Below are 57,073 nucleotides of genomic sequence, written 5' to 3'. Positions count from 1 at the left end.
GCCGGGCCAGAAGTGCAGGGAGTTGGCGGCGTCGCCGAGCAGGAAGCCGTACGTGGACGGCGAGAGCTGCGCGGTGAACTTCGACATCTGCTGCATGCCCAGGGTGAACGACGTGATGCCCACGACGTCGGCCACGCCGGCGCCGAAGAACCGCAGACCGTCGAGAATCCGGGGCCACAGGTAGGAGAGCTTGTCCACGGACGGCTTGAACACCGAGCGGTGCCGGTCGCACACGAAGCGACCGCCCTCGGGGCGCATCGTGCAGCCGAACCTGCCGATGCACGCGATGGGGCCGTTGGCGCCCAGCGCGACGATCTCCGAGGCCTCCTCCGCGGTGAGGCGCATGTTGATGAAGCCGCCGCCCATCGAGTTGAACAGGAACCGGTTCTGCGCCACCGTCAACGGCACGGTGTGCTCGTCGGGCACCTTCGACGACACCACGCGGATGCCCAGCACGCGCTCGTCCAGCGGCGAACCGTCCACACTGAACAGTTCGCGTGACGGCGTGCCGAAGTGCGGCTTCAGGGCCTCGCGGGTCGCGGAACGGGCGCCGTCGGCGATGGCGAGCACGTGCAGGCCGTCCCACTTCGAGGGAACGGTGTAGGCCTGCGGCAGCAGCTCGACGCCGAGGTCCTGGGCCAGGTCCAGCAGCGCGTCCTCGATCCAGCGGACCTTGATGTTGCGCGGACGGCCCTTCGACGCGGGTGAGTCGGGGCCGAGCGGCCACATCTCGGAGAAGCGGCCGTCGGCGAACAACCGCTGCCGCACCTCGGCGGGCAGGGCGGCCCAGACGTTGCTCTGCAGCGTCACGACCTGCTCGCGGCGGTTGTTGCCGTCGGAGGCGTCCTTCCACACGACGCGGCCCGCGTGGCGCTTCCAGCGGCGGTCGTGCACGCGCAGCGAGACCTGGTCGCCGAGCATCGTCTTCAGCGAGCACGCGAACGCCAGCCCGACCGGGCCGCCGCCCGCGACGTCGACGCGCATCGGGGTGCTGCGCCGCGGCAGGCGCACGAGCTGTGCGCCCTGACGCGGCAGCATCACCGTCGGGCCGGCCGCCTGGCCGAACAGGACCGTCTTCTCGTCGTCGCGTGCCATCGAACCGCTCCCCCTGCTCACCTGGTGACGGCGATGACACGTGGTGAGACGGGGAACGGTTCAACGAGTTTCGAGAAAGTTCTTCCACGCGCCGGGAGCGAACGTCAGGACGGCGCCCCCGGGGTTCTTCGAGTCGCGCACGAGGGCGTCGCCGGACAGCGCGACCTCGACGCAGTTGCTGTCCTCGGTGCCGCCGCTGTAGCTGCTCTTACGCCATGCTCGTTCCTGAGTCATCGAGGTCCTCTCGCGGTGGGCTGATGTACTCAGCCAGCTTGCTCCGCGATTGTTCCTCATCCAAGGCGACCTCAGCCAAACGGTCGAACAGCAGCCGGGTGCGAACGATCACCGCCGGGTCCTGCACGAAGACCTTCGCCAGATCGGTGTCGCTGAACGCGACCGGCATCGCCTTCTCGTACTCCCACAGCACGCAGTCCGACCAGGCGACGGGCTCGTCGGCCGGCACGATCCTGACCATGCGCGCCGCGAACAGCAGCTGGAGGTACTGCTCCTCCATGATCCGGCCGTCGCCGACCTGTTGCTGCAACGCACGCTCATGGACGTAGAACAAGCAAGTCGGCCGATCGTGGCGCCGCAGCACCGACTGCCGGTCGATTCGGAACTGGACCAGCGTCGAGATCCGCTCCTCCGGCACGAACCCGGTCAGCCGGTACACCGCTTCGGCGTACTCCGGTGTCTGCAGCAGGCCCGGGATGACCCTCGAGTCGTAGCTGATGATCGACAACGCGGTCGACTCGGCCAGGGCGAGCGTCCGCAAGTTGTCCGATATCTGCACGACGTACTCGTCGAACGCGGTTCGGTAGCGCCGTTTGAAGTCCTCGAAGAAGTCGACGTCCTTGCCGCACATCGTCAGGTACTGCACGAGGTCGATCTCGCTGGCGCGGTACTTGCCGTGCTCGATGGTGGACACCTTGCTGGGGTCCCAGCCGAGCCGGACGGCGAGCGCGGCGCCGCTCAGGTTCGTGGAGGTCTCCCGCAACCGGCGCAGCTCGTCGCCCAGGTCGCGGCTGTACGCCGTGGATGGTGTGGTGGTGGCCATAGGCTGACGCTAGGGGTTGCTCGAAGAGCACGTACCGGCTCATTCGGGTGAAAATGATCAGCGGCCGATGTTGTGCGGTGGACCGGCTGCGAACGGCCGTGACCGCAGCGTCACGTGGCCATCGTCACGACAGCGCCATTCGGACGAACTTGGGCCTTCACGGGTAACTCCGGCTCGGTCGCCGAACGATAGCCAGGCGTCCCCCGCTGCCGAAAGTGGTGCCCATGGAGCCGGACCTCGACGGCCTGTTCGAGATCGCCGTTGACGCCCTTGACGAACCCGAACGCGGCCAGGTGCTGGCCTGGCTCGCGGGCGCCGTCATCGGATCAGGACACACCCAACGTCTCGCGCGCGGCGCGCGTGACGTCGTCCTGCTGCTGCCCGACCGCCTGGTGGTGGTGCGGCCAGACCCGTTCCAGTCGTGGTCGTACCCGCGCGAGCTGGTGGTGAGCGCGCTGTTCGCGGCCGACCACGCCCAGTTCGAAGTGGCCGACGACCAGGTGGAGGTCGACTGGGAGTTCTGGATCGACAAGCAGCTCACCGCGTCCGCGCCGTTCATCGAGGCGGTCGAGGCGTGGCTGGTGCAGGAGAAACCGCCGGGCAAGGGCGGACTCGCGCTCGGTCTGCTGATCATGACCCTGGTCGTCGGCGGCCTGTACTTCGCGGGCGGTGCCTCCGGGCCGTCCGACGGGCCGCTGAACGCGCGGTCGACGTGCAACGAGTTCCTGTTCGCCGGTGCCGACCAGCAGCTCGCGATCCTGACGAAGCTGTTCAAGGACGCGGGCAAGGAGGACGACGCGAAGAACCCCGAGGTGCTGCGCGAGTCCGGGCACCGCTGCGAGCAGAACGGCACGGCTACTTTGGACTCGCTCGTCGGCAACCGCTGACCACCGCGGCCGCCACCAGCACACCGGCCGCGATGAACCCGTTGTAGTTGTACACGCGCAGGGAGTCGTAGTCGTCCTGGGTGAGGAACGCCGTCCCCTGCTCCGCGGGGTGGTCCAGCCACAGGAACACGAGCAGCCCCGCGCACCCGGCCAGCACGACGGCGTCCCGCCGCCACCCGGCCACCACCGCCGCGACGACCACCACGGCGACCAGCTCGTACCGGGTGCAGAGCCGCAGCTCGTCGAGCAGCGGCAGCAGCCACCCCGGGTCCTGCCCGAACGGCACGGCGACCGGTTCGGCGAACCGGTCGGCCAGGCCGATGGCGACCGCGAGCACCGCGGCCACCACCGCGACGACCCTGCTCATCCGCCGGTCCGGTGCGGCAGCAGGCCCGGCCGTGGCGCGTCCCGCGCCAAGCCCGGCAACAGGCTCCAGTACTCGTCGTCGTTGTCGGCGCAGTCCACGCGGAGCGTCCGCGTGTACGCCGGACACGTCCCGTCCGGTTGCCGTGTCAGGTGTGAGGCCAGCGCGAGCATGCCCAGCGAGTGGTCCGAACGCGGCATGTAGCGGTCGCCGATCGACGACCCGGCCATCGCGATCAGCACGAACATCCCCGCCAGCGCGGCGATCCGCAGCGAACGCGCACCGAGCCACGGCCGCAGCTTCGGCAGGCCCTCCAGCCGTTGCACGCCGAAGTACAGCGCGAAACCGCACAGCAGCAACATCGTGTAGAGCAGCTCGGCGGTGCTGCGCGGGTAGAGCTGCACGGCGTCGCGCTCGTACATCGTCGAGGCGTAGTAGAACCGGACCAGCCACGCGCCGGCGAAGAGGCTCGTCAGCAGGATCACGGCGGTCCGGTTGCGCCCCACCGCGATCGCCGCGGCCACACCGACGAGCGCGATGATCGTGAACACGCCCACGCCGCCCAGCTCACCGGGCGGCGGCCACGGACCCGGTTCCGCGCCGGGCATGTCGCCGCGGGTCATCGCGATGTAGGTCGGTTCGGTGTGGACGTCGAAGTAGAAGTAGCGGTCCGTCATGCCGCTCGACGAGGACAGGATGGTGGACAGGTGGAGGTATGACACCGCGACGAACGTCACCGTCGTCACCGCCAGCAGCGTGAGACCGCGCCACAGGCCCGTGCGCCACGGGAACACCACCAGTGCCGCCACGACCGCACCGGGTGCCGACCACACGAACCAGCCCGAGTAGACGAGGAACACCACACCGACCACGGCGCCGACCCCGATGCCGCGCACCACGAGCGCGCGGTACGTGAACTGGTCGGCCCTGCGCAGGCGGTGCAGCAGGAACAACATCACCGGCACCAGCACGACGAGCATCAGGTTCGCGTAGACCTTGTACGGCTCGATGAGCACCATGCCCGGCACCACGCCCAGCACCAGCGCCCACATCGGCCGCAGCACCAGCCGCCAGGCAAGGTACGCGACCGGGCCGAACAGCGCGGTCCCGGTGATCTGCAGCACCTTGAGCGCGTGCTCGGGCGTGCTGCCGGTGAGCTCGCTGAACCACGCCATCGCGTGGATGAAGCCCGGTGGGTAGGTGTACGGCATCCCACCGGTCTCGATCAGCGACCGCGCCCACCCGACCACCACGCCCGCGTCGCCGTAGACCGCGAACAGGCCGAAGGTGGTGCCGCGCAACGCGACCACCACCGCACCCGCCACCAGCGCGCTGAACAACCCCGCCGCGGCGGCGGCAGCGAGCCGTTCGACGACGTGCGCGCACCGCTTCCGCGCGGCGACGACCACCGCGACGAGCACGGCCAGCGCGATCACCGCGAACCCCAGCTGCAGACCCGCCAGACCGCTGACCTGGCCCACCCGGTCCACCGGGTCGACCTCCACCCCGCGCGCCCACAGCAGCAGCACCCCGGCCGCACCGAGCGAGGTGAGCACCTCACCGCCGATCAGCGACCACCTCCGCCGTCTCCACGTCCGGACCGGGTCGGCGTCGACCAGGTCGGGCACCGCGGACGGCACCAGCTCAAGAGACAACATCCCCCACGTCACTTCCTCGCCTGAGCGCTGTGCAGCGCTTCCCCCAGAAGGAAGAGAACGGGCCAACCCCAGGTACACCGACCGCACCGTCACAGGAGTTCCCAGGCTCCCGGCGCGGTCAGGCGGTGCCACGCTCCCCCGGTCCGAGGGTAGCCGCTGTGGCAGCACGCGTGCGCACGCCCTGGGCAAATCCGGTCGCGCCAGGTCGGTGGCGACCGGAGAATCACCCGCTGTGACCACTACCGCCGCCGCCCTGCTCACCGCGATCGACCCGCTGCCCGCACCCGCGCGGCAACGGCACATCGCCACGACCGCGCTCTCGCTGGCCGGCACCGCCGAGCTCGACGCCGTGCTGCGGGACCTGGCGGGGCGGGGCACGTTCGAGCGGCGGCTGGCGGTGCAGCTGGCGGCCATCGCGGGGCACCGCGAGCACGTCCGGCGGGAGCTCGCGGCACCGCAGACGGCGGTGCAGTGGACGGCGCTGCGGGCGGCGGTCCGGCTGGGCCTGCCCGCGGAGGTGTTCCTCGAACGCCTGCCGGAGATGGCGGCCGCGACCCGGCGGCGGCTCTACCGGCTGGTGCGCCGGGAGCAGGCGACGGCGCTGGCCGACGCGCTCCTGCCGGTCGTGTGGGAGCGGCACGGCGACGACGAGGCCGCGGCGCTGCTCGTGGCCTGCTCGGCGCCGCCGTTGCGGGAGCTGGAGCACGCGGCGGCGAACTGGTCGGCGATCGGCAAGCGGCACCCGGCGGCGTTGCTCGACCTGGTCGAGGCGGAGCTGGCCGCGGCACCGGTGTCAGCGTGGAAGCAGATCTGGTCCCACCGCGAGGTCGCCGTGCGCAGTGCGGCGGAAAAGCTGCCCATGCGCGTGCTGGACCTGGTCGAACGGGTGGCGCCGCACGTGTGGTCGGTGCGGCTGCCGTCGGTGCTGGCCCGCGTCGCGCCGGAGCGGGTCGCCGGTCTGCTCGCCCAGGACTCCGCGCACCAGCCCGCCAGCGGCCGTTTCTGGCGGCGCCTCGCCGGTGTCGACGAGCGGGCGCTGGTCGCCGTCGCACGCCGGCTGCACCCCTCCGGGCTGCGGCACCTGCTGCACGCGCTGCCGCCGTCGCGCCGGGCGTCCGTCTACGAGGGAGCCGTGGGCGAGCGGCCGGACGTGCCGTTCGCGGTGCTGGACGAGCTGCCGGTGGCCGACCGCGCGGTGCAGGCACGACGGTTGCTCGGGCTGCGGCGGGTCGCGGACTCGCCGTCCCAGCGGCTGGCGGTGACCGCGCGGCTGCCGTGGGAGGAGGCGCGGGAACCGTTGCTGGCGGCCACGAAGCGCGCCACGGCGGACGAACGCGCCGCGGCCTACCCGCTCTACGTCCAGGCCGCGGCGGCGAGCAAGGACCCCGACGCGTTCGCCGCGATGCTCGCGACCCTCACCCGGCTGCCGAACGAGCAGGACCCGGTGCGCGCCCCGGCGCTCATGGCGCTGGCGAAGGTGCCGGCGTGGCTGTTCCGCGCGTCCGAGGCACCGTTGCTGGCCAAGCTGCTCCTCGACGCGACCCGTGCGCGGGACAGCTCGTGGAGCACCTGGCACGCGGTGCAGGAGCTCGCGACCGCACTGGTCCGGCAGGGCGCCGTGACGAGCGAGCCGGTGCTCGTGGAGACCGGCCTCGACGGCCTGAACCTGGTGGGAGAGCACAACTCCCACGTCCACCTGCCGGGCCTGCACCGGTCGCTGCCGCGCGGCGCCGAGCACCAGGTGTTCGCGGCCCTGCGGCCCAGGATGACCGCCGACGCGGGACGCGACCAGTACTCGCTCGTGCTCGCGCTGGCGGCGGGCCTCGAGCGCAGGGCGTGGCACCTGCCCGAACTGCAGGACCTCGTCGGACGGGCGCGGTTCGCGGCGCAGGAAAACGTTGCGCGCCAGGCGATCGTCCTGTGGCTGGCACCGACGGCCACCCGTGACGACCGGGTCGGGCAGGTGCTGTCCGACGACATCTCGTCGATCGTGCTCGGCGAGGTCCAGCGGGCCGTGTCGACGCGGCGCACGGACCTCCTCGACCTGGTGGTCGGCCGGCGCGTGCGCGGCCGGTTCTGGAACTCCGACGTCACCTTCGTCCCGCACTACACCCGGTGCTTCCACCTGTGGATGCCCCGGCAGATCGCGGAGCACGCGGCCCAGCTCGCGTCGATCGCGCGGTCGACCGGCCACGCGGTCCTCGCGCGGGTGAACGCCACCACCGCGCTCGGCCAGGTCCCCGGCACCGCCGCAACCCTGCGCACCCTGTTGCGCGACAACGAGGTCCGGGTGGCCGAGGCGGCGCTGAGCGCACTGGCGTGGACCGACGAACCGGCCGACGTGCTCCCGGACCTGCTGGCGCTGGCCGACACCGACCGCGCCCGCGTCGCCGTGTACGCCGCAACCCGTTGCGCACGCTTCACCCCACCCACCCGCTTGCGCGCGCTGCTCGCACCGGTGTTGCGCGGCAAGAAGGTGACGTCGCGCAAGGAGGCCGTCCGTCTGCTCGCCGAACACCAGGTGCCCGGCGCACTCCCCGAGCTGGCGGCGATCTGGCCGGACACCCACCGCGACATCAAGCGCGCCATCGTCTCGGCGTGCCGCTACTTCCTCGACGACGAGGCCGCCTGGGACCTGCTGTCGGCAGCGGCCGAAGGCGAGGCCCCCGTGGCGCTGTCGGTGCTGGACCTGCCACCGCAGGACGTCGCCGACCGCCACCGCACCCGTTACGCGTCACTGGTCCGCGCGATCGCCGTGCGCTCCGAACCGGAAGCCGCCCGGCGGGCACTGGCCACCCTGCCGCTGTGGTCGCGCTGGGACACCGGCGGCACGGACCTGCTCGCCGACCTCACCACCGACCTCACCCGCACCGCGACCTGGCAGCAGGCCCTCACCGCCCTGGTCGCCGCCTGCGAGGACGACCTCACCCCGTTGCGCACGGCAGTGACCCGCCTGATGTCCACACTGGACACCCACAACGCCGAACCGGACCGCGACCTCCCCGCACGCCAACGCATCCGCGCGGTCGTCCGCCTCCTCGCCGACGACCGCACCTCCCCCACCCACCGCGCCTTCGAACGCCTGCTGGCCCACGACCTGGCCACCCCCATGCCGCGCGAAGCGATCCGCCTGGCCGCGAGCGCCGTCGACTGGCAGGCCGACGACGTCCTCGACCAGGTGCTGTTCACCGCCTCCCTGGCCACTCGCCCGACGCTCGCACTGGACGCCCGCACCGAACTTCAGCGCTGGCTGCGCCACAACGCCGCCAAGACCACCCCCGCACAGCTCCGCACCCTGGCCACCGCCCTGCTCGCCCCGGCGCCCTTGGTGGCCCTCGGTTTCGCCGACGTGGCCGGCGAAACCGAGGGCTGGCCGGAGTTCTGGCGCACCCTGCTGCGTGAGCTGCGCGCCCACCCCGACCCGGACGTTCGGGAGGCGGCCCTGGCACTGGTCACAACCCGCGAGTAGGTTCCGCGCCCGTTCGGGCACGCCGGAGCGGTCAGCGTTCGCGCATCAGCGAGCCCGCGTCCGACAGGCCGCGCAGCACGAGGCCGAGGGCGCGGGCGAGGTGCTCCCTGTGGTCCTCGAGTGCCTCCGGTGTGATGCCGCCGGCGGTGGCGGCCGCCACGTCGTCGGTCGCGGCCTTCAGCACCGCGCTCATGGCGGCGGCCTGGACGCGGACGGCGATCGAGTCGGCGGGGAGGGCCATGCGGTGGGCGAGGACTTCGGCGAGGGCGTCCTCGTCGCGTTCGCGGAGCATCAGGTACGCGGCGCGCAGGGCGGGTTCGTGGTGGGTGAGGCGGACGACCGCCAAGACCGCGGCCACGTCGTCGTCGGAGCCCGCGTCGAGGACGGGCTGGTAGGCGGTGCGGAGGTGGTCGATCAGGTCGAGCTCGGCCGGCCAGGCGCGCAGCACGGCGCAGAAGGCGTCCACGCTGCGGGTGAGGAGGGGCTCGACGCAGCTCTCCTTGTGCGGGAAGTGGCGCCAGAAGGTGCGTTCGGAGACGCCGGCGGCCTGGGCGATCTGCTCCCCGGAGGTGGCGGCGACGCCCTGCTCGGCGAACAGGCGCACGGCGTGGCGGGAGATCTCCAGGCGCTGGCGGCGGCGTTGCTCGCCGCTCACCGGCGGCCGGCCCCTGCGGGGTGCCCCGTTTTCCGCCACAACGTCCGCCATCGGGTGATTCAAGCACGTCAGAGGCTCGAAAGTTTAATGGCAGCCAGTGCCAATAAACGGTACGGTCGGGGTCATGAGCCTTGCTCCCGAACGCATTCAGCTGCCTTTGCCCAGGCCGAACGTGCTCGAACTCGCCCCGCTCTACTCGCTGCTGCGCAGAGAGGCCCCCATCGCCCCGGTCACCACACCGACCGGCGACCCCGCGTGGCTCGTGACCCGGTTCGAGGAGGTGCGCCTCCTGCTCGGTGACAAGCGCTTCGGCCGTTCCCACCCGCACCCCGAGCAGGCCTCGCGGATCACGACCGCGGCCGTGCTGGACGGGCCGACCGGCGAGTACGAGACCGAGGAGGCCGACCACGCGCGGATGCGGCGCCTGCTCACGCCCGCGTTCTCCGCCAAGCGCATGCGGATGCTGTCCGACCACATGGAACGGTTGATCGAGGGGTACCTCGACCGGCTGGAGGCGGAGCACGAGACCGCCGGGGTCGTCGACCTGCACCGCGGGCTGGCGTTCCCGTTGCCGGTGGCCATGATCTGCCGCCTGCTCGGCGTACCGGAGGCCGACAGCGAGCTGTTCGCGTCGTTGTCCGAGCGCATGGCGGGCACGGCGATCGGCGAGGAGGCGCACCGGGCGCGCGAGGAGTTCTTCCGCTACATGATCGGGCTGATCGAGACCAAGCGACCGGACCTCGGTGAGGACGTGATCTCCGACCTGGTCCGCGCGCAGGGCGCCGACTCGGCGTTCGACTACGAGCAGATGGTGCGGCTGTGCGTCGGGCTGCTGTTCGCGGGCCACGAGACCACGGTCAACCGGATCGGGCTCGGCGTGCTGTTCCTCATGACCAACCGCGAGCACTGGGACGCGCTGGTCGCCGACCCGGACGGGCACGTCGACGCGGTGGTCGAGGAGATCATGCGGCTCGGCGCGCCCGGTGACCTGGGGCTGCTGCGGTACGCGCACGAGGACGTCGACATCGCCGGCGTGACGATCGAGCGCGGTGACGCGCTGATCCTGTCGATCAACGCCGCGAACCGGGACGACGGGGTGTACTCCGACGCGGAGGTGTTCAACCCCGACCGTCCGGAGAGGACGCACCTCGGGTTCGGGCACGGCGCGCACTTCTGCATCGGCGCGTCGCTGGCCAGGACCGAGCTGCGGGTCGTGTTCGCGGCGCTGGCCAAGCGGTTGCCGCGGATGCGGCTGGCCAAGGACGTGTCGGAGCTTGAAATCAGGGCCACGCTCACGGGTGGCGTGTCCGAACTGCCGGTGACGTGGAGGTCGGAATGAGGGTCAGCGTCGACCAGGGCAGGTGCGTCGGGGCCGGGCAGTGCGTGCTCGCCGCCGACGACGTGTTCGACCAGCGCGACGAGGACGGGCTGGTGGACCTGCTGAACCCGAGCCCCGCGGAGGAACGCCGGGCCGACGTGCGGCACGCGGCCGAGGTGTGCCCGGCGTCCGCGATCAGCGTGGAGGACTGAGAACGGGTGCGGCGCGGTGCTCTCGACGCACCGCGCCGCGCCTCACTGCGCCATCAGCGGCTCGGTCAGCGGCGTGCCGTCCGCCCTGCCCACGAAGCAGTGGATGATGCGGCTGGAGTGCCGGTAGCCGTTCTGGGTCTTCACCTTCCACGACTCGGCGGTCGGGACCACCACCCAGTACCGCAGCGTCTTCTCCTTGTCCTGCCCGGTGACCTTGTTCGACAGGAACGTGCGGGTGCAGGCGGTGCCGCCGATCTTCGTCAGCTCCTCCACGCCGGGGTACGCCACGTCCTTCTCCATCTCGGAGTTGGCGAGCACGGTGTCGAGGACCTCGGTCGCGTGCTCCTTGTAACAGCCGCCGCGCTGCTGCGGCTTGATCGGCGCGGCGTCCTTCGCGGGCGTCCAGGCCAGGCAGTCCTTCCTGAACGCCAGCAGGCTGTCGTCCTTGATGTCGCCGTCGATGCCCAGGGTCAGCACCGGTTGCATCGCCGCTGAGCTGGCGGGGCCGTCGCCCGTGTTGCCGGCACCCGTGTTGCCCAGGCCCGTGTTGCCGAACCCCGTGTTGCCGAGCATCGGCTTGAAGACGGTGAAGTACAGCAGGACGAACACTCCGACGATGAACAACGGCGTCAGCGTCGCCGACAGGTACATGCCGACCGAGCGGCGCTTGCGCGGCGGTACGAGGACCTCGACCGGTGGGGCCGCGGTGAACGGTGGTGGCGTGGTGAACGGTGGCGGCGTGGCGACCGGGCCGCTGTGGAACGCGGGAGGCCTGGGCGCTGGCATCGGCCCCGACACCGGTTCGAAGCGTTCCGTCAGGTCCGGCTGCACGAGCGCGCGGGTGATCAGCCGGCGGGCCTGCCCGGTGCCGAGGCGGCGCTGCGGGTCGGGCTCCATCAGGCCGGTGATCAGCTCGCCCAGCGGTCCGCTGACCCGCGGCACCGGACGTTCGCTCATCACCGCGAGGATCGTCGCCGAGGTCGTCGGGCGGTCGAACGCGCCGCGGCCCTCGACCGCGTAGAACAGCGTGGCGCCCAGCGCCCACAGGTCCCACGCCGGTGAGGCCTCCCCGCCCGCCAGGCGTTCCGGTGACATGTAGGCGGGCGAGCCGATCAGCGTCCCGGTGGCGGTGAGCCGCGGGTCGTCGAGCGACTGCGCGATGCCGAAGTCGGTGAGCTTCGCCGTGCCCCTGCCGGGCACCATGACGTTGCCCGGCTTGACGTCGCGGTGCACGATGCCCTGCTCGTGCGCGGCCTCCAGCGCGTCCAGCAGCTGGCCGGCGAGCGTGGCGGCCTCCCTCACGCCGAGCGGGCCGTCGCGGTCGACGCACGCGTCCAGGGTGGGAGCGTTGATCAGCTCCATCACGATGAACGTCTGGTCGTCCTCGGAGATCAGGTCGAAGACGGTCACCACGGCGGGTTCGGACAGCCGGCTCGCGATGCGCGCCTCGCGCAGCACCCGTTCCTGGTAGACGGCCCGCTCGTGGGCGGGCACGGTGCCGGGCAGCAGCAGCTCCTTGACCGCGACCTCCCGGCCCAGGACCGAGTCCTCGCCGAGCCACACGGCACCCATGCCGCCCCGCCCCAGCTCGCGGATCAGCCGGTAGCGCCCGTTGCCCACCTCACGCATGCGGGAAGTCTCGCAAGCCGATCACCCGGTCCGGTGAACGGGGGGCACGATGACGTGCCGCGAACGTCAGCAGCTCCCCCCGGATCGCCGACAGGTCCGGGGCGGACCAGGTCGCGGTACCGGTCACCAGCGAGCGGCTGAGCACGCCCGGCGGGCTCAGCGCCGTGCCCACGAACCAGCTCGGCGCACTCGTCGACCGGGTGGAGCACGGCAACGCCGGCACCGCGAACGGGGCCCGGTCCCGTCAGGTGCGCTGCAACGCCTTCGGGTACAGCCAGCTGCCGGGCGTGTCCTCGGCCGGGTTCGTGTAGTAGTCGCGCACCGCCGCGATGTACTCCGGCACGCTGATCGCCCCGTCACCGTCGGTGTCGAGGTGCGCGAACGCCACCCCGCACTCGTCGTCACCGAGCCCGCGCGCCTTGAGCAGCACGGTGAACTCGTCCACGTCGACCCGCCCGTCACCGTCGGTGTCCGCGAGGGCCAGCAGCTCCTGCACCACCTCCAGGAAGTCCGCCTCGATCGGCCCTCCGGTCACGAACATCTCGATCATCGCCTCCCGGTACTCCTCCGGCGAGACCTGCCCGTCCCGGTCGGCGTCGCAGTGCACGGCCAGCATCTCCCAGAACCGGTCGTGCGCCTCCACCAGCTCCCGCCCGCGCTCCGACCCCGCCGGCTCCCCGAACGCCCGCAACAACCGCTCCGCCAGCGCGTAGACGTCGGCGAGCTCGATGACACCGTTGCCGTTCACGTCGTAGTGGGCGAACGTCGCGTCGATCCTGTGCTGCAACACCTGCTTCATGTCCGGCACTGTGTTCACGCGACCCCCTGGCGCGCAACGCAGGTCGCCCAGCCGGGTGGAGTTGTTCCACCGCTCCGGGTGATTGCGGGTTCAACGGCATGGGAGCGCGCGAGCGTGAACGTGATCTGCACGCCCTCACCTGGCCCTGGCCGGCAGGAACGTGCGGACGTCGAGCGGTGCGAGCCACCGCCGCCAGCGCGGCACGCCGGTGCGCATCCGCTTCCTGGCCTGGCGCACGTCCGCCCAGTACGCGTCCACGGCCGCCTGGTCCGGCTGTCCCGGCCCGAACACGTGGGCGTCGGCCCGCACCGCCAGGCCGCCCAGGTCGAACCCGGCCAGCAGGGTGGCCTCTTGGCGCCGGGTCAGGCCGCGCGGCACCCGTGCCCCGAGGTCGCGGGCGTGGTCCACGAGCTCGTGCCAGCCCGTGGCGAACCGGTTCGCGGTGCTGCCGCGCGTCTGGCGGCGGTGGCGGCGCACGGCCTTGCCCCCGACGACGAGACCGACCGCCGCCGCGATCGGCAGCAGCACGGAGGCGGCGTCGGCCAGCAGGCCGGCGAGCCAGCCCGGCAGCCAGGACCCGCCGGGGTCGCCGATGCCGACGCCGCTCGCGTCGGTGCGGCTCGCGTCGACCAGTGAGCTGGGCATCTTCACCGTGTTCGGCGGCGGCACCACCGCGGCGTCGGTGTTCTCGATCTCCTGCGGCGGCTGGTGGTCCGGCTTCTTCGAGCGGTCCGGCATGAACTCGGTGTTCGGGACGACCGCCCACGTGCCGTCCGCGAGGTGCAGCTCCACCCACGCCTGCACGTTCTCGCCGCGCACCACACCGCCGCTGCCCGGCACCGCGCCCAGCACGACCCGTGCGGGCATGCCGATCTCGTTCGCCACCAACGCGTACGCGGCGGCGTACTGCTCGTCGTTGCCCGCCGGGCGCTTGGCGTTGAAGAACGCCGTGAGCCGGCCCGCGCTGTGCCCCGGCAGGTACTCGGTCTCGCCTGGACCGCCGTCGGTGTAGGCGCCGTTGTCGCGCAGGTACGCGGCGGCCGCCTTCAGCCGTTCGGCGGTCGTCGTCGCGCCACCGGTCCACTTGGCGACCTTGCCGCGCACGAAAGCCAGCTCGGAGGTGCGCACCGACGGCCGTCCGAACGGTTGGGCGTCGTCCGGGATGCCCGCTGTGGTCAGGACCGTGCGCAGCGAGTAGGTGTCCCCCTCGCGCAACCGGTCGGCGACGATGCCGGACGCCGTGGCGAGGTTGTAGCGCAGGTTCTCGGTGTGACCGGCCCTGCGCTCACCGCTGAAGGCGATCTCCCGTGCGCGTCCGGCCGTCGGCAGCCACGCGCTCAGCTCGTCCGCCGTCGCGTAGGCGGCCTCGATCCGGATGGTCACGTCGGACTCGGTTCCGGTCCCGGTGGCCGGGATGCGCACACCGATGCGTTGGAAGTTGTTGCGCTGCACCGGGTCCACCGCACCGGCCGGGTCGTTCGTCGCGCCCCACACCCGGCCGTCGTACCCGTCGAGGGTGGCGATCCGGACGCGTTCGCCCTCCGGCAGCCCCCGCACGGTGAACAGCGTCTGGTCCCAGAGCTGGTTGGCGTCCTTCGTGTGCTTGCGGTAGCCGACCAGCGGGCTCGCGTAGGCGCCGATCTCGAACGGCGGCTCCACGTACTTGCGCAGCACCACCCGGTGGGCGCTGCCGGTGCCGGGCAGCACCGGCGACACCACCAGCGCGAACCCGGCCGCGACGCCGACGAGCGCCACGGCGGTGATCGCGCGCACCCGGCGCATCCCACCGGCACGCACACCGGTGCGGTGCCGGGCCGCGCGCACCGCGCGCCAGCCTGCCGCGACCGCGGCGAACACCGCGCCGAGCACCCCGGCCGCCTCACCGGTGCCGAGCAGGACCACCGCGGCGAGCACGGCGAGCGGCGCGCCGATCGGTGCCCCGCTGAGCGGCACGCGGCGGGCCAGCGTGAAGCCTCCCGACCCGCACAGCAGGCCGAGGATGTACGGGATCACCAGCAGCGGACCTGCGCCGTCGACCGGCGGCAGCGTGGTGAGCAGCTGCTTCCAGCCGTGCACGCCGAGGTCGAGCAGACCGGCGAGGACGTCGGGTGTCGGCAGTCCCCCGTCCTCGCGCAGCGCCACGACACCGCCGAGGAGGAAGAACACCGCGACCGTCATGGCGGCGACGGCGATCATCGGCCGGCGCAGCACCGACGCGACGTGCCCGGCCAGGACGCCGAGCAGGAGGCCGGTGCCGCCGGCGAGCAGGAAGCCCCAGCCGGTGTAGGTGGTGCGGAACCCCAGCAGCGCGACGACGAACAACGCGCACAGGAAGGCGGCGTCGACGAGGTCGTCGCGGCGGGGCACGAGTCCGGTCACTGCAGGGTCCCTCCCGCCAGCAGCACCGGCAGGTCGCCCAGCCGGCGCAGGGTGAGCACGGTGAACGCGGTGCTCGCCGACCGCGCGGTGCGCTGCCGCGGGTCCACCCGCAGCACGACCTTGCGCACCTCGGCCGGGAACGCGGTCGCGACGGCGCGCAGGTCGCCGTAGCCGTGCCGCGCGCCGGTGACGAGCACGAGCAGCGTGGCGTCGGGAGCCGCGGCCGCCGCGCGGGCGGTCGCCTCGGCGAGCGACGGGCCGCCCAGCTCTGCGCGGGCGAACACGTCCAGCACGTGCTGGGCCCGGCCGGAGAGGTGCCCGGAGGCGACCACGCTGGTGTCGATCCCGTCCGCCACCGCGCGCTGCACCACCGACGCACCGGCGGACAGGGCCGTCTCGAACACCGAAGGGTCCGGATAGGACTGTTCGGCGCCGTCGACGACCACCACGACGTGCGCGCGCCGGGAGTCGAGGTACTGCCGCACCAGGAACCGACCGTCCTGAGTGGACGCGGCGAGCTTCGCCGTGGAGCGCCAGTGGATGTGCCGCCGGTCGTCGCCCGGCGCGTACTCGCGCAGCGCGTGGAACGCGAGGTCGCTCATCGAGACGTCGTTGGTGGTGCAGCCCTCCAGGTCGCGCAGCAACCCGGTGCCCAGCGGCGCCAGCGGCACGGTCAGCGGGTGCACGAACAGCTCGACGACCTCGGTCATCGCGACCGTCCGCCGCACCAGGCCGAGCGGGTCGCCCCTGACCGTGGTGGCCGGTCCGACCGCGATCACCCCGCGCCGCAGCCCGGCGACCTCCACCTCGCGGCCGCTGTCGAAGACCTCGACCCGGTCCCGGCCGATCGGCAGCTCCACCTCGGGCGCGAACAGCGTCCTGCGGCCGTGGTGCTCGACCTCGACCGCGCAGCGCGTCGACTCGTCGGGCCGCAGGCGGCGCTTGGCGACGGACACGTCGACCCGCACCGCGCCGCGGCCCAGCGTCAGCCCGCACGCCAGCGCCAGCAGCACCAGCCCGGTGGCGCCGAGCAGCACGAGCTCGTCCCAGCCGAGCACGGCGCCGAGCACCCACCCCACCGCCGACGCGACCGCGAGCAACCGGCCCGCCGGCGAGACCACCTCCAGCAGCCGCACCACCTCAGGCCCCCCGGCGCACGGGCGGCTCGACGTCCGCGAACAGCGAGTCGACCACCTTCTCCACGGTGGCGCCGTCGAACTGCGCCTCCGGGTGCAGCAGGATCCGGTGGCCCAGCACGGGGTGCGCGAGCTGCTGGACGTCGTCCGGCACGACGTGACCGCGCCCCTGGGCGAGCGCCCACGTCTTGGCGCACCGCACGTACGCGAGACACCCGCGCACCGACACGCCGAGCCGCACCGCGGGGTGCGACCGCGACGCCTCGGCGATCCGGCTGACGTACCCGAGCACCGCCGGGTCGACGTGCACCTGGTCGGCCAGCGCGGTCAGCTGCGCCACCGCGCTCGCCGCGATGGCCGGCGGCACGGTCGCCGACCGGTCCCGCGTCGCCGCGTCGGCCAGCAGCGCCACGGTGGCGTTGTGGTCCGGGTAGCCGATGCTGGTCTTCATCAGGAACCGGTCGAGCTGGGCCTCCGGCAGCCGGTAGGTGCCGGCCTGCTCGATCGGGTTCTGCGTGGCGATCACCATGAACGGCGACCCCACCGGGTGCGTCTCGCCGTCGACGGTGATCCGGCCCTCCTCCATCACCTCCAGCAGCGCCGACTGCGTCTTCGGCGAGGCCCGGTTGATCTCGTCGGCGAGCACGATCGAGCCGAAGATCGGCCCGGGGTGGAACCGGAACACACCGCGCTGCTGGTCGTAGATCTGCACACCGGTGACGTCCGACGGCAGCAGGTCCGGCGTGAACTGGATGCGGGCGCTGGTGCCCTGCACCGTGTTCGCCAGCGCCTTCGCCAGCGATGTCTTGCCCGTGCCGGGGTAGTCCTCCAGCAGCAGGTGGCCGTCGGAGAGCAACGCGGTGAGCGCCAGGCGGATCACGTGCTCCTTGCCGGAAATGGCCCGCGAGATGTTCAGCACCATTTGCTCGAAGGTCTGCGCGAACAGCCGAGCCTGTTCAGGGGTCACGGTCATGGTATTTCCTTCACTGTTCACCAACGGAATGATCCCTGGACGCCACCACAGGTCACGTAGACCTGTTCGCCCGGATATCCGTAGTAGTTCCTCGTCTGCCGGCGCTCGTTGGGGCCGAAGTTCTCGTTCACGAATCCGACCGGGCCGTGGTCGCTGTTGAACGTGCACGTCACGCTGCTGCTGAAATTCGCGGTCTGCACGACGACGTACGCACACGCCGAAGAAGTGCAGACACCTGATCCGTTGCACCCGCCCGCACCGCAGGCGGCTCCCTTCGACACCGTCACGGTGGGTGGCGGCGGAGGCGGTGGGGTGGCCTGCTGCCGGGACTGGCTCAGCGTCGCCCGGCCCGCGTCGGACACCGTCGCCGTCACGGTCACGTTCTGCGAGTAGCCGACGTCCTGGCTGCCCGACCAGCTCCACCCGCCGACACCGGTGGTGAAGGTCTGGTCGAAGCCGCGGCTCGTCGTCACGCGCACGGTCGCGGGCTTGCCGTTCGGGTTCACCGAGACGGAGAAGTTGATGACCGTGTTGTTGTTCGAGGTGTTGAGCGCGAGGTCGCGCATCGGCCCGTAGGTGGTCACGCCCGCGGTGGCCGCGCTGTTGCACGGGTTGCCCGCGTACGCACCGCCACCACTGCCGTTGCACGCCTGGAGGCTGATCGTGACCGGCTGCCCGTTCGGCAGTCCGTTGATCGTCTGCGTCGCGCCGGCCTGCCCGCCGACCGGGTAGGTCCAGGTGCCGCACGAGCCGCCGGACCAGGTGCAGCTCACGGTGTTCGACCTGCCGTGCGAGGCGCCGACGTCGAACCGCAGCGCAGCCTGCCCGTCCACGCCGGTGGGTGCCGCGGTGAACCCGGTGATCGGGTCCGGGGTCGCGGTCGCCTCCATCTGCGCGGGCGCGCTGGCCGGCGAGGTGTGCCCGGCCGGTTCGGCCTCGGCGGCGGCGTTCGCGGCGACGACGGTGTAGCTGTAGATCGTGCCGTCGTTCTGCAGGCCGTCGTCCAGGCACGTGGTGGCGGTGACCTTCGAGCACACCGTCTTGGTGCCGCCGCCGGTGCGGGTCAGCGCGTAGGTCGTGGGGCCGGGGCCGTTCGCACCGACCGCGCCCCACGACACGGTGACCGCGCGGGTCTGGGCGTTCGCGGCGTTCGTCGCGGTGAACGCCGGCGCCGCCGGGGCGTCCGGGGCACCGGCCGACTGGCCCTCGACGGTGACCGCGGGGCCGGGGCCCTGCGAGTTGACCGCGATCACCGTGAACACGGTCTGCGCGTCGTTGTCGAGGCCGGTGGCCGTCACGCTCGTCGCACCGCCGGGTGCCGTCGTGCGGCCACCGCCGGACCAGCTGATCTCGTGCCGCAGCACGGGCGTGCCCTCGTTGGCGGCCGCGGCCCAGCTCAGCTTCAGCGTGCCGTCCCGCGGCTCGGACGTGCTGAGCCCGGTGACGGCGCCGGGCACCGTGTTCGGCTGGGCCGGCGCGGACGAGCCGCTCGGCTTGCCCCACCCGACGAGGTTGTGCGCCCGGACGGTGAACGTGTACTCCGTGCCGTTGGACAGCCCGGTGATCGTGCACGGCGACGCCGGGCACACCTGCTTGCCGCGGCCGTGGTCGACCTCGTAGGAGTCGATCGGCGCGCCGTTGCCCGAGGGCGTGCTCCAGGACAGTTCGACGACCTTGCTCAGCACCGTGCGACTGGTCACCGGGGTGCCGGGGGCGTCGGGCACGCCGAGCACGTTCAGCCTGATCCGGCCGGTGACCCTGCGGTCCTCCCGGCCGGTGTCGGCCACGTCGGTCACGACGACGTTGAACTCCATGGCGCCGTGCGCGTCGCCGTTCGGGGTGATGCGCACGGTCGAGCCCTCGTTGCTCACGTTCGCCCCGGCACCGTTGACCTGGGTGACCGCGACGACGGAGATCTTCGGGTCGCGCAGCTGCGAGCGCACGTAGGAGACGAGGTCGACGGTCGCCGTGTCGCCCGCCTTCACGCCGTTCACCGTCACCGGTGCGATGGCGGGCGGCAGTGCGGCGGCGACCTCCACCACGAGCTTGCCCTTCGGCCCGTCGCCCGCGCCGACCTCGATCGTGCCGGTCGAGCCCGGCTTCGCGCCGCCGGCCGCGGTGACGGTCAGCGTGCGTTCGCCGGAACCCTCCAGCGACACGCCGTCCGGCTGTTCGAGCCAGCTCGCCCGGTACCGGACGTCCCCGAGCCTCGACCGGTCGGCGACCCACACGTGGCACACGGACGTGACGTCGACCTTCACCGGAAGGCCTCCCTCGACGACCGCGAGCGCCGAGGACGGGCACCGCAGCACCGGCGTGTCGGGGCCGACCTGCACCGGCACCGTGATCAGGGCGAACTTGCCCTCGGGGTCGGTGAGCGAGCTGCCGTCGGTGACCTGGAACGTGACCGCGGCCGGTCCGGTGTAGCCGTCGCGCGCGGTGAGGACGAGCCCGGTGTCGCCCTCGTTGCGCACCGCCAGCCCGGTCGAGGGCGCGGCGGTGACCCGGTCGACCGTCGTGAGCTTGGGCTGCTTGCCCGACGGGACCTCGACGTAGTCCTCGACCTGCACGGTCACGGAACCGTCCGCGGGCACGGAGATCAGCTTGTCCGGGATGGCGCGCGGGGCGCCGGTGCCCTTCGACGGCACGTGCACCAGCCCCGCCGCCGTGGCTCCGGAAGCGTCCCTGACCTCGTAGACGAGGGTGCGCGGGTGGTCGCCGACCGGCACGGTCGCCTTGAGCCCGGAGACCTCGGCCCGCTCGTGGAAGACCTTGGTGACCTCCAGCTCGCCGGCCGGCCCGTCGGGGTCGGCGACCGCGCCGGCGAGGTCCACCTCGACCGTGCTGTCGCCCTTGCTCACCAGTGGGAACAGCTCGCCGGCGACCGGCGGGACCTGGAAGCCCTCCCGGCTGCGGACGGTGAGCGTGGCGACCGAGGGCTGGCCGAGTCCGTTGGTGACGGCGTAGGCGATCACCAGCGGCTTGCCGGTGAGGTCCGGCGCGGTCAGCTCGATGCGGCCGTCGGTGGCCTTCACGTCACCGGGCAGCGACGGGTTGCGCGCCTCCAGCGGTTCGACGGTCACCGTGTCGCCGGGTGCCCGCACGTCGTTGGCGAGCACGTCGACGGCCAGGCGCGCACCGGGTGCGGCGGTCACGACGTCGTCCACCGCGACCGGTGGCTGCGGGTCTCCCGGCGGCACCACGGCGACGCGGACCAGCGACTCGCCGGTGCGGCCGTAGGAGTCGGTGACGACGAACCCGAACGTGTCGGTCCCGTTCGAGGTCGGGAACGCCTCGTAGGTCAGCGAGGTGCCGGCGATCCCGACGACGCGGCCGATCGCCGGTGCGGACGCGATGCCGGTGACCGCGACCGAGTCGCCGTCGGGGTCAGCGCCGCTCGACGGCACGGTGACCGTCACCCGGTCGCCGGCGACGACCCGCACCTCGACGGGTTCCGGTGCCGGCGGCTGGTTCGGGTTGGCGGGCGTCGGCGCCGGGTTCACGGTCACGTGCGCGTGGCCGACGGCCTGGTCGCCGTCCGGGTTCTGCACCACGTAGGAGACGTCGGCGACGAACGGGGTGTCGAGCCGGTCCGGTGCCACGTAGCGGACCACGTCGCCTGCGACGTAAGCGGTGCCCGCGTCCTGGCGGCCGTCCCGCGTGGTGACGGTCAGGCGCCCGGTGCCCGGCGCGCCCTGCACGTTGGACTGCAGCGTCAGCGGGGCACCGGCCGGTGAGATGTCGTTGTCCAGCACCGGGATCGTCGCCGAGTCACCGGCGCGGGCCGCCGCCCGGTCGTCCTTGGGCACCGGGGTGTCGTCCGCGGGCGGCGGCAGCTGGGTGACGGTGACCTCGCCGGTCACCGGGCCGATCACGCCGTCGGTCACGGTGTAGCGCACGACCTGCGGGTTGCGGTCGAGGGTGGGCGCGGTCGCGTTGATCCGCAGCCAGCGGCCCTTGACGACGGCGACCTCGAGCTGACCGGAGGTGCTCTCGGCGTGCTGCACGCCCAGCAGCGACCCCGCCGGGCTGAAGTCGTTGGCCAGCACGTCGGCGACGACGGGTTCCTGACCGCGCACCACCGCGTTGTCCGGCATGGCGACCGGCGGCAGCGGGGAGGCGGGTGCGGCGGCGACGTCGATGCGGATGGCGCCCTTGGCGAACGGCGCGTTGCCGAACGCCGCGGTGTAGTCCAGCGGGAAGGTGCCCGGCTTCGTCGCGGTCAGCGTGACCAGGCCGGTCTTCGTGTCGGTGGTGACCGTCGCGCCCGCGATCGGTGCCACGTCGGCGGCGAGCCGCAGTTCGGCGGCGGGGTCGACCGGGTCGGCGCCGGGCAGGTCGTTCTCCAGCGGGCGCACCAGGACCGGTGTGCCGACCTGGCCCCGTGCGACGTCCGGGCGCGCGACCGGGGGCAGGGCGGCCGGTGCGGCGGCGTCGAGCACCCGCACGCGTTCCGCTCCCGCGACGGCGTTCGCGATGCCGTCGGTGACCCGGTAGTCGACCGCCTGCTGACCGGCCTGGACCGGTGCCGCGTACTCGACGAACCCGGTGTTGGTCGTGGTCGCGACACCCGCCTTGGCCGCGGCCTCGGTCAGCACGACCGGGTCGCCGTCGAAGTCGCGCCAGTCCGCGAGCACCGGCAGCGTCAACCGGCCACCGGAGGCGACCGACCACTCGTGCGGCACAGCGCCCTTGCGCACGGCGGGCGCCTCGTTCTGCGTCGCGGTGCGCACCTGCACGGTGACGGCGGCCGTGGCGTTGAGGCCCTTGCCGTCGTCGACGGTGTACTTGAAGTGCGCGTCCTGGGCCTGCTCCGGCAGCGTCACCTCGACGGTCTGCCCGTCCGGGGCGATCGCGAGCGCCACGTCCTTGCGGTCGAGGTCGCTCACGGCCGTGACGGACAGGATGTTGCCCGCGGGGTCGGAGTCGTTGTCGAGCACGTGCAGCACCGTGGTGCGGCCGGGCCGTGCGCCGAGGGTGTCGTCGGAGGCCTTCGGCGGCTTGTCCTTGGCGGACTCGGTGGTGTTCTCGTTCTTGTCCTTGTCGCTGGGGTTCTGCTGGGGCGGCGGCTTCACCGACTGCCAGTCGTCGACCTTGCGCTGGGTGCTCAGGTCCCACACCGCGCCGGTCGCGACGTCGTTCAGCACGATCGCCTTGCGGTTCACCCGGAACACCGGCTGCACCAGCGCCTTCGCGTCCCGGATGTTGCCCGGTGCGGCCTTCTGGCCGCCGCAGGAGCGGAAGTAGCCGCCGGACGCGCCGGCCCACGCGGCGTGCACGCAGTCGCCGAGCCGCACCGGTTCGGCCGGGGCACCGTCCACGCCCTCGTGCAGCACCACCGCGCCGTCGCCGTCCAGGTCGAACGCCTTCAGCTCGGTCCGGCCGGCCACGACGACCGCGGCCGCCTCCGGCCCGGCGTGCTGCAGCACGGACTCGCGCCCGGCCCGCGCGGTGCGGCCGCCGGGCAGGAAGAGGGTGCCGGACTCCGCGTCGAGCACGACGGCGTCGTTGCCGACGGCGGTGATCGCCGGTGCCTTGAGGGCGGTGGGGAGCTTGCCGTACTCGGGTTCGCCGAAACCGGTCCCGGCCGGGGTCACCCGCACCGTGCGGCCGTTGGCGGACACGGCGTGCACCGCACCGTCCAGCCCGACCGCCAGCGCGGCGGTGTCGGCGGCGTCCAGGCCGGCGAGCGGCGGGGTCTCCTGGCTCACCTGGTCGAGCGCGCTCACGCCGGCGGCGACGTCGACTCGGGTCGCCCAGACCTTGCCCGCGGCGGGGTCGAGCACGGCGAGCGTGCCCCCCGCGAGCGCCACCTGGCCGCCGCTGGGCAACGCCAGCCCGTGGTCACCCAGCGTCACCGAGCGGGCGACGTCGACCGGGTACAGCTTGCCGCCTGCCCGGTCCCGCGCGACCACCGCGGAGGCGTCCTGGACGACGTCGAGCTGATAGCTCTGCCGTGCCCCGCCGGGCGGGTTGAACGCGGCGTCGAGCGCTCCGACCGGTTTGTTGAGCCGGCCGAACAAACCGTCGCGGTCACTGGTGACCCAGACACCGCCGTCGTCGAGGTCGACCTGGCGGACCGGATTTCCGGTGGACGTGAACGCGTAGGCGACGAGTGAGGCGGCCGCGAGAACGAGCACCGTTCCGGACGCGAGCGTGGTCCGGTGCTTTCGGAAGAATCCCACTGTTCCCCTCGTTTGCGGTCGCGGCGCTCCCCGGCGGTTCCGTCAACCGCCTGTCGGGCCGATCCCTGAATCCGTTGCAGCTTTCACCCGAATGCGGGCGGAGGATTATCCGCAGCTCTCCTGCGACCAGTCGGCGGTCGCGTTGCTGCCGTCCGCGCGCACGACTTTCACCTGGAGGCACACGGGGTTCGCGCCCTCGACGACCACCTTCGGCGCCTTCTCCACACCGGTGCGGGCACCGTCGGACGTGCGCCAGGAGAACGTGTCCGTGGCCTGCTGGGCCGAGTAGCTCCACTCGAACCGGACTGTTCCCGCGTCCACGCGCATCGCGGTGATCACCGGACGGCCCGGCGGGGCGCTGCCCGCCCCCGCGTTCTGGTCGGGGACGTCGTCGACGACGGTGGCCGGCGCCGGTCCGGTCGCGGGTTCCTCCCCGCCGGACAACAGGAACACGCCCACACCGATGATCGCGACCGCCGCGGCGGCACCGGCGGCGTACAGCGGCCAGCGCACCCGTTCCACGTGCTCCGCCGGTGTCGGCCGCGGTGCGGAGGCGGGCTCGCGGACGATCGTCGCCGGCTGCGGGTTTCCCTGCCGCACCAGGGTGTGCGGGGCGCGGGGCGCCGTCGGCGGCACCCGTTGCCGGGTCGGCGGCGCGGTGCGCGGAGCAGGCGGCGCGAACGACGGGACGCCGGCCGTGCGCACCGGGTGCCGCTCCGGCACGGTGCCGGGCATCAGCACCAGTTCGGTCCGGCCGAACCGGTACGTCACCTGGATCCGCTGCAGCTCGGCGGCGAAGTCGAGCAGGGAACCCGGCCGTGCCGCCGGGTCCTGGTCCATGGCGCGCAACAACAACCGCCGGAGCTCGTCGGGTGCGGCCAGCTGGTCCGGCCGCCACCCGCTCACGATCCGGTGCTGGACCGCCTCGACCGAGTGGTCGGTGCCGAGCGGCATGAACGGCGACCGTCCCACGAGGAGGTGCCACAGCGTCGCGGCGAACGAGAACACCTCGGTGCGCACGCCGTACCTCGCCACGGCGTCCACGCCGAACAGCTCGGGCGCCGACCACGGCGGCGACAGCGCCACCTGCGTCTCCCGGCCGCGGTCCGCGAGCCGGCCCGCGATGCCGAAGTCGGTCAGGCACGCGTCGCCGGACTCGTTCATGAGCACGTTGGCCGGCTTGATGTCGCGGTGCAGCATCCCGCGCCCGTGCGCCGTCTCCAGCGCGCCCGCGATCTGCACCCCGATGTCGAGGACCTGCTTGACCGACAACGGCATCCGGCTCGCCATCTTCGCCAGGTCGCCACCGGGGCAGTACTCCATCACCAGGTACGGGCGCCCGTCCACCGCGGTGCCGGTGCCGTACACCGTGACGACGTTGCGGTGCTTGCGCAGCTTCGCCATCGACTCGCCCTCGGCGAGGAACCGCTCGCGCACCTCGTCGGACAGGCCGGCCGTCTGCGGCACCTTGACCGCGACGTCGTCCTTGAGCTTGCCGTCGTAGTAGCGGTGCACCGTCGCGAAGCCGCCCGCACCGATGTCACCGCGGTACTCGAAGTCCGGGATCGCCGGTGGTCCCAGCGTCATCCGCCCACCTCGAACGTGAAGAAGACCTGCTCGCTCAGCGACACCCTGGTCCCGGGGGTGAGGAACTGCTCGATGTGCGGGGCCAGCTGCTCCGGCGGGCAGCCGGGGCGGGAGATCGTGGTGCCGTTGGTGGAACCGAGGTCGCGCACCAGCACGTCCCAGCCCTCCAGCCGCACCTCGACGTGGGTCCGCGAGATCTCCGCGTCGGTCTCGCTGCCGACCTGCACGAGGTTCGCGTGCCTGCGGTCACCACCGGGGTCGCGGCCCACCACCACGTCCCGGTCGAGCGCGATCGTGTCGCCGGTGGACATCCGCAGCAGGCCCAGCACGGGCCTGTCCAGCACGATGGCGACCTGGTCGGGCAGCAGGACCTCGCACACCCGGCAGTGCACCGCGTAGTCCGAGCTGAGGTGTCCCGACGGGCACCGCCGCGCCCGCACCCGGTGGTTCCCCGCGTGCAGCATCCGGGTGTCGCCGGGGGACGTGGCGTTCGTGCGCAGCACCGTGTGCGTCACCGGCTCGGCGGGTGGCGCCGCGGCGACCCGGGGCGCCCAGTCGAACGACTGGATCACGCCACCGGTCCGGGCGAGCGCGGGCACCGGCGGTGGTGCGACGTGGTCGCGGACGACGGGCAGGTCGACCGGTTCTTCCTGGCGCACAACGGTGTGCTCGACGGCCTCGGTCGGCGGGGCCGGTTGCGGCGGCAGGGCTGCGGCGGCATCGGACAGCGTCACGACGAGCTCACCCGCGAGGACCACGCCCCCGCGCAACGGCAGCGCGGTGCCTCCCGGACCGGCGGTGACCCGCAGCAGGGCCACGTCGTCCAGGCCGCGGTCCACCCACGTCGCGACACCGGCCGCGGTGATCTCCTCGACGGCACCGGACCCGGTGACGGCCTGCAGCTGGACCTCGCCGCGCACCACGGCGCGCTGTTCGGTCGCGGTCACGCGGACGAGCGCGAACCCGCTCACCGCGCGGAACCCCTCGTGCACGATCGCGGCGAGCACCTCGTCCAGCGGCTCGTCCGCGCGCACCAGCTCCCAGCAGCGGCGGACCAGGTCGGAGCCGGGTGCCACGGACAGCAGGAGCCACGTCCGCTCCCCCACCACGGCGGTCCACGTGCCCGGCACGTACTCGGCAGCGGTCATCGCGGACCCCGCGGTGCCGTGTCGCAGCTGGACGCGACCGCCTCGGTGTAGTCGACCACCAGCGCGGTGACGTTGTCGCGGGCCCCGGCGGCGACGGCGCGGTCGACGAGGTCCGCCGCGGCACCGGCCGCGTCGGCGTGCAGCCGCAGCACCTCGTCCAGCTCGTCGTCCGCGAGCTCGCCGGTCAGCCCGTCCGTGCAGATCAGGAACCGCTCGCCGGCCCGCGGCGGGAACACCCACAGGTCCGGGTCACCGGCGCCGGTGCTGCCGAGCACCCTGGTGACGACGTGCCGACGGGGGTAGGTCCTGACCTCGTCCGCGGTCAGCACCCCGGCCGCCACGAGCTCCTGCGCCTCCGAGTGGTCGACGGTGAGCTGCGTCAGCCCCGCGCCGTCGAGGCGGTAGACCCGCGAGTCGCCGACGTTGAACACGACCCAGTGCGGCCGCCCGGAGAACGCGACCAGCGCGAGCCCCGCGACCGTCGTCATCCCGCCGTGCTCGGCCTCCACCAGCGACCGGCCGGCGGCGGCCAGCGTCGCCCGCACGTCCTCCACCCCCGGCAGCTCCAGCCCGTCGAGCTCCCGCAGCCGCGCGACCACGAGCCCGCTCGCGACCTCGCCGGCCGCGTGCCCGCCGACCCCGTCGGCCACGGCGAACACCTGCCTGCCCGCGACGGCGTCGTCCTCGTTGACCGTCCGCACCACGCCGGGGTGCGTGGTCAGCCCCGTCCGGATCACCGTGCTCCCACCACGTCCGGGAACAGCTCGCCGACGCGGGCGCACGCCTCGCCGGGACTGACCGGGGTGCTCCTGCCGGGGTCGTCCCCGGAGTCCGAGGGGTACCAGTCCCCTGCGGCGTCGTGGCCGCGCCAGGGCGAACCGAGGAGCACGACCGCGAGCTCGGAGCGGACGTCGTCCACCCGGTCGGCGCACGCGAGCAGCGTCGTCGCCAACTGGTCGAGCCGGTCCGGATCGGACCCGATCACCGCGCACACCCGCATTTCCTCCGCCCACCCGTTCGGACCTCTCGTCGTTCGGCGCACGCTCGGCGTTAGCTGAAATTTGGGGACAAAAAGTGGTCAGCGGAAGGCGAAACGTTCCGGCCGCGAGAAGCGATGGAGTTCGACCGACCAAGGCACGGGCGCGGAAATCGACACTCCCGGCGTCGTGTCCGGTTTGCTGGCTTTGCCCGATGAGTCGTGTTGGTCGGCTGCTGCGCACGGGCTACTACACCGCCGGTTACGGGCGGCGGTTCCCCGGCCACGACCGCGTCGAGCGGTTCGTCCGCGACTTCGAGGCGCGGGAGGCCAAGGGGGACACGCCCCGGGAGCGGGCCGCGTGGGACGCGCAGTACGCCAGGGGCGAGTGGGACCACCTGGCGGGGCTGGGCGAGCAGGCGCACTACGCGGTGATCGTCGGGTATGGGACGTTCTTCGCGCCGGGTGGCAGTGTGCTCGACGTCGGGTGCGGTGAAGGGGTGCTGCACAGCCGGTGGCTGCCGCACGGGTACGAGCGGTACGTCGGGCTCGACATCTCCGAGGTGGCCGTGCGGAGGCTGGCGCAGCGGGTGGACGAGCGCACGGAGTTCCGGGCCGCCGACGCGGACACGCACACGCCGGACGGGAAGTTCGACGTGATCGTGTTCAACGAGAGCCTGTACTACCTCACCGATCCGCTGGCGGCGCTCGAACGGTACGAGCGGGCGCTCACGCCCGACGGCGTGGTGATCGTGTCCATGTTCCTGGGCTCCCGCCGGTCCCGCGCCATCCTCGGTGCGGTCCGGCGGGAGCGCCGGGTCGTGGACTCCACGCGCACCACTCAGGGTGCGACGTCGTGGGAATGCCTTGTGCTCAAACCCCTTCAGCCCGCGTAGTGCACGTCCGGCCACGGCGGGGTGGCCATGCCGGCACCGATGTGGAAGCTCGGGTGCGGGGGCTGGTTGTAAGCCGTGTTCTGCCACGCGATGGCGACGCGGTACATCGGGTCGTGCATCAGCGTCGGGATGCGGCGGTCGGTTTGCGCCGGCGTGCTGTAGATGCGGAGCGCGCGGTTGTCGGTCGTGGGCCAGATGACCTCTTCGCGCCAGTCACCGAGGATGTCGCCGGAGAGCGACGGGGTGGACTTGGTGCCGTTGTTGGAGTGCACGTCGGCCGCGGTGAGCAGGCGGGTGTCGGCGGAGGTGCCGTACTTGTCGACGTGCGTGCCGTCGAGGAGCTCGCGGGTGGGGTCACCGTCCCACCACAGCAGGAAGTTCGCCGAGGACGGTTTGCGGCCGACGGCCTGGCCCCTGGTGTCGCGGAGCTGGCTGTCGGCGCTGGACCAGGACTCGGCACCGGGGCTGCCGGGGTGGATGTCGCCGGAGACGCCGCGGCCGTTGTCGCCGGCGGCCGGGGTCTGCCAGAGGACCTGGCCGGTGCGGGCGTCGGCGAACCAGGACGCGGGTTTGCTGGCGTCCTCGGAGACCTTGTAGTACTCGAGGCCGGGGCGGGACGGGTCGAGGTCGCCGAGGTGGGCGGCGTCGCCGTGGCCGAAGCGGGTGTTCCAGAGGCCGCGGCCGGTGTCGTCCACGACCGCCGCGCCGTAGACGATCTCGTCGCGGCCGTCGGCGTCCACGTCGCCGATGGTCAGCGAGTGGTTGCCCTGGCCCGCGTAGGCGGTGTTGCTGTTCGAGTCGAACGTCCAGCGCTTCACGAGCTGGCCGCCGCGGAAGTCCCAGGCGGCGATCACCGAACGGGTGTAGTAGCCGCGGGCCATGATGAGTGACGGGCGGGCACCGTCGAGGTAGGCGGTGCCCGCGAGGAAGCGGTCGACGCGGTTGCCGTAGCTGTCGCCCCACGAGGACACGGTGCCGCGCGGCGGGTCGTAGCTCACGGTGGACACCGCGGCACCGGTGAGGCCGTTGAACATCGTCAGGAACTCGGGGCCGCTCAGCACGTAGCCGTCGCTGTTGCGGTAGTCGGCGGAGGCGTTGCCGATGACCGTGCCGCGGCCGTCACGGGTGCCGTCCGCGGTCTTCATCGCGATCTCGGCACGGCCGTCGCCGTCGTAGTCGTACACCTGGAACTGGGTGTAGTGCGCGCCGGAACGGATGTTGCGGCCCAGGTCGATGCGCCACAACCGGGTGCCGTCGAGGCGGTAGGCGTCGATGAACGTGTTCCCGGTGACGCCGGCCTGCGAGTTGTCCTTCGCGTTGTCCGGGTACCACTTCAGGAAGATCTCGTACCGGCCGTCGCCGTCGGCGTCGCCCACGCTGGCGTCGTTCGCGCTGTACCCGCCGGCCGGCGCGGAGATCGGCACGTCGAGGTAGCCTTGGGCGAACGACAGCGACGCCGGGGACGCGGGTTGCTCCACGCCGCCGGCGACCGCGCGCACGGTGTAGGACGCGCCCGCCGGGCCACCGGCGTCGAGGTAGTTCGTGGACGCCGTGACCGGTGCCGAGGTGAGCCTGGTGCCACCGCGGTACACGTGGAACCCGGTGTCGCGCGCGTCGCCGGCGAGCAGCCGCCAGCTGACCAGGTTGCCGCTGCCCGAACGGACGCTCACGACACCGCGGTCCAGCCGCTCGACCTGCTTGCGGCCGGTGGGGTCACCGGGCTCGGGTGCGGGAGTGGTGGTCGTGGTCGTCGTCGTGGTCGTCGTCGGCCCCACGCCGCCCGTGCACACCACGCCGTTCAAGGAGAACGACTCCGGCGTGCCCACCTCCGAGCCGGACACCGTGCCGTTGAACCCGAACGACGCCGTGCCACCGGTGGGCACAGCGCCGTTCCAGTCCACATCGGACGCCGTTACGCTCGCGCCGGACGCCGTGAACCGCGCGTTCCAGCCCTCGCCGTAGCGCTCGGAACCGGGGAACGTCCACGCCAGGCTCCACCCGGTCACCGGGTCGCCCAGGTTCGTGATCGTCACGTTCGCCGAGAACCCGCCCTGCCACCGGTTCTGCACCACGTAGTCGACTTTGCAGCCGGGGGCCGCCACGGCCAGTCCCGCCGCCGCGACACCCCCTGCCACCACACCGAGAGCCGCCGCCACGGCACCCACGCGCACACCAACGCTGCTGAGCACGTCTTCTCCCTCGAAGTCCGTTTTCTGGGAGCGCTCCCAGAAACCTGCCGTGCTTCATGACAGCACCGGACCGGAGAGGGGTCAAGGGCGGAAACGGGCCAACGCACCGCGCGAACGGCTTCTTTCGGTAAGCGCTTTCCACCCTTCACGGCGACGTGTCAGCACTTCACCCAGTAGTTCGGCGCGCTCTGCCGGACGCTGCTGGTGACGAACGTGTTCCACAGCCCGAGCGCCTGGTTGGAGCCCAGCGCGTAGGTCTGTCCCAGGTTCGCGTAAGCGCGGCCGGCGGTGGTGTGCGCGTAGTTGCTCGCGGTGACGCACTCCGACCCGGGTGACGTGGTGGTGGTCGTGGTCGGCGTCTGCCCGCTGGTCAGCGCCTTCACCATCGCCACGACGGCGGCCATCTGCGGACCGGACTTCAGCGGGTACGACGCGGACTGGTAGCCCCACCAGTCCCAGCACCCCCGCGGGTTGCCGGTCATCGTGGTGGCCTGCGGGTACAGCACGATCATGCGGTTGGTGTCGGCGTACTCGTTGAGGTAGCCCTTGTCCATCAACGCGTTCCCGACGAGCCCGTGGTACTGGTAGCAGCCGTGCAGGGTGACCATCAGCTTGCACGGCCCCGTTTCACACGCCCGCGGCACGTACGCGAACCCGTCACGGCCCAGGCTGATCGCCGCCGCGTTCCCGCCGGGCGCGTACCGGCCCTGGTCGAACTGCACGAGCTTGCCGGTCAGCGACGACGCGGGCGCGGCCACCGACCCGAACAGGTGTCCGAGCATCTCGCGCACCGGGTCCGCGGTGCCGCAGTTGTTGACGTACGGCGAGGCCGTCGAGCCGCAGCTGTTCGGTCCGATCGGGCTGACCCACGCGTGCCCGGCGGCGGAGGTGTTGTCGTACGCCACCCTCGCACCGAAATCGCGGTAGTAGGTGGCCAGGTCGTCGTTCACCGCGCGGGCGACGGTCTGGTCGGCGCTGCCGTGGAACAGCCACACCGGGTCGCCGGACAGGTTCTCGGGCGGGTCGACCGTGCCCGCCGACGCACGGGTCCTGGTCAGCTGTTCCAGCTCGGCGGGCGTCTTGCGCGGCTGGTAGGTGTCCATGCACGCGTTCAGCGCGGTGGTGAGGTTGTTCTGGGCGCAGTCGTAGGGGCCCGCGGAGAAGATGCCCGCGCCCTGGAACACCCCGGAGTAGGCCACGTGCAGCTGGTTGGCCATGAAACCGCCGGACGACAACCCGCTGACGTACGTGCCGGTGACGTCGTAGCGGGCGAGGGTGCCCGGTTGCGGCGCGGGGACCGCCGCCAGCGAGATCGACAGGGACGCGGCGGCCAGGCCGGTGGCCGCCGCGAGTGCCAGGAACACGTTCCCGAGTCGCATGTGTTCGCCTCCGTCGGTGCAGGCAGGGACATGACGACCCCAGTGAAGACCCGGCAGGACGAGCGCACCACGTGCGCGGCCACCACCTCGTGCCGCCGTCCGCCGTGGACCCGCACCATTGCCCCGGCCGGCCGGAGCTCACATGGCGGCGAGCGCAGCCACCGTGGCCGCGACGATCCGGTCCTGCGCCTGGTCCCTCGGCACCGTCGGCGTCCCGTCGCCGGGCTGGTCGCCGTAGTCGCCGAAGAACGCGTGCACGGCGCCCGGCACGACCTCGAACCGGGTGTCCGCCGGCAGCCGCCGCCGCGAGTCGGCGACGTCCTGCGGGGTGGTGAACCCGTCCCGCTCCCCCGAGATCGACCACGCCGTCAGCCCTGCCCGCCCGGACAGGTCGCCGACCGGGTACGACGCCCACAGCACCAGGCCGCGCACCGAGCTGTCGGCGAGCACGTCCCGTCCGGCGGCCACACCGCCCAGCGAGTGCCCGCCGACCGCCCACACCGGCACCTCGGGGTGGGCGGCGCGCACCGGTGCCGTGTCACCGGCCAGCAACGCCATGTTCAGCGGCTCGCGCACGACCACCACGAGGAACCCCTGTGCCGCAACGCGTTTGAGCAACGGCAGGTAGGCGCGGTAGTCGACGCGGGCACCGGGGTGGAACACCAGCCCGGCGCGCACGGCACCGTCCGGCCGCAGCACCGCGGCGTCGTCCTCCACCCGCGTGGCCGCGAACGGCTGCAGGTACACGGCGGGCGCGACCAGCACCACGGCGAGCACCACCACGAGCCACGACGGCACCTTCCGCCACAGCGCGAGCCCGCCGCCCACCACGGCCACCGCGCCGAGCAGCACCGGCTGCGCCGGGTGCCCCGCCGTCAGCGGACCCCAGCCCGCGACCAGGAGCACCAGCGGCACCACCAGGCAGGCGGTCCCGGCCAGCCGCCGCGCCCAGGTCACGACCGGACCAGCGCGGCCGCGCGGACGCCGGCCCAGATCAGCAGCGCCAGCACCCCCACCAGCAGGTACTCGATCAACGGAATCCGCACCACCTCGTCGATCCGGTCGAGCCCGCGCCACGAGTACACCGCGAGCGCCGCCACCACGAACGTCCCGCCGATCCACCAGCGGGTGCGGGCGCTCAGCCCGACGCCGTGCATCTGGGTGAGCACGAAGATCGCCACGAACCCGAACAGGAACATCGGCCACACCCCGTCCGGCCCCGAGTTCATCACCGCGACCAGTGTGCCGTGGATCGCGACCATCAGTTCGAGGGTGAGCGTCCACCACCGGTTCGTGTGAGCGCGGCTGAACATCAGGCTGCTCTGCACCAGCAGCAGGAACATGTAGAAGAAGCCGATGAGGTGCCCGCTGGTCGACTCCATCGGGTGGTACCAGAAGGTGTAGATCGCGGCCCAGCTGAACAGGTAGCCGTGGTAGCGGCGGGCGAACGACACCACCTGCGCGGAGATCGGCGCCGACCAGGTGAGCACCAGGCCGCGGCGGCGGTTCTCCATCAGCAGCACCCAGACCAGCAGCAGCACGACGGAACCCTGCGAGCTGAAGATCGACACGTCCTGCGCCAGGCCGTCGTAGAACAGCTGCGTCTGCACCGCGTGCAGCGCGATGAACCCGCCGTTCGCGGCCAGCGCGATCACGTTGATCCGGTGCAGGCCGTCGGTGTAGCGCCGCACCCTGGTCTGCGCGAAGTGGATGAGCCACCACGACACCAGCTGGTGCGCCGCGTAGCCCAGCCAGGCGGACGCCCTGGTCCAGGAGGTGGGGCCGGGCAGCTTCCAGTAGTACCAGGACGCACCCTGGTCGGGCAGCAGCTCGACCCCGTGCAGCCGCTGACCCAGCAGCCACACCAGGCCCGTGAGCAGCGCACTCGCCGCCACGCCCCACACCAGCACCCCTCGGGAGGAGCGCCGCACATCGTTCAGCATGCTGAGCATTATGCACGGTTCGTCATGATATGTTCAGCGCACTGAGCAACTCGGGAGGCAGCGCGGTGGCCCGATATCTGTTGCGCGTCAACGGTGAACGACACGAGGTCGACGTCGAGGGTGACACTCCCCTGCTGTGGGTGTTGCGTGACGAACTGGGGTTGACAGGGGTCAAGTACGGGTGCGGGGTCGGTCTGTGCGGCGCCTGCACGTCCCATGTGGACGGTGAGGCGGCACGGCCGTGCGTGCGCACGACCGCCGACAGCACGAGAACGCGGATCACCACCATCGAAGGGCTCTCCCGCGACGGCGACCACCCCGTGCAACGGGCGTGGCGCGAGCTCGACGTCGCCCAGTGCGGCTACTGCCAGCCGGGTCAGGTGATGGCCGCGGCGGCACTGCTCGCGAAGAACCCCGACCCGGACGACGCGGCGATCGAGGAGGCCTTGCGCGACAACGTCTGCCGCTGCGGCAGCTACCCGCGCATCCGCGCGGCGGTGCGCCGGGCGAGCCGGCTCATCCGCGAGGAGGACCGGTGATCAGCAGGCGGACCCTCCTGCGCGGTGCGGGAGCGGGAGCACTCGTCGTGGCGGTGCCGGTGCCGGCACTCGCGCAGGAGAGCTCCGAAGGCGCCACGGGCCTGGTGCCCACCGTCTTCGTGCGGCTGGACGACAAAGGCCGGATCACGGCCACGGTGCCACGGCCGGACACGGGCCAAGGCGTACGCACGGTCGTCGCGCTGATGGTCGCCGAAGAGCTCGCGGTCGACGCCGACGACATCACGTTGGAGCAGGCGCACGGCGACACGGAACGGTTCGGCTCGCAGGCCGTGGCGAACTCGTCGTCGGTGCGCCAGCTCGCCACGCCGATCCGCACGGCCGCCGCGACCGCGCGCTGCCTGCTGGTCACGGCCGCGGCGCAGCGCTGGAAGGTGCCGGTCGCCGAGTGCACGGCGAAGGACGGCACCGTGCGCCATCCACGCCGGGGCCGGCTCGCCTACCGGGCCCTCGTCCGCGCCGCCGCCGCACTCGACCCCGCCACGGTGCCGGTCGAGCTCACGCCGCCGGAGGAGTGGCGGCTGCTGGGCAAGACCCGCGGTGGCCGCGTGGACGCCCGCGACATCGTCACCGGTCGCACCCGGTACGGCATCGACGCCCGGCCGGCCGGCGGGTTCGTCGCGGTCGTGCTGCGCCCGCCGTGGCTCGGCGCGGTGCCGGACGCGGTCGACGACACCGCGGCCCGCGCGCTGCCGGGCGTGGTCGACGTGCTGACGCTGACCGCACCCGCCGAGGGCCAGGGCGGTGTGGCGGTCGTGGCGAAGTCGACCCACCAGGCGTTGCGCGGCCGGGACGCGCTGCGGGTCACGTGGCGCGGCGGCACCCCCGCGGCGGACAGCCGCGCGTGGCTCGCCGACCTGGAGGCCGCCCTCCCCGCGCAAAGCCCGATCGACGGCGTGCAGCGCGTCTACCGGATGCCGTTGCTCGCGCACGCGCCGATGGAACCGATGAACGCCACCGCGCACGTCCGCCCGGACGGGCTGACGGTGTGGGCACCGACGCAGGACCCCGGCGGACTGCGCACGCAGCTGGCCCGCCAGCTCGCGATCCCCGCGACGTCCGTGCGGGTGGAGGCGACGGCGTCCGGCGGCGCGTTCGGGCGGCGCATCGAACCCGACCCCGTGCTGGAGGCCGTGGCCTGCTCGCGGAAGGTGGGTGCGGCCGTGCAGGTGCTGTGGACCCGCGCCGACGACATGCGCAACGACTCCTACCGGCCGATGTCGGTGCACCGGATGACCGCGCTCGTCGGGCCCGACGGCCTGCCCACCCGGCGCTCGCACGAGGTCGTGACCTGGCCGTTGACCGTACTGCCGATGTTCGCGAACCCGGCGTTGATCAAGGCGAGCGGCGACCACTTCCCGTACACCGTGCCCGGAGACGTCGTGGTCGGCGTGCGGCCGGCTCCGCTGCGGACCGGGTTCTGGCGCGCGGTCTACGCCGGGCAGTTCCTCTACGCCGAGGAGAACTTCCTCAGCGAGCTCGGCGCGCGGGCCGGTCTCGACCAGATCGCCCTGCGCAGGGCGCTGCTGCCGGCGGGGTCTCGGTTGCACCGGCTGCTCGACACCGTCGCCGAGAGGTCCCGCTGGGCGAAGTCACCCGCACCGGGCACGGCCCGCGGTGTCGCCTGCCACGAGGACTACGGCTCGGCGATCGCGGTGGTCGCCGTGGCCGAACCGGGGTCGCGCCGGGTGCTGCGCGTGCACGCCGCGGTCGACGTCGGCGTGGCCCTGCACCCGTCCGGTGTGCGGGCACAGGTCGAGGGGTGCGTGGTCGACGCGGTGTCCACTGTGCTCGGTGCGCAGATCACCGTCCGGGAAGGACGCGTCGTGGAGTCGTCGTTCAGCGACTACCAGTGGGCGCGCATCGGGCAGACACCCGACGTCGACGTCACGATCGTGCAGTCGAACGCCCCGCTGGGCGGTCTGGGCGAGCTGGCCTACCCGCCGGCGGCCGCGGCCGTCTCCGCGGCGCTCGCGGCCGGTGGCCCGGTCGCCGGCATGCCGTTCGGGACCGACGTGGGGTGATCGGGCGGGTCTGGGATGATGGGGTCGTGGCCGAGGGAGACGAGCTGGCGGTGGCGCACCGCCCGGACCAGGTGGGCGCGGACGTCGCCTCCTGGCCGACCGGCAGGCTCCTCTCGGTCGCGGCCCGCGTCGTCGAGAAGCGGTTCGACGACTTCCTCGCCGGCCGCGGCCTCACCCACGCCGGGATGATCACGCTGCACCACCTCGCCGACGGGCCGCGCTCGCAGCGCGAGCTGGCCGTGCTGTGCCGGGTCACCGACCAGACGATGAGCCGCACGATCGAGCACCTCGACCGCGGCGGCCACGTCGTGCGCAGCCAGGACCCGGCCGACCGCAGGCGCACGTCGGTGAAGATCACCCCCGCCGGTCGCCGCGCGCTGGCCGCCGCCCGCCGGGAGGAACGCGAGTCCGACGCGCTGCTCGGCGCGGTCGACGACTACGAGCACTTCCGCCGCCAGCTGATCGCCCTGATCGCGGCGGCCACTTCGACCACACAGGACTAGTCCGTGCGCTTCGCGGACGAATTCGCGGAGAAAGTTCTTGCAACGCTTCCCGGTGCGCGGGTCGGCCTGGTACGACCATGGGGAACCCCTGCAACCTAGGAGACAACGTGGTTTCCTCGGCTCTTCGCGTCCTGGTCACGGCCGTGCTGGCCGTGACGCTGTTCGCACCGGTGCAAAGTTTTGCGGCACCGCCGGGCAACAGGGACGTCACCGTCACCCTGTTCCAGTGGCCGTTCGCCCGCGTGGCCTCGGAGTGCACGAACGTGCTGGGCCCCAAGGGCTACGGGTACGTGGAGGTGTCCCCCGCCACCGAGCACGTCCAGGGTCCCCAGTGGTGGACCACCTACCAGCCGGTCAGCTACCGCATCGCCGGACGACTCGGCGACGAGAACGCGTTCAGGAACATGATCTCGGCCTGCCACAGCGCGGGCGTCAAGGTCATCGCCGACGCGGTGGTCAACCACATGAGCGCGGGCTCCGGCACCGGCACCGGCGGCACCAGCTACTCGAAGTACAACTACCCCGGCGTGTACAGCGACTGGGACTTCCACTCGTGCCGCTCGCCGATCAGCAACTACCAGGACCGCTCCAACGTCCAGAACTGCGAGCTGGTCGGACTGTCCGACCTGAACACCGGCAGCGACTACGTGCGCGGCGCCATTGCCGGGTACCTCAACCGGCTCATCGCGATGGGCGTGGACGGGTTCCGCATCGACGCGGCCAAGCACATCGCGGCCGCCGACCTGTCCGCGATCAAGTCGAAGCTGACCAACCCGAACGTGTTCTGGGTGCACGAGGTCATCTACGGCGCCGGTGAGGCGGTGCAGCCGGGCGAGTACACCGGGTCCGGTGACGTGGACGAGTTCCGCTACGCCTACGACCTGAAGCGGATCTTCACCAACGAGAACCTGGCCTACCTGCGCACGTTCGGCCAGTCGTGGGGCTTCCTGCCCAGCGGCCAGGCCCGGCCGTTCGTGGACAACTGGGACACCGAGCGCAACGGGTCGACGTTGACCTACAAGGACAACTCGACCTACACACTGGCGAACGTGTTCATGCTGGCGTGGAACTACGGCGCCCCGCAGGTCTACTCCGGCTACGAGTTCAGCGACAAGGACGCGGGCCCGCCCGGTGACTGGGCCTGCTACAACGGCGGCTGGAAGTGCCAGCACGCGTGGACGCAGATCGCGAACATGGTGGCGTTCCGCAACACCGTGGCCGGCACCGACGTGAACAACTGGCAGGACAACGGGTACGACCTGATCGCGTTCGGGCGCGGCAGCAAGGGCTTCGTCGCGATCAACCGGGAGACCTTCGCGGTCACCAGGACGTTCCAGACCGCCCTGCCCGCCGGGAGCTACTGCAACGTGCAGGAGACCGGCTGCGTGCGCGTGACGGTCGACTCGAACGGCCGGTTCACCCACACCCTCGGTGCGGGCACGGCGCTCGCGCTGCACGTCGGCGCGAGGTAGGCCGGGGTGGTGCCCGCCGCGGGAGCCGCGGCGGGCACGACCTCAGGAACCGCAGGACTCCCTGACCACCAGGCGGGTCGGCAGCACCACGGGGTCCTCCCGGCCGGAGCCGGTGATCATCGCGAGGATCGCCTTGGCCGCCGCGACGCCGAACCCCGGCTTGTCCTGGGCGACCGTCGTCAGCGCCGGTTCGACCAGCGCGGCGACCTCGATGTCGTCGAACCCGACGATCGCCAGGTCGTGCGGCACCCGCAGACCGGCGGCGCGGGCGGCGAGCAGAGCGCCGACCGCCATCTCGTCACTGGCCGCGAACACCGCCGTCGGCGGGTCGTCGAGCGCCAGAAGTCGTTGCATCGCAACCGTTCCGCTGGTGCGGTAGAAGTCGCCGGCGACCACGTACTCGTCGCGCGCCGGCAGACCGGCGTCCTGCAACGCCGTGCGGTAGCCCGCGACCCGGTCCCGCGAGGGCTGGTTGCCGGGCGGACCGGTGATCGTGGCGATCCGGGTGTGGCCGAGCCCGGCGAGGTGACCGGTCGCCATCCGCGCGCCACCCGCGTTGTCCGACGTCACGTAGGTCGCCCTGGGACCGTCGACGGCCACGTCCAGCGCCACGCACGGGACACCCGACTGCGCGAAGGCGGCGAACGCCTCGGCGTCGGACCCGCTGTCGATCAGGACCAGCCCGCCGAGGTGGTGGCGGCGGGTCATGTTCACGTAGCCCACCGGGTCCGCGAGCGACGCGCCGACCTCGCGGGCGTCACCGCTGGTCGCGAGCATCAGCAGGTGGTAGCCGTGCGCGCTGAGCGCCGACTTCAGCCCGATCAGCAGGTCCTGCAGGTACGGGTGCCGCCAGCCGGGCCTGCGGTGGTCGGTGTCCCAGACCAGCCCGATCATCGTGGACTGCTTCGTCGACAACGCCCGCGCGGACTCGTTGGGCTGGTACCCGAGCTCCTTCGCGACCCGCAGCACGCGTTCACGCGTGTCCTCGTTGACCGTTCCCGGCTGGTTGAAGACGCGCGACACCGTCGCCACGGACACACCGCAGAGCTGGGCGATCTCACGCCCGGTCGGCATCGTCGGCCTCCGTTTCACCGTAAGCGGTTACATCACCGTACGAGCAGCACTTCTCCTAGTCAAACGGGTGCGGGAGTTGATCTGTTTATCATCTCGTTACTTGACGTACACCGCGTAACCCCGTTGTCATAGGCGCCACACCTCTTCGGCCGGCAGTTCCGCTCAATCGTCGGCCCATCCGCACCGGAACCACTTTTCTCTTCAGCGCGCCCAAAATTCGACGGAGGCCTGTACATGCGCCCCAAAGCACTCGCCCTCGGCTGTGCCGTGCTGGCGACCGCCGTGGTGCTCAGCGGTTGCGGCAGCAGCACCGCGGGCGGTGGCAAGACCAAGCTGTCCATCGGGTTGTTCGGCAACTTCGGTTACGCCGAGCTGCTCAAGGAGTACGCGGCAGCGCACCCGGACGTGGAGATCACCGACCGGACGGCGTCCTACTCCGACCACCACAAGAACCTCGCCGCGCACCTCGCCACCAGCAGCGGCACCGCGGACATCGAGGCCGTGGACACGGGTTACATCAACCAGTTCAAGGCCACGCCGGACAAGTTCGTCGACCTCAACACCAAGGGCGGTGACCAGCTGAAGGACCGCTGGCTGCCGTGGAAGTGGGAGGGCTCGCTGTCCAAGGACGGCAAGCAGATCGGCTACGGCACCGACGTCGGCGGCCTCGCGATCTGCTACCGCCGCGACCTGCTGCAGAACGCCGGGCTTCCCGCCGACCGCGACCAGGTCGCCGCGCTGTGGCCGACCTGGCAGGACTTCATGGCCGCGGGCAAGAGGTTCCAGGAGAAGGCGCCTGAGGGCGTGAAGTGGTTCGACGGCGGGCCGACCGTGCTCAACGCGATCGTCGGCCAGGCGTCGGTGGGCTACTACGACAAGTCCGACAAGATCGTCGTGGGTGAGAACAAAGAAATCAAGGACGCCTGGGACCTCGTCGTCGACGGCGTGAACTCGGGTCTGTCCTCGAAGCTGCTCTTCTCCACCCCCGTCTGGAACACCGGGTTCAAGCAGGGCCAGTTCGCGACCGTGACCTGCCCCGCGTGGCAGATGGCCAAGATCAAGGACCAGGCCGGTCCCGAGGCCGCGGGCAAGTGGGACGTCACGTCCGTTCCCGGCGGTGGCGGCAACTGGGGCGGCTCGTACCTCACGGTGCCGAAGTCGGGCAAGAACGTCGACAAGGCCGTCGAGCTGGCCGCGTGGCTGACCGCGCCCGAGCAGCAGGCGAAGGTGTTCAAGAGCGCCGGGCTGCTGCCGTCGATCCCGAAGCTCTACGACGACCCGTCGATCGTCGACTTCAAGAACCCGTACTTCAACGACGCGCCGATCGGCAAGCTCTTCACCGACGCCGCGAAGAAGCTGAACCCGCAGTACCAGGGCCCGAAGGCCGGTGACATCCAGACCGCCATCGGCAACGCGATGCAACGCGTCGAGCAGGGCAAGCAGAACGGCGAGGAGTCCTGGCGCCAGTTCGTCGGCGACGTCCAGAAGTGACGGGCTGACCCATGACCTCGATGGACCGGACGGCCAGAAGGCACCGGTGGGACACGAAGTTCGCGCCCTACGGGTACGTGGCGCCGTACTTCCTGATCTTCGGTGTCTTCGGGCTGTTCCCCCTGCTCTACACCGTCTGGGTGTCGATGCAGCACCGCAACCTGCTCGACGAGGGCGGCGCGTACGTCGTCTGGTTCGACAACTACGGCAAGCTGCTCGCCGACCCGTACTTCTGGAACTCCATGGGCAACACGCTCAGCCTGTGGCTGCTCACGACCGTGCCGCAGATCCTGTTCGCGTTGTTCATCGCCCAGCTGCTCAACCGCAAGGTCCGCACCCGCACGCTGTTCCGGATGGGCGTGATCCTGCCGAACATCACCTCGGTGGCGGCGGTGACGATCATCTTCGCGCAGCTGTTCGGCCGGGACTTCGGCCTGGTCAACTGGGTGCTGGGGCTGCTGGGCGCCGGTCAGGTCGACTGGCAGGCGGGCACCGCCACCTCGCACATCGCGATCGCGGTGATGGTGGTGTGGCGGTGGACCGGCTACCACGCGCTGATCTTCCTGGCGTCGATGCAGGCGATCCCGTCGTCGCTGTACGAGGCGGCCACGCTGGACGGCGCGAGCGGCCGGCAGCAGTTCTGGCGGATCACGGTGCCGCTGCTGCGGCCGCAGATCATCTTCTCGACGATCATCGCGACCACCGGCAACATGCGCCTGCTCGCCGAGCCGCTGCTGTTCAACCCCGGTGCGGCGGCCGCGACCGGCGGCTCGGACCGGCAGTTCCAGACCGCGGCGCTGTACCTGTACGAGCAGGGTTTCACGAACTACGACTTCGGCTACAGCTCGGCGATCGCGGTCGTGCTGGCCATCGCCACGATCATCGTCGCCGGGATCGGTTACCTGGTGACCAAGCGGATCCGGACGGAGTGACCCCATGACCGCTGTGCTGGAGCGTCCCGCACCGGCGCGCCCCACCGGGCCGTCGGCGCGGGCCCGCCGGCTGGCCCGGCGCGTGGCCGGTCCCTGGACCTACGCCGCGCTGATCGCCGTGCTCGCCGGGTCGGCCTTCCCCGTGTACTGGTCGTTCGTGGTGTCCTCGCAGACACCGGACGCGATCGACAGCGTGCCCCCGGTCCTGGTGCCCGGCGGCCACCTCTTCGAGAACATCGCCCGCGTCTTCGACACCACCGACTTCGCGCTGGCGCTGATGAACTCGATCATCGTCGCCGGCACGGTCACGGTGTCGGTGGTGCTGTTCTCCACGCTGGCCGGGTTCGCGTTCGCCAAGCTGAAGTTCCGCGGCCGCAACGTGTTGCTGCTGCTCATCATCGCCACCCAGGCGATCCCGACCGAGCTCGGCATCATCCCGCTCTACATGATGATGGCCGAGTTCGGCTGGGCGGGCGAGATCCACGCGGTGATCGTGCCGGGCCTGGTGACCGCGTTCGGCGTGTTCTTCATGCGCCAGTACTTCGAGCGCGCGATCCCGAACGAGCTGCTGGAGGCCGGCCGGATGGACGGCTGCCACTCGCTGCGGCTGTTCTGGCACGTCGCGCTGCCCGCGGCCCGCCCGGCGGCGGCGGTGCTGGGGCTGTTCACGTTCATGCAGGCGTGGAACGACTTCTTCTGGCCGCTGGTGGTGCTGGTGCCGGAGAACCCGACGGTGCAGACCGCGCTGTCCACCTTGGCCAGTGGCTACACCACGGACTACACGCTCGTGCTGACCGCCGCCACGATCGGCACGGTCCCCGTGCTGGCCGTGTTCCTGTTGTTCGGCCGCCAGATCGTCGGCGGCATCATGTCGGGCGCCGTCAAGGGCTGACCCCTCGCAGAGGAGACAAGCAGTGAACTTTCCGGCCGGCTTCCGCTGGGGCGTGGCGACCTCGGCCTACCAGATCGAGGGAGCGGCGGCCCTCGACGGCCGTGGTCCGTCCATCTGGGACACCTTCGCCGCGGTACCCGGTGCCGTCGCGAACGGTGACACCGGTGACGTGGCCGCCGACCACTACCACCGGTGGGCAGAGGACGTCCGCCTGCTCGTCGACCTCGGCGTCGACGCGTACCGCTTCTCGGTGTCGTGGTCGCGAATCCTGCCCGAGGGCCGCGGCCGCGTCGAGCAGCGCGGCCTCGACTTCTACCGCAGGCTCGTGGACACGTTGCGGGACAACGGCATCGAGCCGTTCGTCACGCTCTACCACTGGGACCTGCCGCAGGCGCTGGAGGACCGCGGCGGCTGGCGGGTCCGCGACACGGCCCTGCGGTTCGCCGACTACTCGGCGATCGTGCACGACGCGCTCGCGGACGTCGTCAGCAAGTGGACCACGCTGAACGAGCCGTACTGCTCGTCGGTCGTGGGCTACGCGGAGGGCCGGCACGCACCTGGTGCCCGCGAGGGCCACGGCGCCCTCGCCGCCGCCCACCACCTGCTGGTGGGGCACGGTCTGGCGGTGGAGGCCATGCGCACCAACGGCGTGCCCGGCCAGGAGTTCGGCATCGTCCTCAACCAGTCGCCGACCGTGCCGGTGAGCGACTCGCCCGCCGACGTGGCCGCGGCCACCCGGCAGGACGTGCTGCTGCGCCGCCAGTTCACCGACCCGCTCTTCGGCGGCACCTATCCCGAGGAGATGACGTCGATGTACGGCGAGCTCACGGACTTCTCGTTCCGCCACGACGGCGACCTGGCGGTCATCGGGCAGCCGCTGGACTACGTGGGCCTGAACTACTACTACCGGCTGCACGTCGCCGACGCACCGCACCGCGAGCCCGACCCGGCCAAGCGCACCGCGCACGACATCGGCGTCGACACGACCCGGCTGCCGGACGTGCCGCGCACCGGCATGGGCTGGCCGGTCGAACCGGTCGGGATCACGACCGCGCTGAGCGACCTCAGCGCCCGGCACCCGCAGCTGCCGCCGATCTACGTGACGGAGAACGGCTGCGTCTACCCGGACACCGAGGACCTCCAGGACACCGACCGGATCGCGTTCCTGGAGGGCCACATCGCCGCGGCGCTGGCCGCCGGCGTGGACCTGCGCGGCTACTTCTGCTGGTCGCTGCTCGACAACTTCGAGTGGGCGCACGGCTACAAGCACCGGTTCGGCCTGGTCCACGTCGACTACGCGACCCAGCAGCGGACCCCGCGCGCCAGCTTCCACTGGTACCGCGACTTCGTCGCACGGGCGCGGGGCTGAGAGCGCCCGGCGGCACACCCCGGCTTCCGGGCTGCGATCACGCGGTACTTCGACGAGGTCGTGGACCGGCTCGCACGCGAGGGGGCCGACGCGCGCAGGTCGTGCTGGAACTGTCGCCGACGCACCCGAGGCGCGGTCAGGTCGTGACCGCGCCGGGGTCCGGTGCCGCGCCGGCGCGACGACCTCGGCGGGAGCAACGGCCCGGCCGGGGTCCGGTGAGCCGTCACGGCACGAGGCCGGCGGCGTTCGTGCAGTAGGCCCAGAACGCGGCGATGTCGGCACGCCGTTCGGCCGTGGTCGGCAGGTAGTGCGTGGTCCGCTCGCGCCGGTCGTGCCAGAACCGGCCGGTGCGCGGGACCGGGCTGGTCGCGGCCAGCCACACGACGGTGTCCGCGCCCTCCTCCGCGGTGCGCAGCAACGGCCGGGTCAGCCGGTGGAAACCGGGCAGCGAGCTCGCGACCCCCGGTGTGTCGGCCCAGCCGGGGTGCATGCCGTGCACGCCGATGCCGCCGGCCCGGTACCGCTCGGCCAGCACGGGGACGAGCGCGACCTGCATCCGCTTGGTCCGGGCGTACGCGGTGGCGCCGCGGTACTCGCCGTCGCGGTACTCGGGGTCACCCGCGCGCAGCCGCTGGGTGTACATGCCGCCGGAGGACACGAACACGACCCGCGCGTCCGGTGAGGACACCAGCAGCGAGCGGAGCAGCTCGGTCAGCAGCAACGGCCCGAGGACGTGCGTGGCGAGCGTCAGCTCGTGGCCGTCGACGCTGGTGGCGCGCTTCGCCGGCATGGTCCCGGCGTTGTGCACCAGCACGTCCACGCGGTCGAACTCGCCCAGCAGGTCGCTCGCGAACCGGCGCACCGAGGCCAGGCTCGACACGTCGCACAGCCGCACGAAGACCACGGCGCCGGGAACGGCGGCGATGATCTCGTCCCGCGCGGCCCTGCCCTTGACCTCGTCGCGCACCACGAGCACGACCGCGGCGCCGAGGCGGGCGAGCCCGAGCGCGGTGGCCTTGCCCAGTCCCGTCCCCGCACCGGTCACGACGGCGAGCCCGCCGCGCAGCGCACCGGGTTCGGGGTCGGTCGCGGGCCAGCCGGCGCGGCGCAGCCGGTAACCCCACCGCGAGTAGCCGGGGACCACGAGCCGGTCCATCGCGCTGTCGAGCACGCCGGGCAGTCCGCTCACCGGTTCCTCCTCCGCTGCCGTCCCGTGGTGGTTCGGTGCGCGGGGCCCGTCCGGTTCGGTCAGCCGTGGCGCAACGGCTTGCGCGCGGGCTCGGCGAGCACCCGCGACGCCATCCAGGCCAGGCCGTCGACCGTGGCCGCCGGGCCGCCGGTGGGCTGCACGGCGTGGCTGAGCACGGTCCGGGTGAGCACGTCGATGACGACCCCGGCCTGCTCGCCGGTCAGCGCGGGGCGGTAGGCCTCGACCCGTTCCGCGAGCACCGCTGACCGCCTGTCACGTCCGGGGCCGCTCCGGCGATCTTGTGGAGGAAGGAGGCGTCGTGGCGAAGAAGTCGATCACGGCCCGGGCGGTGTCCGGGCTCGTGCTGGCCGGTGCGGTCCTGGGCCTGGTGCTGCTCGTCCAGTCCGCGACCGAGCAGCGGTCGTGGGCCGGCTCGGAGGGCACCGTCCAGGAACGGCTGAAGTCGGGCAAGAGCGTCTCGGTCAAGGTCGAGTACCCGTTGCCCGACGGCACGAGGCAGGTCGCGACGCTGTCGGAGAACGGCCCGGCCCGCAACCCCGGCGACCGCGTGACGGTCCGTTACGACCTGCGCGACGGCCGGGTCGTCAGCGCCGCGCTGGCCGACAACGACCAGGCGCACTGGGTGGTGGGCGGCATGCTCGGGGTCGTGGTCCTCGGGGCGCTGTTCGCGAACCTGGTCGTGTGGGTGCCGCGCCGGCACGCGTGATCCGGGGGCACGACTCCTGGAGCGGTCCGACCCCTTGAGCACCACATCGTCCACATCGGACTTGTTCGTCGAACGACGTACCGCATTCGTTGGTCACAATCTTGACGACCGTCACCGATCTGAATACCTTCGGGAACCTCCTGGGAGATCCCGAATCTCTGACCGGAGGTCGACGATGACCACACGTGCCACCACGTTCACAGCGCTCGTCAGCGCCCTGATCGCCACAGCCGCGCTCCTGCTCGCGTCCCCGGCGTCCGCCGCGTCACTGGTGGAGGTGACCGGTTTCGGCGCCAACCCCGGCGGGATGCGCATGCACGTCTACGTGCCGGACAACCGGCCGGCCAAACCGGCGATCGTCGTCGCGATGCACGGCTGTGGCGGCTCGGGTCCCGGTTTCTACTCCGGCAGCGAGTTCGCCTCGCTCGCCGACCGGTACGGCTACGTCGTGATCTACCCGAGCGCGCAGCAGGAAGCCGGGTTCGGCAAGTGCTTCGACACCTGGTCGGACGTGGCGAAGCGGCGCGGCGGCGGCAGCGACCCGGTGTCGATCGTGTCGATGGTGACCTACGTCCAGCAGCGCTACGGCGGGGACCCGAACCGGGTGTTCGCGACCGGTTCGTCGTCGGGCGGCATGATGACCAACCACATGCTCGCGGTGTACCCGGACGTCTTCAAGGCGGGCGCGGCGTTCATGGGCGTCCCGTTCAACTGCTTCGCCAACGCCGCGGACTACCCGCCCGGCGGCAAGTGCACCAACGGCACCATGAACCGCACGCCGCAGCAGTGGGGTGACGCCGTCCGCCAGGCCTACCCCGGCTACACCGGCCCGCGGCCGAAGATGCAGCTGTGGCACGGAACCGCCGACAACCTCGTGCCGTACTCGTTGCTGCAGGAGGAGGTCGACCAGTGGACCAACGTGTTCGGCCTGAGCCAGACGCCGACGTCCACCGACACGCCGCGACCGGGCTGGAACCGCAGCAGGTTCTCGGACAAGGTCGAGGCGTACAGCATCCAGGGCGCGGGACACAGCCTGCCGTCGGCCGGCATGGCCGCGGTCGCGCTGGAGTTCTTCGGCATCACCGGTGGCAGCGACCCGAACCCGCCGGTGCCGGGACCGTGTGCCGTCAAGGCGAGCGTCACCGCCTGGAACAACGGCCTGACCGAGCGGATCACCATCACCAACACCGGGACCACCGCGGTCAACGGCTGGTCGCTCGCCTTCACGCTGCCCGGTGGTCAGAACATCGCCGGCGGCTGGAACGCCGGCTACTCGCCGACGAGCGGCCAGGTCACGGCACGCAACGTGAGCCACAACGCCGTGATCGCACCGAACGGGTCCGTCGAGATCGGATTCCAGGCCACCCACAGCGGTGACGCCGCCGCGGCGTCCTCGTTCTCCCTCAACGGTTCCAGCTGCTCGAACGGCTGAGCGGCGCGGTGGCGGAGGAAGGCCCGGATGCGGCCCCGGCGTGCACCGCGCGCCGGGCCGGGCCCCTCCACTCCCGCTGCTGCGGACTAGCCGAAGTTCACGTCACTGCACCACATGTAGGCCTGGTCGAGGTGGGACGCCTGCCAGATGGTGAAGACGACGTGGTGACCCCGGTAGCCGGAGGTCGAGACGTTGAACTTGATGTCCTTCGCCGGGGCGAACCGGCCGGTCTGCGTGATGAAGTCGAGGTTGCCCCAACCCAGGCTCTGCGTGGTCGGGTCGAACCCGTTCTTGCTCACGTAGACGCGGAAGTAGTCGGCGCCGTGGCTCGCCTGGTCGTACAGGTGCATCGTGAAGTTGCTGCTCACGTTGGTGGTCCGCCAGCGGCCGGGCACGTTCAGCGAGTTGTTGCGTGCCAACCCGTTGCTGCACAGCTGCCCGTTCGGGGTGGCGCCCTGGAAGTTGCCTCCGAGCCCGTCCCGCAGCGCGCTCATCCAGTTCCACATGGTGTCGGCGTTGGCCTGGAAGGCCTGCCAGCACATGGGGTCCTGCTGCTGCATCGCGGGGTTGGTGTGCTGGCTGCCCCACGCCTGCCAGCACTGGTAGGCGCGAGTGGCCGGACTGATGATGGTTCCGTGCGCCTGAGCCGACGGGGCCCACAGGAACGTGCTGATCAGCACGCCGATGAGCACGATGGCGCCCCGCCGTCGGGTGACGGAACCGGAGGTGCTGCGCGTACGCATGTATGAGCCTCCATTAACCGGTGGTCGATCAACAGCGGCGGCGGATTGGGAGCGCTCCCAGAGCATTTACCGTACCGATGACTCTGCGAAATCACAAGGAAACACTACGTGATGATCAGTGATTAGCGGACTCGGTGCAGGTCATGGCGGTGGAAAAGTCACCCGGGAAAGGCGCTACGCCACCAGGCCGTGCCGGAACGCGTAGACCACGGCCTGCACCCGGTCGCGGAGGTCGAGCTTGGTGAGGATGCGCGACACGTACGTCTTGACCGTCTCGTGGCTGATCACGAGCGCGCCGGCGATCTCGCTGTTCGACAGGCCGTCCGCGATCAGCCGCAGCACCTCGAGCTCGCGCGCGGTCAGCGGGACCTCCCAGGGCCCGCCGACCGGCCGGATCCGTTCGGCGTAGCGGCCGACGAGCTGGCGGGTCACTTCGGGCGCGAGCAGCGCCGCACCGGCCGCGACCGTGCGGATGCCGTGCAGCAGCTGCGCCGGCGGGGCGTCCTTGAGCAGGAACCCGCTGGCGCCGGCCCGCAGCGCCTCGTAGACGTACTCGTCGAGGTTGAACGTCGTCACCACCAGCACCCTGGCCGGGCTGGCCACGCCGGCGCCCGCGAGCAGCCGGGTCGCCTCGATGCCGTCGAGCACGGGCATCCGGACGTCCATCACGACCACGTCCGGGTTCAGCCGCGCGGTCAGGTCGACCGCGGCCCGCCCGTCCCCGCACTCGCCGACCACCTGGAGGTCGGGCTGCGCGTCGATGATCGTCGCGAACCCGGTGCGGATCAACGCCTGGTCGTCGCAGACCAGCACGCGCGTCACGGGCGGACCACCGCCGGAATCCGTGCGGTCACCACGAAACCGCCGTCCCTGCGGCCCGCGCTGAACTCGCCGCCGAGCACGCCGACCCGGTCCCGCAGCCCGGCGAGCCCCCGCCCGCTGCCACCCGGTGCCGCGGCGGCCGGCCCCGCGCCGTCCGTTCCGACCTCCACCACGACCTCGCTCTCACCGTGCCGCACGTGCACCGTCGTCCGGTTGCCGTGCGCGTGCTTCAGGGCGTTGGTCAACGCCTCCTGCACCACCCGGTACGCCACCACCTTCGCGCTGCCCGCCACCGGTGCGCCCTCCTCGACGAACTCCACCGGCTGCCCGGCCTGCCGGGTCTGCTCGACGAGCGCGCCCAGGTCGCCCACCGACGGCGCCCGCACGTCCCCGCCGTGGTCCGGGTTCAGCAGCTCCAGCAGCTGCCGCAGGTCCGCGATCGACCGGCGGCCGATGTCCGTGATCGCGGTCAGCGCCTGCTCCAGCCGTTCGGGGGCGGCGGTCAGGTACCGCGCCGCCTCCGCCTGCACCACCATCGCCGTCACGTGGTGGGTCACCACGTCGTGCAGCTCGCGTGCGATCCGCGTGCGTTCCGCGACCCGCGTCTCGGCGGCGACGTGCCGCCGCCGTTCCTCCTCCGCGTCCTGCGCCAGCCGCAGCCACGCCCCGATCCCCCACGCCAGGGCGAGCGCCAGGTAGAACGTGACGAATCCGGCGACGCCCTCCTGCGACCCGTCCCGGTCGAGCGCGACCGCCAGCGGCACGTACGCCACCGACACCAGAACCGCTGTGGTGCGCCGGAACCGGCGCAGGTGCAGCCCGGTGCTCAGCAGCGCGATCGGCAGCGCCGTGCCGGCGACGGCGTGGTAGCCGAGGAGCTGGTCGGCGGCGAATCCCACGCACACCAGCGCGAGGCAGATGACCGGCCACCGCCTGCGCACGACCAGCGGCAGGCACTCCACCGCGATCACGACCAGCGCCAGCGCGTCCATCGGCCGGGTCGGCAGGTCACCCAGGTGCGTGCCGCGGTTGTGCAGCGCGGGCACGAAGGAGGCGAGCACCAGCGCCAGTGCCAGCGGGGCGTCCCTGACCGTGACGTCCCAGCGGCGCCACAGGTCCGGGACCCGGCGGAGGCTGATCACGCGGCGAGCGTAGTCGCGGTGACCGCGCGCCGGCGACGGGGCACGAGGTTCCCGCGCCGCTTCGCGAGCCACAGGAACACGACGGTCACCACGACCCCGCCCAGCACCGAGTACGCACTCGCCTCCGGCCCGAAGTCACCGCCGCTGAGCAGGTACGGCCCGGACGTGACGCCGTCCAGCAGCCCCTTCGGCGCGTCCGTGCCGGAGACGCTGGTGCTGAAGATGCCGCCCTGCGCGTAGTTCCAGCCGAAGTGCACCCCGATCGGCACCCACAGGGTGCGCGTGGCGGCGTAGACCGCGGCCAGCATGAACCCGGCCTCCACGGCGATGGCCACCGCACCCCACACGGTGGCGTGCTCGTTGAACAGGTGCGCCGCCCCGAACACCACCCCGGTCAGCACCAGCGAGAGCCACGTCCCGAGCCGCTGCTCGACGATGCGGAACAGCACCCCGCGGAACAGCAGCTCCTCCACGACCACCGCGACCGCCGTGAACCCCAGCAGCGCCACCGCACCCGACGCGGACCCGAACCCGCGCACCTCGTACCCGCCGAGCAGGGCGATGTTCAGGATGACCGCCCCGAACATCCCGAGCCCGATCGCCACTCCCCTGCCCAGCGCCCCCGCCGACCCGGCGAGCGCGACCTCGTCCGCCACCCGGTGTTCGGTCCGCCGCACCACCAGCGCGTACACCCACAGCGCCACCCCGGCCGCCACCAGCCCGAACACCAGCGTCAACGGCGTGTTCCACCCCGCCAGCCCGACCACCGCGCTCCCGGCGAAAGCGACCAGCGCCACCGCCCCGAACTGCACCAACAGTCGCATGTCCCGTCCCTCACCAGCCGTCCGCGGCCGTCGTGCCGCGGCTACCGGGAACGCTAGGGACCCGAGCCCCGCAAATCGTCACCACGCAGTGGACATCCGCGGGTAGCTCGCACGGGGGACAGCCCTCCACAGTGGAGCCTTTGCGCGGTCCCGGCACAGCGCCCCCACCCGTCGGCACGCGCTGCCGCCCGTCCGGCGGTTCCTCCTGACCCAACTAAGAGTTCACTTCGTTGGTCGTTGACAAACCGGACAGGCCCTCGACAGGCTGCACTCCCTGTGATCGAAAGGTAGCGCTTGCCATGAAACTCCGTTTGGTCTTACCGCTGCTCGCACTGCTCCTCGGCGCCGTCACCCCCGCCGTCGCGGCCGCGGCCCCCGTGGAGGCGGCCGACGCCTGCTACACCTGGAACCGCACCCTGTCGCAGGGCGCGTCGGGCGAGGACGTCCGCCAGCTGCAGATCAGGGTCGCCGGCTACCCCGGCTACGGCGCCGTGCTCGGCATCGACGGCCAGTTCGGTCCCGCCACCAAGGCCGCCGTCACCCGCTTCCAGCAGGCCTACGGCCTCGGCGCCGACGGCATCGCCGGCGCGGCCACCTTCTCGAAGATCTACGCCCTGCAGGACAACGACTGCACGCCGGTCAACTTCACCTACGACGAGCTCAACAACTGCAACTCCACCTGGGCCGGCGGCAACGTCTCCGCTGCCACCGCCAAGGCCAACGCCCTGGTCTCCATGTGGAAGCTGCAGGCCATGCGCCACGCCATGGGCGACCGCCCCATCGACGTGAACGGCGGCTTCCGCAGCGTCTCCTGCAACAACGCCGTCGGCGGCGCCTCGGGCAGCCGCCACCTCTACGGCGACGCCGTGGACCTCGGCGCCGGCCCGCAGGGCTTCTGCGCCCTCGCCAAGCAGGCCCGCAACCACGGCTTCAACGAGATCCTCGGCCCCGGCTACACCGGCCACAACGACCACGTGCACGTCGCGCACAAGTCGAGCCGCTTCTGGTCCGCACCGAGCTGCGGCATCTGATCCTCCCGGTCGCGTGGTGGTCAGCGAGCTGATCACCACGCGACCGGCCGTCATCACCACCGCCTTCACGCGCCGTGGTGCCCGACGGCAGTCCTGATCATGCACCACACAGTGAGAGCGGTGGTCACGGACAGCGATACCCCCTGATCCATTACGTGTGATTTGCTCACGACGAGTACCTTTCTCACCAACCGCGGCGCCGCATCCGCACCGACGCGCCCACCAGCCTGGTGGTGACCACGATCAACGAGGTGCGGCACCGCGCCGAGCTGTGACCGGACACCGACCCGCACGCGCGGAAACGGTCCCCCGTCACACCGCGTCGAGACGGCACAGGAAGCGGCGGATCACCGGGACGGCCTGCTCGAAATGCGTCTCGAGCAGCCAATGGCCGCCGTCCGTGAGCACCAGCTCCGCCTCCGGGATGTCGCGCAGGTAGGCGCGTGCGGATTCCTCGGGCATGTAGCCGTCCTTCGGCCCCCAGACGATGAGCGTCCGCGGCTGGTGTTCGCGCAAATAGGCCTGATAACGCGGAAACCATTCAAGGTTGTCCTTCAAGCCCTCCATCAGCTTCCGCATGATGTCCCGCCGCTGCGGCGTGTTCATCAACGGCCAGTGGAGCTTCCACAGTTCCGGTGGTATCCGCGCGGCCTGGTCAGCAGGAACCTCGCCGACGAACTCGTCGCGGAAACCCTCTTCGCACACCGCTTCTTCGAGCGCCGCGCGGTTGCTGTCCGACGGATCGCGCCAGTACTCCCGGAGTTGCTCGTACTTGGGTCCGAGCGTGTCCTCGTAGATGTCGCCGTTCTGGATGATGAGGGCGGTCACGCGGTCAGGACGCCGGATGGCCAGCCGCAGGCCGATCTGCGAACCGTAGTCGTGCAGGTACAGGGCATACCGGTCAAGGCCCAGCTCATCACAGAAGGCTTCGAGGAAGCCCGCGTAAGCGTCGAAGTCGAAGCCGAAGGAATCAGCCGGTGGCGTGTCGCTCAGGCCGAAGCCGGGGTAGTCCGGGGCCACCAGGCGCCACCGGTCCGCCAGTGCCGGCATGAGCCGCCGGTACTGGTACGACGAACACGGATAGCCGTGCGGGAGCAACAGCACAGGCGCGTCACTCGGGCCTGCTTCGCGGTAGAAGACCTGCATTCCCCCGACGTCGACGAAGCGGTGAGCTGTCGCGTTCGCGTCGGCGGTCAGCGGAGAAGCGCCTTGCGCTGGCGTGGAACTGCGCTGGGTCATGCAGCCATGCTGCCCAACGAACCGGACGACCGCAGCTCAAGCGGTCACCGTGAGCCCGGCGGTGACGCCCGCGGGCCGTGCTCGTGGACCGTTCGGCTGGTCACAGGCGCGGCCGGCCGTGAAAAGGCGGTGACCGCACGACATAATGTCGCGCAGGCACCCGCCTCGATGGGAGGCACGATGGCAGAGGTCGGAGTTCCGCTGATCCGGCTGCGGGCGCTCAACGCGGTCACGGACCCGCCTCTCAAGCAGCTCGACCTCGGCAAGCTCATGGAGGTCCTGCTGGAGCGCACCCGTGAGCTGCTCGCCGTCGACACCGTCACCGTCCTGCTGGTGGACCGCAGCGGCACGCAGCTGGTCGCCAGGGCCACGTCCGGCTTCGAGGAGGAAGTGTTCCAGGGGGTGCGCGTGCCGGTCGGCAAGGGTTTCGCCGGCACCGTGGCGCAGCGCCGGGAACCTGTTCAGCTCCACCGCGTCGACGAGTCGACGGTGGTCAACCCGCTGCTGTGGGAGCACGGGCTGCGGGCGCTGCTGGGCGTGCCGATGATCGCCGAGGGCGAGCTGACCGGGGTCGTGCACGTCGGCAGCACCACGCCTCGCCGGTTCACCGGCGAGGAGGTCGAGGCGCTGCAGCTGGTGGCCGACCGGCTCGCCGTCGGGGTCTACGTGGACCGGACCCGCTCCGAACGCGCCGCGGCCGCGATGCTGCAGGAGAGCCTGCTGCCGTCGAGGCTGCCGAGCACCGAGGGCTGGGAGCTGGCGGCCCGCTACGTCCCCGGCACGGACAGCGGTGTCAGCGGCGACTGGTACGACGTGTTCGAGCTGCCCGGCGCGCGCATCGGCGTGGTGATCGGCGACGTCGCCGGCAACGGGCTGCGGGCCGCCGTCGTGATGGGGCGGCTCAGGAGCGCGTTGCGCGCCTATGCGATGGACTACCCCGACCCCGCGGACGTGCTCGGCAAGCTCGACCGCAAAGCCAGCCACTTCGAGACCGGCACCATGGCCACCGTCGCCTACGCCGTCATCGACACGGCGACCGACCACATGCGCATCGCCGTGGCCGGCCACCTGCCTCCGCTCCTCGCGACGCCCGGTCACGAGACCTGCTTCCTGCCCGCCCACATCGGCCCGCCCATCGGGTTCGACCTCGGGAGCACAGGCCGGCGCAGCATCGACGTCGAGGTGCCGCCGGGAGCCTTGATGATCTTCTACACCGACGGTCTCGTCGAACGCCGGGGTGAGGACCTCGACGACGGCCTGGAGCGGCTGTGCCGCGTCATCTCCGCGGTCGACCCGGAAGCGGCGTGCGCACAGGCCATGGCCACGATGGTCGGCGACCAGCCGGCGACCGACGACATCGCGGTGGTGGCGGTGCGCCACGGCACCTGAGCCGGCCGGGCGTGCACCGAGGCGTGCGGCGTCGCAGCCGTCGCCGGGTGTCGCGCCCCGGTCTCCCGGCGACCTGACAGCGGTGATTTTGACGTGCCCCGATCGGGTACACCGGAGGGACGCCCGTGCACACCGCACCTCCCGGGAGAACCCATGACAGGCGCTTCCGACGGGCATCCAGAGCTGATCTTGGACGTGGACCTGCCGGGAGTCGCGACACCGCCGCTGGGCGAGCTGCGGCGCTCGTTGCGGAAGGCACTGTCGCACCTGGAAACCGACTGCGTGGAGGACGCCGAGCTGCTCGTCACGGAGCTGGTCAGCAACGCCTACGACCACGGTCGGCCGCCGATCGGCTTGCGCGTGTGCCAGCTGCCGGACTCCACACTGCACATCGACGTCGAGGACGGCGACCGGACGACCCTCCCCCGGCTTGGCTCCTCCCGGCTGGGCGAGGACCGGGGCCGCGGCTTGCTCCTGGTGACGCAGCTGTCCCGCGGGTGGGGATGCGTCGTGACCACGACGAGCAAGGTCGTGTGGGCGGAGCTGAGCTGCCGCGCGGCGCAGAACTGAGGCGTCAGCTCGGTTCCGGCTCAGACCTGCCGAAGTCGTCGGCGTGCCGGACGGGGATGAGGGTGTCGGTTGCCGTCATGCGCAGCAGGCGGCTGAGGCGGTCCGGAACGGCGGCCAGCGCCAGGCTGCCGCCACTGGCGTTCGCCTGTGCCCACAGCGCGATGACGACGCTCAGGCCCGACGAGTCGCAGAAGTCGACTTCCGACATGTCGAGCAGCAGGTGCGGAGTTCCCTCAGCGAGCAGGGACAGACCTCGCTCGCGGAGGCGGGGTGCGGTGAGCGGGTCGAGCTCGCCGCTGACGGCGATCAGGGCGTGGCCGGCACCGGCGTGCCGCACTTCAAGGCGGAAAGCTCTGGTCATGGACGGTCGGTGCTCCCGATCGGCACATGGTTCGGCTCGGACGCGGTGACCGACACGGCGGCGGTGGACGACCCGGCGGTCGCCGCGCCGGCACCGGGGGCACCGAGGGCGAGCAGAGCGACGTCGTCATCGGTGCCGTTGGGCAGTCCGGCGAGGAAGGCGACGGTGTCGGCCACGACAGCAGCCGCGGTGCAGGGGCCGGTGCGCGCCGCCAGCATCGCGGCGACACCCTCGGTGTCGAGCAACTGGTCGTCGGCGTCCCGGGCCTCGGTCAGGCCGTCGGTGTAGAGCAGCAGGGCCTGACCCGGTTCGAGGTCGACGGTGGTCGTGACGAAACGCGCACCGGACAGCGCGCCGACCAGCATCGCTCCCGGCAGCTCGACCGGCCGCACCCCCCTGTCGCCACCGCCGTCGTCACCTGCCGAGAGGTGGAACGCCGGAGGATGCCCGCCGCCTGCCAGCCGCACGGTCACGCCACCGTCGTGGGCCGGGCGGAGGGTGCCGTACAGGACGGTGCAGAACCGGATGCCCACGCTCGGGTCGTGCAGCAGGGCCGTGTTGAGGGCGCTGAGCACCGCGACGGGGTCGTCGGGGTCGTGGTGCGCGGCGGCCCGCAGGGTGTAGCGGCTCAGCGAGGTCAGCGCCGCGGCCTCGACACCCTTGCCGCACACGTCGCCCAGGAAGAAACCCCACGTGTCGTCCGTCAGCGGGAAGACGTCGTAGAAGTCTCCGCCGAGCTGGTCGGGAGAAGCGGTGTGGTAGTGCCCGGCCAGCTCCACGCCGGGCACCGCCGGCAGTGACGGCGGCAGCAGGGTCTGCTGCAGCACCGCCAGCGTCGCGGCCAGTCGTTCCCGGTCGGCCTCGGCCTGCAGCCGGGCCTGCTCGGCCGCAGCGTAGGCCCGTTCGGCTTCCTGCCGGCGACGCAGGAGCTCCTCTTCGTAGGCCCGGCGGTCGGAGGCGTCGAACACCGTGGTGCGGATCAGCAGCGGCTCTCCCCCGTCACCGCGCTTGAGCGTCGACGAGACCAGCACCGGCAACCGCCTGCCACCGGACGCCTTCATCTCCAGGGCGATGCCCCGCAGCTCGCCCTGCATGCGCAGCAACGGCGCGAAGTGCGTCTCGTGGTACAGCTTGCCGCCGACGGTGAGCAGGTCGGCGAACCGCTTCCGGCCGACCACGGCCTCACGGGTCAGGCCCAGCCAGTCCAGCAACGTGGCGTTGATCTTCGCGATGGTGCCGTCCATCATCGTGGACAGGTAGCCGCAGGGCGCCGCGTCGTACAGGTCCTCCGCGCTGTCCTCCAGCAGAGCGGTGAACGCCGCGTCCGTGCTGCCGGTCTGACCCGGGTCCACACCG

49 protein-coding genes (2 of these 49 cut by a window edge) are annotated in these 57,073 nt (G+C 71.8%); 18 read left to right on the top strand and 31 right to left on the bottom strand.

The window, feature by feature from the left end:
- The 3 genes in view from ACZ7CH_RS05550 to ACZ7CH_RS05540 are tightly spaced (at most 60 nt apart) and all read right to left on the bottom strand, a layout consistent with a single transcriptional unit that may run on beyond the window.
- Window positions 1-1,095, bottom strand: the 5' portion of a protein-coding gene (locus ACZ7CH_RS05550; RefSeq protein ID WP_470373243.1) for an FAD-dependent monooxygenase family protein. Its footprint begins 492 nt before the window's first position; only the first 1,095 of its 1,587 coding nucleotides appear in the window; its start codon is at window positions 1,093-1,095; the stop codon falls past the left edge of the window.
- Window positions 1,096-1,155: 60 nt separating this feature from the next.
- The gene (locus ACZ7CH_RS05545; protein ID WP_470373242.1) at window positions 1,156-1,329 is read right to left on the bottom strand and encodes a DUF397 domain-containing protein; all 174 of its coding nucleotides are present in this window, start codon (window positions 1,327-1,329) and stop codon (window positions 1,156-1,158) included.
- The gene (locus tag ACZ7CH_RS05540) at window positions 1,304-2,152 is read right to left on the bottom strand and encodes a helix-turn-helix domain-containing protein (protein WP_470373241.1); all 849 of its coding nucleotides are present in this window, start codon (window positions 2,150-2,152) and stop codon (window positions 1,304-1,306) included. Before ACZ7CH_RS05540 ends, ACZ7CH_RS05545 begins: the two co-directional genes overlap by 26 nt.
- Window positions 2,153-2,376: 224 nt before the next feature.
- On the opposite strand from ACZ7CH_RS05540, the gene ACZ7CH_RS05535 reads away from it, so the two are divergent.
- Complete coding sequence (locus tag ACZ7CH_RS05535) at window positions 2,377-3,039, top strand: hypothetical protein (protein ID WP_360401735.1); 663 nt, start codon at window positions 2,377-2,379, stop codon at window positions 3,037-3,039.
- Here the strand turns inward: ACZ7CH_RS05535 and ACZ7CH_RS05530 are convergent.
- Window positions 3,008-3,406: a hypothetical protein gene (locus ACZ7CH_RS05530; protein ID WP_470373240.1), complete on the bottom strand. Its 399-nt coding sequence runs from the start codon at window positions 3,404-3,406 to the stop codon at window positions 3,008-3,010. The genes ACZ7CH_RS05535 and ACZ7CH_RS05530 overlap by 32 nt on opposite strands.
- Window positions 3,403-5,061, bottom strand: coding sequence for a hypothetical protein (locus ACZ7CH_RS05525; RefSeq protein WP_470373239.1), 1,659 nt, complete (start codon window positions 5,059-5,061; stop codon window positions 3,403-3,405). Before ACZ7CH_RS05525 ends, ACZ7CH_RS05530 begins: the two co-directional genes overlap by 4 nt.
- Before the next feature lie 232 nt (window positions 5,062-5,293).
- Here ACZ7CH_RS05525 and ACZ7CH_RS05520 point away from each other — a divergent pair, with 232 nt between their 5' ends.
- Window positions 5,294-8,530 carry a hypothetical protein gene (locus tag ACZ7CH_RS05520; protein WP_470373238.1) on the top strand — a complete coding sequence of 1,079 codons (3,237 nt, stop codon included), beginning with the start codon at window positions 5,294-5,296 and terminating at the stop codon, window positions 8,528-8,530.
- 31 nt (window positions 8,531-8,561) lie between these two features.
- Here the strand turns inward: ACZ7CH_RS05520 and ACZ7CH_RS05515 are convergent, their stop codons facing one another.
- Complete coding sequence (locus ACZ7CH_RS05515) at window positions 8,562-9,236, bottom strand: TetR/AcrR family transcriptional regulator (RefSeq protein ID WP_470373237.1); 675 nt, start codon at window positions 9,234-9,236, stop codon at window positions 8,562-8,564.
- Between the two features lie 73 nt (window positions 9,237-9,309).
- Here ACZ7CH_RS05515 and ACZ7CH_RS05510 point away from each other — a divergent pair, with 73 nt between their 5' ends.
- Together ACZ7CH_RS05510 and ACZ7CH_RS05505 are read left to right on the top strand one after the other, a co-directional pair.
- Window positions 9,310-10,524 (top strand): cytochrome P450, encoded by a 1,215-nt coding sequence (locus ACZ7CH_RS05510; protein WP_360401630.1) that lies wholly within the window; start codon window positions 9,310-9,312, stop codon window positions 10,522-10,524.
- Window positions 10,521-10,715 (top strand): ferredoxin, encoded by a 195-nt coding sequence (locus ACZ7CH_RS05505; RefSeq protein WP_360401627.1) that lies wholly within the window; start codon window positions 10,521-10,523, stop codon window positions 10,713-10,715. The genes ACZ7CH_RS05510 and ACZ7CH_RS05505 overlap by 4 nt, the downstream gene beginning before the upstream one ends.
- 42 nt (window positions 10,716-10,757) lie before the next feature.
- Here ACZ7CH_RS05505 and ACZ7CH_RS05500 read toward each other — a convergent pair whose 3' ends face one another.
- The 11 genes from ACZ7CH_RS05500 to ACZ7CH_RS05450 all read right to left on the bottom strand — a co-directional run bounded on the left by ACZ7CH_RS05500 (window position 10,758) and on the right by ACZ7CH_RS05450 (window position 27,536).
- Entirely contained in the window at window positions 10,758-12,344 is a 1,587-nt protein-coding gene (locus tag ACZ7CH_RS05500) for a protein kinase domain-containing protein (RefSeq protein ID WP_470373236.1), read from the bottom strand.
- Window positions 12,337-12,516 (bottom strand): hypothetical protein, encoded by a 180-nt coding sequence (locus ACZ7CH_RS05495; RefSeq protein WP_470373235.1) that lies wholly within the window; start codon window positions 12,514-12,516, stop codon window positions 12,337-12,339. The genes ACZ7CH_RS05500 and ACZ7CH_RS05495 overlap by 8 nt, the downstream gene beginning before the upstream one ends.
- 72 nt (window positions 12,517-12,588) lie before the next feature.
- Complete coding sequence (locus tag ACZ7CH_RS05490) at window positions 12,589-13,143, bottom strand: EF-hand domain-containing protein (RefSeq protein WP_360401621.1); 555 nt, start codon at window positions 13,141-13,143, stop codon at window positions 12,589-12,591.
- Window positions 13,144-13,278: 135 nt separating this feature from the next.
- The gene (locus ACZ7CH_RS05485; protein WP_470373234.1) at window positions 13,279-15,522 is read right to left on the bottom strand and encodes a transglutaminase domain-containing protein; all 2,244 of its coding nucleotides are present in this window, start codon (window positions 15,520-15,522) and stop codon (window positions 13,279-13,281) included.
- Complete coding sequence (locus ACZ7CH_RS05480) at window positions 15,519-16,661, bottom strand: DUF58 domain-containing protein (RefSeq protein ID WP_470373233.1); 1,143 nt, start codon at window positions 16,659-16,661, stop codon at window positions 15,519-15,521. Before ACZ7CH_RS05480 ends, ACZ7CH_RS05485 begins: the two co-directional genes overlap by 4 nt.
- Window position 16,662: 1 nt before the next feature.
- Entirely contained in the window at window positions 16,663-17,631 is a 969-nt protein-coding gene (locus tag ACZ7CH_RS05475) for an AAA family ATPase (RefSeq protein ID WP_360401612.1), read from the bottom strand.
- Window positions 17,632-17,648: 17 nt separating this feature from the next.
- Window positions 17,649-23,816 carry an Ig-like domain-containing protein gene (locus ACZ7CH_RS05470; protein WP_470373232.1) on the bottom strand — a complete coding sequence of 2,056 codons (6,168 nt, stop codon included), beginning with the start codon at window positions 23,814-23,816 and terminating at the stop codon, window positions 17,649-17,651.
- Between the two features lie 105 nt (window positions 23,817-23,921).
- Window positions 23,922-25,403 (bottom strand): protein kinase domain-containing protein, encoded by a 1,482-nt coding sequence (locus ACZ7CH_RS05465; protein WP_470373231.1) that lies wholly within the window; start codon window positions 25,401-25,403, stop codon window positions 23,922-23,924.
- On the bottom strand, window positions 25,400-26,551 hold the full coding sequence (locus ACZ7CH_RS05460) for an FHA domain-containing protein (protein ID WP_470373230.1): 1,152 nt from the start codon (window positions 26,549-26,551) through the stop codon (window positions 25,400-25,402). Before ACZ7CH_RS05460 ends, ACZ7CH_RS05465 begins: the two co-directional genes overlap by 4 nt.
- On the bottom strand, window positions 26,548-27,288 hold the full coding sequence (locus ACZ7CH_RS05455) for a PP2C family protein-serine/threonine phosphatase (RefSeq protein ID WP_470373229.1): 741 nt from the start codon (window positions 27,286-27,288) through the stop codon (window positions 26,548-26,550). The genes ACZ7CH_RS05460 and ACZ7CH_RS05455 overlap by 4 nt, the downstream gene beginning before the upstream one ends.
- Window positions 27,285-27,536 (bottom strand): hypothetical protein, encoded by a 252-nt coding sequence (locus ACZ7CH_RS05450; RefSeq protein ID WP_470373228.1) that lies wholly within the window; start codon window positions 27,534-27,536, stop codon window positions 27,285-27,287. The genes ACZ7CH_RS05455 and ACZ7CH_RS05450 overlap by 4 nt, the downstream gene beginning before the upstream one ends.
- 206 nt (window positions 27,537-27,742) lie before the next feature.
- On the opposite strand from ACZ7CH_RS05450, the gene ACZ7CH_RS05445 reads away from it, so the two are divergent.
- The gene (locus ACZ7CH_RS05445; protein WP_470368709.1) at window positions 27,743-28,423 is read left to right on the top strand and encodes a class I SAM-dependent methyltransferase; all 681 of its coding nucleotides are present in this window, start codon (window positions 27,743-27,745) and stop codon (window positions 28,421-28,423) included.
- Here ACZ7CH_RS05445 and ACZ7CH_RS05440 read toward each other — a convergent pair.
- The 4 genes from ACZ7CH_RS05440 to ACZ7CH_RS05425 form a co-directional block, all read right to left on the bottom strand.
- Window positions 28,411-30,612, bottom strand: coding sequence for a rhamnogalacturonan lyase family protein (locus ACZ7CH_RS05440; RefSeq protein WP_470368710.1), 2,202 nt, complete (start codon window positions 30,610-30,612; stop codon window positions 28,411-28,413). The two genes, ACZ7CH_RS05445 and ACZ7CH_RS05440, sit on opposite strands and share 13 nt — an antisense overlap.
- Window positions 30,613-30,770: 158 nt before the next feature.
- Complete coding sequence (locus tag ACZ7CH_RS05435) at window positions 30,771-31,991, bottom strand: extracellular catalytic domain type 2 short-chain-length polyhydroxyalkanoate depolymerase (RefSeq protein WP_470373227.1); 1,221 nt, start codon at window positions 31,989-31,991, stop codon at window positions 30,771-30,773.
- A gap of 138 nt (window positions 31,992-32,129) precedes the next feature.
- Window positions 32,130-32,948 carry an alpha/beta hydrolase gene (locus tag ACZ7CH_RS05430; protein WP_470373226.1) on the bottom strand — a complete coding sequence of 273 codons (819 nt, stop codon included), beginning with the start codon at window positions 32,946-32,948 and terminating at the stop codon, window positions 32,130-32,132.
- Window positions 32,945-33,934 (bottom strand): hypothetical protein, encoded by a 990-nt coding sequence (locus ACZ7CH_RS05425; RefSeq protein ID WP_470373225.1) that lies wholly within the window; start codon window positions 33,932-33,934, stop codon window positions 32,945-32,947. The genes ACZ7CH_RS05430 and ACZ7CH_RS05425 overlap by 4 nt, the downstream gene beginning before the upstream one ends.
- A 65-nt stretch (window positions 33,935-33,999) precedes the next feature.
- Here ACZ7CH_RS05425 and ACZ7CH_RS05420 point away from each other — a divergent pair, with 65 nt between their 5' ends.
- From ACZ7CH_RS05420 to ACZ7CH_RS05405, 4 genes are all read left to right on the top strand, one after another.
- On the top strand, window positions 34,000-34,473 hold the full coding sequence (locus ACZ7CH_RS05420; RefSeq protein ID WP_360401579.1) for a (2Fe-2S)-binding protein: 474 nt from the start codon (window positions 34,000-34,002) through the stop codon (window positions 34,471-34,473).
- A complete protein-coding gene (locus ACZ7CH_RS05415; protein WP_470373224.1) occupies window positions 34,470-36,515 on the top strand; it encodes a xanthine dehydrogenase family protein molybdopterin-binding subunit in 2,046 nt (681 codons plus the stop codon). The genes ACZ7CH_RS05420 and ACZ7CH_RS05415 overlap by 4 nt, the downstream gene beginning before the upstream one ends.
- A 26-nt stretch (window positions 36,516-36,541) precedes the next feature.
- On the top strand, window positions 36,542-37,018 hold the full coding sequence (locus ACZ7CH_RS05410; RefSeq protein WP_458433498.1) for a MarR family winged helix-turn-helix transcriptional regulator: 477 nt from the start codon (window positions 36,542-36,544) through the stop codon (window positions 37,016-37,018).
- Between the two features lie 107 nt (window positions 37,019-37,125).
- On the top strand, window positions 37,126-38,490 hold the full coding sequence (locus ACZ7CH_RS05405) for an alpha-amylase (RefSeq protein WP_470373223.1): 1,365 nt from the start codon (window positions 37,126-37,128) through the stop codon (window positions 38,488-38,490).
- 42 nt (window positions 38,491-38,532) lie between these two features.
- Here ACZ7CH_RS05405 and ACZ7CH_RS05400 read toward each other — a convergent pair whose 3' ends face one another.
- Window positions 38,533-39,564: a LacI family DNA-binding transcriptional regulator gene (locus ACZ7CH_RS05400; RefSeq protein WP_360401996.1), complete on the bottom strand. Its 1,032-nt coding sequence runs from the start codon at window positions 39,562-39,564 to the stop codon at window positions 38,533-38,535.
- A 234-nt stretch (window positions 39,565-39,798) separates the two neighbouring features.
- On the opposite strand from ACZ7CH_RS05400, the gene ACZ7CH_RS05395 reads away from it, so the two are divergent.
- From ACZ7CH_RS05395 to ACZ7CH_RS05380, 4 genes are read left to right on the top strand one after another with little or no spacing between them, the layout of a single operon-like run.
- Window positions 39,799-41,055 carry an ABC transporter substrate-binding protein gene (locus ACZ7CH_RS05395; protein WP_360401999.1) on the top strand — a complete coding sequence of 419 codons (1,257 nt, stop codon included), beginning with the start codon at window positions 39,799-39,801 and terminating at the stop codon, window positions 41,053-41,055.
- An 11-nt stretch (window positions 41,056-41,066) separates the two neighbouring features.
- A complete protein-coding gene (locus ACZ7CH_RS05390; RefSeq protein ID WP_360402002.1) occupies window positions 41,067-41,987 on the top strand; it encodes a carbohydrate ABC transporter permease in 921 nt (306 codons plus the stop codon).
- A 4-nt stretch (window positions 41,988-41,991) separates the two neighbouring features.
- Window positions 41,992-42,879, top strand: coding sequence for a carbohydrate ABC transporter permease (locus tag ACZ7CH_RS05385; protein ID WP_360402005.1), 888 nt, complete (start codon window positions 41,992-41,994; stop codon window positions 42,877-42,879).
- A gap of 22 nt (window positions 42,880-42,901) precedes the next feature.
- Window positions 42,902-44,248 (top strand): GH1 family beta-glucosidase, encoded by a 1,347-nt coding sequence (locus ACZ7CH_RS05380; RefSeq protein ID WP_470368714.1) that lies wholly within the window; start codon window positions 42,902-42,904, stop codon window positions 44,246-44,248.
- A 223-nt stretch (window positions 44,249-44,471) separates the two neighbouring features.
- On the opposite strand, the gene ACZ7CH_RS05375 is transcribed toward ACZ7CH_RS05380, so the two are convergent.
- Together ACZ7CH_RS05375 and ACZ7CH_RS05370 are read right to left on the bottom strand one after the other, a co-directional pair.
- Entirely contained in the window at window positions 44,472-45,437 is a 966-nt protein-coding gene (locus ACZ7CH_RS05375) for an SDR family NAD(P)-dependent oxidoreductase (RefSeq protein WP_470368715.1), read from the bottom strand.
- A gap of 59 nt (window positions 45,438-45,496) precedes the next feature.
- Window positions 45,497-45,697, bottom strand: a complete 201-nt coding sequence (locus ACZ7CH_RS05370; RefSeq protein ID WP_360402014.1) for a hypothetical protein — start codon at window positions 45,695-45,697, stop codon at window positions 45,497-45,499.
- A 59-nt stretch (window positions 45,698-45,756) separates the two neighbouring features.
- Here ACZ7CH_RS05370 and ACZ7CH_RS05365 point away from each other — a divergent pair, with 59 nt between their 5' ends.
- Together ACZ7CH_RS05365 and ACZ7CH_RS05360 are read left to right on the top strand one after the other, a co-directional pair.
- A complete protein-coding gene (locus ACZ7CH_RS05365; RefSeq protein ID WP_360402017.1) occupies window positions 45,757-46,164 on the top strand; it encodes a DUF3592 domain-containing protein in 408 nt (135 codons plus the stop codon).
- Window positions 46,165-46,339: 175 nt separating this feature from the next.
- A complete protein-coding gene (locus tag ACZ7CH_RS05360; protein ID WP_470373222.1) occupies window positions 46,340-47,596 on the top strand; it encodes an extracellular catalytic domain type 1 short-chain-length polyhydroxyalkanoate depolymerase in 1,257 nt (418 codons plus the stop codon).
- Window positions 47,597-47,682: 86 nt separating this feature from the next.
- Here the strand turns inward: ACZ7CH_RS05360 and ACZ7CH_RS05355 are convergent, their stop codons facing one another.
- The 4 genes from ACZ7CH_RS05355 to ACZ7CH_RS05340 all read right to left on the bottom strand — a co-directional run bounded on the left by ACZ7CH_RS05355 (window position 47,683) and on the right by ACZ7CH_RS05340 (window position 51,127).
- Window positions 47,683-48,339 (bottom strand): lytic polysaccharide monooxygenase auxiliary activity family 9 protein, encoded by a 657-nt coding sequence (locus tag ACZ7CH_RS05355; RefSeq protein ID WP_360402023.1) that lies wholly within the window; start codon window positions 48,337-48,339, stop codon window positions 47,683-47,685.
- Window positions 48,340-48,513: 174 nt separating this feature from the next.
- Window positions 48,514-49,161 carry a response regulator gene (locus tag ACZ7CH_RS05350; RefSeq protein WP_470373221.1) on the bottom strand — a complete coding sequence of 216 codons (648 nt, stop codon included), beginning with the start codon at window positions 49,159-49,161 and terminating at the stop codon, window positions 48,514-48,516.
- Entirely contained in the window at window positions 49,158-50,303 is a 1,146-nt protein-coding gene (locus ACZ7CH_RS05345) for a sensor histidine kinase (RefSeq protein WP_470373220.1), read from the bottom strand. Before ACZ7CH_RS05345 ends, ACZ7CH_RS05350 begins: the two co-directional genes overlap by 4 nt.
- Window positions 50,300-51,127: a CPBP family intramembrane glutamic endopeptidase gene (locus ACZ7CH_RS05340; RefSeq protein ID WP_360402032.1), complete on the bottom strand. Its 828-nt coding sequence runs from the start codon at window positions 51,125-51,127 to the stop codon at window positions 50,300-50,302. The genes ACZ7CH_RS05345 and ACZ7CH_RS05340 overlap by 4 nt, the downstream gene beginning before the upstream one ends.
- 299 nt (window positions 51,128-51,426) lie before the next feature.
- On the opposite strand from ACZ7CH_RS05340, the gene ACZ7CH_RS05335 reads away from it, so the two are divergent.
- The gene (locus ACZ7CH_RS05335; RefSeq protein ID WP_360402035.1) at window positions 51,427-52,158 is read left to right on the top strand and encodes a D-Ala-D-Ala carboxypeptidase family metallohydrolase; all 732 of its coding nucleotides are present in this window, start codon (window positions 51,427-51,429) and stop codon (window positions 52,156-52,158) included.
- A 312-nt stretch (window positions 52,159-52,470) separates the two neighbouring features.
- On the opposite strand, the gene ACZ7CH_RS05330 is transcribed toward ACZ7CH_RS05335, so the two are convergent.
- Window positions 52,471-53,397, bottom strand: coding sequence for an alpha/beta fold hydrolase (locus tag ACZ7CH_RS05330; RefSeq protein ID WP_360402038.1), 927 nt, complete (start codon window positions 53,395-53,397; stop codon window positions 52,471-52,473).
- Window positions 53,398-53,577: 180 nt separating this feature from the next.
- On the opposite strand from ACZ7CH_RS05330, the gene ACZ7CH_RS05325 reads away from it, so the two are divergent.
- Both ACZ7CH_RS05325 and ACZ7CH_RS05320 read left to right on the top strand, forming a co-directional pair.
- Window positions 53,578-54,786, top strand: coding sequence for a PP2C family protein-serine/threonine phosphatase (locus ACZ7CH_RS05325; RefSeq protein ID WP_470373219.1), 1,209 nt, complete (start codon window positions 53,578-53,580; stop codon window positions 54,784-54,786).
- A gap of 153 nt (window positions 54,787-54,939) precedes the next feature.
- Window positions 54,940-55,356: an ATP-binding protein gene (locus ACZ7CH_RS05320; RefSeq protein ID WP_360402044.1), complete on the top strand. Its 417-nt coding sequence runs from the start codon at window positions 54,940-54,942 to the stop codon at window positions 55,354-55,356.
- 4 nt (window positions 55,357-55,360) lie between these two features.
- On the opposite strand, the gene ACZ7CH_RS05315 is transcribed toward ACZ7CH_RS05320, so the two are convergent.
- Together ACZ7CH_RS05315 and ACZ7CH_RS05310 are read right to left on the bottom strand one after the other, a co-directional pair.
- The gene (locus tag ACZ7CH_RS05315; RefSeq protein WP_360402047.1) at window positions 55,361-55,717 is read right to left on the bottom strand and encodes an STAS domain-containing protein; all 357 of its coding nucleotides are present in this window, start codon (window positions 55,715-55,717) and stop codon (window positions 55,361-55,363) included.
- Window positions 55,714-57,073, bottom strand: the 3' portion of a protein-coding gene (locus ACZ7CH_RS05310; RefSeq protein ID WP_470373457.1) for a PP2C family protein-serine/threonine phosphatase. It continues 59 nt past the right edge of the window; only the last 1,360 of its 1,419 coding nucleotides appear in the window; the start codon falls outside the window, past its right edge; it ends in the stop codon at window positions 55,714-55,716. The genes ACZ7CH_RS05315 and ACZ7CH_RS05310 overlap by 4 nt, the downstream gene beginning before the upstream one ends.

It is taken from the genome of Lentzea sp. NPDC037011, from assembly GCF_055607425.1.
This window is presented reverse-complemented; position numbering and strand designations above follow the sequence as displayed.

Excerpts from the sequence above, each read along its gene's own strand:
- ACZ7CH_RS05530 (WP_470373240.1), bottom strand. The coding sequence starts at position 3,406 with ATGAGCAGGGTCGTCGCGGTGGTGGCCGCGGTGCTCGCGGTCGCCATC.
- ACZ7CH_RS05320 (WP_360402044.1), top strand. The coding sequence starts at position 54,940 with ATGACAGGCGCTTCCGACGGGCATCCAGAGCTGATCTTGGACGTGGAC.
- ACZ7CH_RS05500 (WP_470373236.1), bottom strand. The coding sequence starts at position 12,344 with ATGCGTGAGGTGGGCAACGGGCGCTACCGGCTGATCCGCGAGCTGGGG.
- ACZ7CH_RS05335 (WP_360402035.1), top strand. The coding sequence starts at position 51,427 with ATGAAACTCCGTTTGGTCTTACCGCTGCTCGCACTGCTCCTCGGCGCC.
- ACZ7CH_RS05325 (WP_470373219.1), top strand. The coding sequence starts at position 53,578 with ATGGCAGAGGTCGGAGTTCCGCTGATCCGGCTGCGGGCGCTCAACGCG.
- ACZ7CH_RS05510 (WP_360401630.1), top strand. The coding sequence starts at position 9,310 with ATGAGCCTTGCTCCCGAACGCATTCAGCTGCCTTTGCCCAGGCCGAAC.
- ACZ7CH_RS05515 (WP_470373237.1), bottom strand. The coding sequence starts at position 9,236 with ATGGCGGACGTTGTGGCGGAAAACGGGGCACCCCGCAGGGGCCGGCCG.
- ACZ7CH_RS05425 (WP_470373225.1), bottom strand. The coding sequence starts at position 33,934 with ATGCTGAACGATGTGCGGCGCTCCTCCCGAGGGGTGCTGGTGTGGGGC.
- ACZ7CH_RS05540 (WP_470373241.1), bottom strand. The coding sequence starts at position 2,152 with ATGGCCACCACCACACCATCCACGGCGTACAGCCGCGACCTGGGCGAC.
- ACZ7CH_RS05400 (WP_360401996.1), bottom strand. The coding sequence starts at position 39,564 with ATGCCGACCGGGCGTGAGATCGCCCAGCTCTGCGGTGTGTCCGTGGCG.
- ACZ7CH_RS05435 (WP_470373227.1), bottom strand. The coding sequence starts at position 31,991 with ATGCGACTCGGGAACGTGTTCCTGGCACTCGCGGCGGCCACCGGCCTG.
- ACZ7CH_RS05465 (WP_470373231.1), bottom strand. The coding sequence starts at position 25,403 with ATGACGCTGGGACCACCGGCGATCCCGGACTTCGAGTACCGCGGTGAC.
- ACZ7CH_RS05340 (WP_360402032.1), bottom strand. The coding sequence starts at position 51,127 with ATGCGACTGTTGGTGCAGTTCGGGGCGGTGGCGCTGGTCGCTTTCGCC.
- ACZ7CH_RS05545 (WP_470373242.1), bottom strand. The coding sequence starts at position 1,329 with ATGACTCAGGAACGAGCATGGCGTAAGAGCAGCTACAGCGGCGGCACC.
- ACZ7CH_RS05505 (WP_360401627.1), top strand. The coding sequence starts at position 10,521 with ATGAGGGTCAGCGTCGACCAGGGCAGGTGCGTCGGGGCCGGGCAGTGC.
- ACZ7CH_RS05355 (WP_360402023.1), bottom strand. The coding sequence starts at position 48,339 with ATGCGTACGCGCAGCACCTCCGGTTCCGTCACCCGACGGCGGGGCGCC.
- ACZ7CH_RS05490 (WP_360401621.1), bottom strand. The coding sequence starts at position 13,143 with ATGAAGCAGGTGTTGCAGCACAGGATCGACGCGACGTTCGCCCACTAC.
- ACZ7CH_RS05385 (WP_360402005.1), top strand. The coding sequence starts at position 41,992 with ATGACCGCTGTGCTGGAGCGTCCCGCACCGGCGCGCCCCACCGGGCCG.
- ACZ7CH_RS05445 (WP_470368709.1), top strand. The coding sequence starts at position 27,743 with ATGAGTCGTGTTGGTCGGCTGCTGCGCACGGGCTACTACACCGCCGGT.
- ACZ7CH_RS05315 (WP_360402047.1), bottom strand. The coding sequence starts at position 55,717 with ATGACCAGAGCTTTCCGCCTTGAAGTGCGGCACGCCGGTGCCGGCCAC.
- ACZ7CH_RS05535 (WP_360401735.1), top strand. The coding sequence starts at position 2,377 with ATGGAGCCGGACCTCGACGGCCTGTTCGAGATCGCCGTTGACGCCCTT.
- ACZ7CH_RS05395 (WP_360401999.1), top strand. The coding sequence starts at position 39,799 with ATGCGCCCCAAAGCACTCGCCCTCGGCTGTGCCGTGCTGGCGACCGCC.
- ACZ7CH_RS05360 (WP_470373222.1), top strand. The coding sequence starts at position 46,340 with ATGACCACACGTGCCACCACGTTCACAGCGCTCGTCAGCGCCCTGATC.
- ACZ7CH_RS05525 (WP_470373239.1), bottom strand. The coding sequence starts at position 5,061 with ATGTTGTCTCTTGAGCTGGTGCCGTCCGCGGTGCCCGACCTGGTCGAC.
- ACZ7CH_RS05460 (WP_470373230.1), bottom strand. The coding sequence starts at position 26,551 with ATGACCGCTGCCGAGTACGTGCCGGGCACGTGGACCGCCGTGGTGGGG.
- ACZ7CH_RS05475 (WP_360401612.1), bottom strand. The coding sequence starts at position 17,631 with ATGACCGTGACCCCTGAACAGGCTCGGCTGTTCGCGCAGACCTTCGAG.
- ACZ7CH_RS05330 (WP_360402038.1), bottom strand. The coding sequence starts at position 53,397 with ATGACCCAGCGCAGTTCCACGCCAGCGCAAGGCGCTTCTCCGCTGACC.
- ACZ7CH_RS05390 (WP_360402002.1), top strand. The coding sequence starts at position 41,067 with ATGACCTCGATGGACCGGACGGCCAGAAGGCACCGGTGGGACACGAAG.